The sequence below is a fragment of the Halioxenophilus aromaticivorans genome, assembly GCF_042850945.1.
Classification (GTDB): domain Bacteria; phylum Pseudomonadota; class Gammaproteobacteria; order Pseudomonadales; family Cellvibrionaceae; genus Halioxenophilus; species Halioxenophilus aromaticivorans.
On sequence record NZ_AP031496.1, the window covers coordinates 3,224,092 to 3,281,762 of the forward strand.

The 57,671-nt window shown below is 50.2% G+C and carries 47 protein-coding genes (1 of these 47 running past the window's edge); 17 read left to right on the forward strand and 30 right to left on the reverse strand.

Annotated features, from left to right (window positions below):
- Positions 1 to 88: 88 nt before the first annotated feature.
- Positions 89 to 967, forward strand: a complete 879-nt coding sequence (locus ACGHM3_RS14050; RefSeq protein WP_345415263.1) for a LysR family transcriptional regulator — start codon at positions 89 to 91, stop codon at positions 965 to 967.
- Here ACGHM3_RS14050 and aroC read toward each other — a convergent pair.
- Together aroC and prmB are read right to left on the reverse strand one after the other, a co-directional pair.
- Positions 964 to 2,052, reverse strand: coding sequence for a chorismate synthase (aroC, locus tag ACGHM3_RS14055; protein ID WP_345415260.1), 1,089 nt, complete (start codon positions 2,050 to 2,052; stop codon positions 964 to 966). The genes ACGHM3_RS14050 and aroC overlap by 4 nt on opposite strands.
- A gap of 37 nt (positions 2,053 to 2,089) precedes the next feature.
- Positions 2,090 to 3,013, reverse strand: coding sequence for a 50S ribosomal protein L3 N(5)-glutamine methyltransferase (gene prmB, locus ACGHM3_RS14060; RefSeq protein ID WP_345415257.1), 924 nt, complete (start codon positions 3,011 to 3,013; stop codon positions 2,090 to 2,092).
- Between the two features lie 237 nt (positions 3,014 to 3,250).
- Here prmB and folE point away from each other — a divergent pair, with 237 nt between their 5' ends.
- Positions 3,251 to 3,796 (forward strand): GTP cyclohydrolase I FolE, encoded by a 546-nt coding sequence (gene folE / locus ACGHM3_RS14065; RefSeq protein WP_345415254.1) that lies wholly within the window; start codon positions 3,251 to 3,253, stop codon positions 3,794 to 3,796.
- 102 nt (positions 3,797 to 3,898) lie between these two features.
- Here folE and ACGHM3_RS14070 read toward each other — a convergent pair whose 3' ends face one another.
- From ACGHM3_RS14070 to cysM, 13 genes are all read right to left on the reverse strand, one after another.
- On the reverse strand, positions 3,899 to 4,780 hold the full coding sequence (locus tag ACGHM3_RS14070) for a DUF4892 domain-containing protein (RefSeq protein ID WP_345415252.1): 882 nt from the start codon (positions 4,778 to 4,780) through the stop codon (positions 3,899 to 3,901).
- 60 nt (positions 4,781 to 4,840) lie between these two features.
- Positions 4,841 to 5,689, reverse strand: coding sequence for an alpha/beta fold hydrolase (locus ACGHM3_RS14075; protein WP_345415249.1), 849 nt, complete (start codon positions 5,687 to 5,689; stop codon positions 4,841 to 4,843).
- Between the two features lie 109 nt (positions 5,690 to 5,798).
- A complete protein-coding gene (locus tag ACGHM3_RS14080) occupies positions 5,799 to 5,990 on the reverse strand; it encodes a hypothetical protein (RefSeq protein WP_345415246.1) in 192 nt (63 codons plus the stop codon).
- A gap of 26 nt (positions 5,991 to 6,016) precedes the next feature.
- Positions 6,017 to 7,024 carry a tryptophan--tRNA ligase gene (locus ACGHM3_RS14085; protein WP_345415243.1) on the reverse strand — a complete coding sequence of 336 codons (1,008 nt, stop codon included), beginning with the start codon at positions 7,022 to 7,024 and terminating at the stop codon, positions 6,017 to 6,019.
- A 70-nt stretch (positions 7,025 to 7,094) separates the two neighbouring features.
- Positions 7,095 to 8,249: a DUF3524 domain-containing protein gene (locus ACGHM3_RS14090; RefSeq protein ID WP_345415240.1), complete on the reverse strand. Its 1,155-nt coding sequence runs from the start codon at positions 8,247 to 8,249 to the stop codon at positions 7,095 to 7,097.
- A 28-nt stretch (positions 8,250 to 8,277) separates the two neighbouring features.
- Complete coding sequence (locus ACGHM3_RS14095) at positions 8,278 to 9,369, reverse strand: cyclic nucleotide-binding domain-containing protein (RefSeq protein ID WP_345415237.1); 1,092 nt, start codon at positions 9,367 to 9,369, stop codon at positions 8,278 to 8,280.
- A gap of 152 nt (positions 9,370 to 9,521) precedes the next feature.
- Positions 9,522 to 10,316, reverse strand: coding sequence for an undecaprenyl-diphosphate phosphatase (locus ACGHM3_RS14100; protein ID WP_345415234.1), 795 nt, complete (start codon positions 10,314 to 10,316; stop codon positions 9,522 to 9,524).
- A gap of 48 nt (positions 10,317 to 10,364) precedes the next feature.
- Positions 10,365 to 11,069 carry a tRNA (adenosine(37)-N6)-threonylcarbamoyltransferase complex dimerization subunit type 1 TsaB gene (tsaB, locus tag ACGHM3_RS14105; protein WP_345415231.1) on the reverse strand — a complete coding sequence of 235 codons (705 nt, stop codon included), beginning with the start codon at positions 11,067 to 11,069 and terminating at the stop codon, positions 10,365 to 10,367.
- A 94-nt stretch (positions 11,070 to 11,163) separates the two neighbouring features.
- Positions 11,164 to 11,817, reverse strand: a complete 654-nt coding sequence (gene adk, locus ACGHM3_RS14110) for an adenylate kinase (protein ID WP_345415228.1) — start codon at positions 11,815 to 11,817, stop codon at positions 11,164 to 11,166.
- 214 nt (positions 11,818 to 12,031) lie between these two features.
- Complete coding sequence (gene mazG / locus ACGHM3_RS14115; RefSeq protein ID WP_345415225.1) at positions 12,032 to 12,883, reverse strand: nucleoside triphosphate pyrophosphohydrolase; 852 nt, start codon at positions 12,881 to 12,883, stop codon at positions 12,032 to 12,034.
- Between the two features lie 33 nt (positions 12,884 to 12,916).
- Positions 12,917 to 15,169 (reverse strand): GTP diphosphokinase, encoded by a 2,253-nt coding sequence (gene relA, locus ACGHM3_RS14120; RefSeq protein WP_345415222.1) that lies wholly within the window; start codon positions 15,167 to 15,169, stop codon positions 12,917 to 12,919.
- A 229-nt stretch (positions 15,170 to 15,398) separates the two neighbouring features.
- The gene (gene rlmD / locus ACGHM3_RS14125) at positions 15,399 to 16,736 is read right to left on the reverse strand and encodes a 23S rRNA (uracil(1939)-C(5))-methyltransferase RlmD (RefSeq protein WP_345415220.1); all 1,338 of its coding nucleotides are present in this window, start codon (positions 16,734 to 16,736) and stop codon (positions 15,399 to 15,401) included.
- Positions 16,737 to 16,778: 42 nt separating this feature from the next.
- Entirely contained in the window at positions 16,779 to 17,669 is an 891-nt protein-coding gene (cysM, locus tag ACGHM3_RS14130; RefSeq protein WP_345415217.1) for a cysteine synthase CysM, read from the reverse strand.
- Between the two features lie 315 nt (positions 17,670 to 17,984).
- Here cysM and ACGHM3_RS14135 point away from each other — a divergent pair, with 315 nt between their 5' ends.
- Positions 17,985 to 20,840, forward strand: coding sequence for a response regulator (locus ACGHM3_RS14135; protein WP_345415214.1), 2,856 nt, complete (start codon positions 17,985 to 17,987; stop codon positions 20,838 to 20,840).
- A 5-nt stretch (positions 20,841 to 20,845) separates the two neighbouring features.
- Here the strand turns inward: ACGHM3_RS14135 and recO are convergent, their stop codons facing one another.
- From recO to rpoE, 11 genes are all read right to left on the reverse strand, one after another.
- Complete coding sequence (recO, locus tag ACGHM3_RS14140; protein WP_345415211.1) at positions 20,846 to 21,562, reverse strand: DNA repair protein RecO; 717 nt, start codon at positions 21,560 to 21,562, stop codon at positions 20,846 to 20,848.
- A gap of 33 nt (positions 21,563 to 21,595) precedes the next feature.
- Positions 21,596 to 22,498: a GTPase Era gene (gene era / locus ACGHM3_RS14145; RefSeq protein ID WP_345415208.1), complete on the reverse strand. Its 903-nt coding sequence runs from the start codon at positions 22,496 to 22,498 to the stop codon at positions 21,596 to 21,598.
- A complete protein-coding gene (gene rnc, locus ACGHM3_RS14150; protein ID WP_345415205.1) occupies positions 22,491 to 23,177 on the reverse strand; it encodes a ribonuclease III in 687 nt (228 codons plus the stop codon). The genes era and rnc overlap by 8 nt, the downstream gene beginning before the upstream one ends.
- Positions 23,170 to 23,592 (reverse strand): DUF4845 domain-containing protein, encoded by a 423-nt coding sequence (locus ACGHM3_RS14155; protein ID WP_345415202.1) that lies wholly within the window; start codon positions 23,590 to 23,592, stop codon positions 23,170 to 23,172. The genes rnc and ACGHM3_RS14155 overlap by 8 nt, the downstream gene beginning before the upstream one ends.
- A gap of 62 nt (positions 23,593 to 23,654) precedes the next feature.
- Positions 23,655 to 24,491, reverse strand: a complete 837-nt coding sequence (gene lepB, locus ACGHM3_RS14160; protein ID WP_345415198.1) for a signal peptidase I — start codon at positions 24,489 to 24,491, stop codon at positions 23,655 to 23,657.
- A gap of 43 nt (positions 24,492 to 24,534) precedes the next feature.
- Positions 24,535 to 26,334 (reverse strand): translation elongation factor 4, encoded by a 1,800-nt coding sequence (gene lepA, locus ACGHM3_RS14165; protein WP_345415195.1) that lies wholly within the window; start codon positions 26,332 to 26,334, stop codon positions 24,535 to 24,537.
- 295 nt (positions 26,335 to 26,629) lie between these two features.
- Entirely contained in the window at positions 26,630 to 28,024 is a 1,395-nt protein-coding gene (locus ACGHM3_RS14170; protein ID WP_345415192.1) for a DegQ family serine endoprotease, read from the reverse strand.
- Positions 28,025 to 28,108: 84 nt separating this feature from the next.
- Complete coding sequence (locus tag ACGHM3_RS14175) at positions 28,109 to 28,549, reverse strand: SoxR reducing system RseC family protein (RefSeq protein WP_345415189.1); 441 nt, start codon at positions 28,547 to 28,549, stop codon at positions 28,109 to 28,111.
- 35 nt (positions 28,550 to 28,584) lie between these two features.
- On the reverse strand, positions 28,585 to 29,520 hold the full coding sequence (locus ACGHM3_RS14180) for a MucB/RseB C-terminal domain-containing protein (protein WP_345415186.1): 936 nt from the start codon (positions 29,518 to 29,520) through the stop codon (positions 28,585 to 28,587).
- Positions 29,521 to 29,669: 149 nt separating this feature from the next.
- Entirely contained in the window at positions 29,670 to 30,389 is a 720-nt protein-coding gene (locus ACGHM3_RS14185; protein ID WP_345415184.1) for a sigma-E factor negative regulatory protein, read from the reverse strand.
- A 202-nt stretch (positions 30,390 to 30,591) separates the two neighbouring features.
- A complete protein-coding gene (rpoE, locus tag ACGHM3_RS14190) occupies positions 30,592 to 31,176 on the reverse strand; it encodes an RNA polymerase sigma factor RpoE (RefSeq protein ID WP_345415181.1) in 585 nt (194 codons plus the stop codon).
- A 381-nt stretch (positions 31,177 to 31,557) separates the two neighbouring features.
- Between rpoE and nadB the strand changes: the two genes are divergently transcribed.
- On the forward strand, positions 31,558 to 33,186 hold the full coding sequence (gene nadB, locus ACGHM3_RS14195; protein ID WP_345415178.1) for an L-aspartate oxidase: 1,629 nt from the start codon (positions 31,558 to 31,560) through the stop codon (positions 33,184 to 33,186).
- Positions 33,187 to 33,687: 501 nt separating this feature from the next.
- Here nadB and ACGHM3_RS14200 read toward each other — a convergent pair.
- Positions 33,688 to 33,939 carry a succinate dehydrogenase assembly factor 2 gene (locus tag ACGHM3_RS14200; protein WP_345415172.1) on the reverse strand — a complete coding sequence of 84 codons (252 nt, stop codon included), beginning with the start codon at positions 33,937 to 33,939 and terminating at the stop codon, positions 33,688 to 33,690.
- A gap of 192 nt (positions 33,940 to 34,131) precedes the next feature.
- On the opposite strand from ACGHM3_RS14200, the gene ACGHM3_RS14205 reads away from it, so the two are divergent.
- Both ACGHM3_RS14205 and ACGHM3_RS14210 read left to right on the forward strand, forming a co-directional pair.
- A complete protein-coding gene (locus tag ACGHM3_RS14205) occupies positions 34,132 to 35,157 on the forward strand; it encodes a hypothetical protein (protein WP_345415169.1) in 1,026 nt (341 codons plus the stop codon).
- 248 nt (positions 35,158 to 35,405) lie between these two features.
- Positions 35,406 to 36,242, forward strand: a complete 837-nt coding sequence (locus tag ACGHM3_RS14210; RefSeq protein ID WP_345415166.1) for an HDOD domain-containing protein — start codon at positions 35,406 to 35,408, stop codon at positions 36,240 to 36,242.
- Between the two features lie 6 nt (positions 36,243 to 36,248).
- On the opposite strand, the gene ung is transcribed toward ACGHM3_RS14210, so the two are convergent.
- Positions 36,249 to 36,941, reverse strand: coding sequence for a uracil-DNA glycosylase (gene ung / locus ACGHM3_RS14215; protein WP_345415163.1), 693 nt, complete (start codon positions 36,939 to 36,941; stop codon positions 36,249 to 36,251).
- Positions 36,942 to 37,151: 210 nt separating this feature from the next.
- On the opposite strand from ung, the gene iolB reads away from it, so the two are divergent.
- The gene (iolB, locus tag ACGHM3_RS14220; protein ID WP_345415160.1) at positions 37,152 to 37,970 is read left to right on the forward strand and encodes a 5-deoxy-glucuronate isomerase; all 819 of its coding nucleotides are present in this window, start codon (positions 37,152 to 37,154) and stop codon (positions 37,968 to 37,970) included.
- Positions 37,971 to 38,080: 110 nt separating this feature from the next.
- Here the strand turns inward: iolB and ACGHM3_RS14225 are convergent, their stop codons facing one another.
- Both ACGHM3_RS14225 and ACGHM3_RS14230 read right to left on the reverse strand, forming a co-directional pair.
- A complete protein-coding gene (locus ACGHM3_RS14225) occupies positions 38,081 to 38,923 on the reverse strand; it encodes a MurR/RpiR family transcriptional regulator (protein ID WP_345415157.1) in 843 nt (280 codons plus the stop codon).
- Between the two features lie 139 nt (positions 38,924 to 39,062).
- Positions 39,063 to 41,927 (reverse strand): TonB-dependent receptor, encoded by a 2,865-nt coding sequence (locus ACGHM3_RS14230; protein WP_345415154.1) that lies wholly within the window; start codon positions 41,925 to 41,927, stop codon positions 39,063 to 39,065.
- A gap of 749 nt (positions 41,928 to 42,676) precedes the next feature.
- Between ACGHM3_RS14230 and ACGHM3_RS14235 the strand changes: the two genes are divergently transcribed.
- The 10 genes from ACGHM3_RS14235 to ACGHM3_RS14280 form a co-directional block, all read left to right on the forward strand.
- Positions 42,677 to 44,095: a sugar porter family MFS transporter gene (locus tag ACGHM3_RS14235; protein ID WP_345415151.1), complete on the forward strand. Its 1,419-nt coding sequence runs from the start codon at positions 42,677 to 42,679 to the stop codon at positions 44,093 to 44,095.
- An 81-nt stretch (positions 44,096 to 44,176) separates the two neighbouring features.
- Positions 44,177 to 44,875: a Fe2+-dependent dioxygenase gene (locus ACGHM3_RS14240; protein ID WP_345415148.1), complete on the forward strand. Its 699-nt coding sequence runs from the start codon at positions 44,177 to 44,179 to the stop codon at positions 44,873 to 44,875.
- A 139-nt stretch (positions 44,876 to 45,014) separates the two neighbouring features.
- Entirely contained in the window at positions 45,015 to 46,922 is a 1,908-nt protein-coding gene (gene iolC, locus ACGHM3_RS14245) for a 5-dehydro-2-deoxygluconokinase (RefSeq protein ID WP_345415145.1), read from the forward strand.
- A gap of 23 nt (positions 46,923 to 46,945) precedes the next feature.
- Positions 46,946 to 48,799, forward strand: a complete 1,854-nt coding sequence (gene iolD, locus ACGHM3_RS14250; protein WP_345415142.1) for a 3D-(3,5/4)-trihydroxycyclohexane-1,2-dione acylhydrolase (decyclizing) — start codon at positions 46,946 to 46,948, stop codon at positions 48,797 to 48,799.
- Between the two features lie 82 nt (positions 48,800 to 48,881).
- Positions 48,882 to 49,772, forward strand: coding sequence for a myo-inosose-2 dehydratase (gene iolE, locus ACGHM3_RS14255; RefSeq protein ID WP_345415139.1), 891 nt, complete (start codon positions 48,882 to 48,884; stop codon positions 49,770 to 49,772).
- 80 nt (positions 49,773 to 49,852) lie between these two features.
- A complete protein-coding gene (locus ACGHM3_RS14260) occupies positions 49,853 to 51,355 on the forward strand; it encodes a CoA-acylating methylmalonate-semialdehyde dehydrogenase (protein WP_345415136.1) in 1,503 nt (500 codons plus the stop codon).
- A 63-nt stretch (positions 51,356 to 51,418) separates the two neighbouring features.
- Complete coding sequence (locus ACGHM3_RS14265; RefSeq protein WP_345415133.1) at positions 51,419 to 52,255, forward strand: TIM barrel protein; 837 nt, start codon at positions 51,419 to 51,421, stop codon at positions 52,253 to 52,255.
- Positions 52,256 to 52,307: 52 nt separating this feature from the next.
- Entirely contained in the window at positions 52,308 to 53,318 is a 1,011-nt protein-coding gene (locus ACGHM3_RS14270) for a Gfo/Idh/MocA family oxidoreductase (RefSeq protein ID WP_345415130.1), read from the forward strand.
- Between the two features lie 112 nt (positions 53,319 to 53,430).
- Positions 53,431 to 54,291, forward strand: a complete 861-nt coding sequence (locus ACGHM3_RS14275; protein WP_345415127.1) for a DMT family transporter — start codon at positions 53,431 to 53,433, stop codon at positions 54,289 to 54,291.
- A 318-nt stretch (positions 54,292 to 54,609) separates the two neighbouring features.
- A protein-coding gene (locus ACGHM3_RS14280; protein ID WP_345415124.1) for a protein kinase domain-containing protein crosses the window boundary here: on the forward strand, positions 54,610 to 57,671 show its 5' portion. The gene runs 2,200 nt beyond the window's last position; only the first 3,062 of its 5,262 coding nucleotides appear in the window; the start codon lies at positions 54,610 to 54,612; its stop codon lies beyond the right edge, outside the window.

Below are 57,671 nucleotides of genomic sequence, written 5' to 3' on the forward strand. Positions count from 1 at the left end.
CATCTGGAATACTGTTAATTTGCTATGACGGCCAACAACAAGTGATTAGGTTACATGACTGCACAGCCACCTATAACCGGATAGCCAAATGGACACAGATGCACTAAAGGCTTTTATCGCCATAGCCGAATTGGGGTCGTTTTCACGGGCGGCGGAGACGCTCTATTTAACCCAACCCGCCGTCAGCAAGCGCATAGCCTCGCTGGAGGACAAACTCGATCATACGCTGTTCGACCGCGCCGGGCGCAGCATAACGTTGACCGAAGCCGGCCGCGCGTTGTTACCCAGAGCCAAGGCTATCTTGGCCGCCACAGACGAAGCCGTGCAGGCCATTAATGACCTCTCGGGCCAGGTGAAGGGAGAGCTAAAATTGACCACCAGTCACCACTTGGGGCTCCACTACCTGCCGAAATATCTGCGTCACTACGGCGACCGTTACCCAGAGGTAAAACTGGCGCTGAACTTTAAAGACTCTGAAATCGCGTTGCAGCAAGTACTGGACGGTGAGGTGGAGCTGGCGGCGCTCACCTTGGCTACGCAAGCCGATGAACGCTTGGTGGAAGCTATGGTATGGGATGACCCCATGGCCTTCGTGGCCGCGGCGGACCACCCACTAAGCTCTATGGCAAGCCCAGGCATTAAGGACCTTGCACAGTACCCCGCCATAGTGCCCGAGGCCAATACCTTCACAACTCAACTACTGAGCGATGCTTTTACCGCAGCCGGTCTGACTCTGGAAACACGTATGGCCACCAACTATCTGGAAACCATCAAAACGCTGGTGTCTATTGGTTTGGGCTGGGGGGTGCTGCCAATCACCATGGTCGATGGCGGGTTCACCACCTTGCCGGTGTTAGATAAGCCCTTGGTGCGCCGACTGGGGATTATTCATCACCGGGATCGCAGCCTCAGCAATGCCAGCCAGGCTTTTTTGGACCTTTTGCTGGCAAGCCGAAGGGCTAACTAAGATTTGCTAACATCAGGAATGGCATGCTGAACCTCGGCGTTTTGGCCACGGTCGCGCATAAGATGATCCATCAGGGTGATTGCCAGCATAGCTTCGGCAATGGGCGTAGCACGAATGCCCACACAGGGGTCGTGGCGACCTTTGGTGACCACCTCAACGGGCTCACCCTGGGTGTTGATACTCTGGCCCGGAATGGACAAGCTGGAGGTCGGCTTAAGCGCCAAGTGCGCTACGATATCCTGGCCGGTGGAAATACCGCCCAAAATGCCGCCGGCATTGTTGGAGGTGAAGCCATCCGAAGTGATCTCGTCGCGATGCTCGGTGCCTAGCTGCTCCACGCTGTCAAACCCAGCACCAATTTCAATGCCCTTTACGGCGTTAATACTCATTAATGAGTGCGCAATTTCTGCGTCTAATCGGTCGAAAATCGGTTCACCTAGGCCAGGTTTAACACCGCTGGCCACCACGGTAATTTTGGCGCCAACAGAGTTACCTTTGAGGCTCTTCATATAGGCTTCCATGGCCGGAATTTTGTCGGCATCTGGGCAGAAAAACGGGTTTTCGTTGACGATATTCCAATCTACCTTTTCCACTTTAACCGGCCCTAGCTGGCTTAAGTATCCACGTACGGTAATGCCGTGAACTTGCTGCAGGTATTTTTTAGCAATGGCACCAGCGGCCACACGCATGGCGGTTTCTCGGGCGCTGGACCGGCCACCACCGCGATAGTCTCGCGTGCCGTATTTGTGGCTGTAGGTGTAGTCGGCGTGGGCAGGACGGAAAATATCCTTGATATTAGAATAATCTTTAGAGCGCTGATCGGTATTTTCAATCACCAAGCCAATGGCGGTACCGGTGGTTTTACCCTCAAAAACGCCGGATAAAATCTTCACCTGATCCGCTTCTTTACGCTGCGTAGTGAATTTCGATTGGCCTGGCTTGCGGCGATTTAAATCGGCCTGCAAATCGTCTTCGCTGAGCTCTAACCCTGGCGGACAACCGTCAACAATTGCGCCCAACGCCAAACCGTGGCTCTCACCAAAGGTGGTTACCGTAAACAATTTGCCAATGCTGTTACCTGACATATAACTCTCTCAAAACTAAGCGTACTACTACGCGCAACTAACTTTCTTCTAAATCTTCAATAACAACCAGCTCTGCTGCCGTCATGACAAAGACACCGTGGCCGCCACGTTCAAAATCCACCCAAGTAAACGCAATGTCGGAAAACGCCGCTTCCAGGGCAAACCAGCTATTGCCTACTTCACACACCAGAACGCCGTCATCACTTAGATAATCCTTTGCCTGCGCCAATAGCTTACGAGTGAAGTTAAGCCCATCATCGCCGGAGCCCAACGCCTGCTTCGGCTCGTATTGGTACTCCTTAGGCATAGTGGATAAGTCTTCGGCGTCCACGTAGGGCGGATTGCAGATAATTAGGTCGTAAACCTGGCCTTCAAGTGCTGCAAACATGTCTGACTCAATGGCTTGTACACGTCCTTCTAGGCCGTGGTAATCAATATTTTGCCAAGCGACGTCCACCGCCTCCGGGCTGATGTCGCTGAGATCCACGATGGCATCGGGAAAACGCAGCGCGGTAGCGATGCCTATGCAGCCACTTCCCGTGCACATGTCCAACACTCTTTGTGGCGGCTGGGTCAGCCAGGGAGTGAAGTCTTTTTCGATCAGTTCGCCGATGGGCGAGCGCGGAATGAGGACGTTTTCGTTAACAATAAACGGCCACCCGGCGAACCAGGTTTTACCCAGCAAATAAGCCGCTGGGATACGCTCGCGTATGCGAATCTCAAACAAACTAACCAGTTGTTCTCGTTCAGTTACGGTAAGCTTGGCATCCAGCACTTGGTCTATGAGTGACCAAGGTATGTCCAACGCTTCCAACACCAGAAAACACGCTTCATCCCAAGCGTTGTCAGTACCGTGGCCAAAATACACCCCGGCACCGGACATCTTAGTAGCGCCAAAACGCACATAGTCGCGAATTGTCGCCAGTGGCGTAGTATCTCTTAGCCATTCATCAACAGCCATGTTTCAGTTTCCCGGTTAGAATAGGGGCGCTATTGTACCGGTAATAGATAGATAACATCCACATTCCGAAATGAATCGTATAGGCCGATGGGCGACAGCAACACGCTCCTCATGTATCATCACCGCTGTCCAATAACAGGCTAACGGTAACCCGTTCGTCAATGAGGTGCTCCACCGCGCACCGGCACTTGCACACGAAGGCAAAGCCAGTAATAAATTTTAAAGCAGGAACCAATCATGAAAGAGCAATTCGCTGCCATCATCGAAGCAATGGGCGAAGATCTATCGCGACCGGGTTTGGTCGATACCCCCAAAAGAGCTGCCAAGGCGTTTGAATACCTAACCCAGGGCTATCACCAAACATTGGATGAGGTCATCAACAACGCCCTATTTCCGTCTGATTCAAACGAGATGATCGTGGTGCAAAACATTGAGCTCTACTCAATGTGCGAGCACCATATGCTGCCTTTTATAGGCCGTGCTCATGTGGCTTACATTCCCACAGGCAAAGTATTGGGTTTATCTAAAGTGGCTCGTATCGTGGATATGTTTGCCCGCCGACTACAAATCCAAGAGCAGCTCACCACACAAGTGGCCAAAACCATCGAACAGGTCACCGATGCTGCTGGGGTAGGCGTGGTAATTGAAGCCAAGCATATGTGCATGATGATGCGCGGTGTAGAGAAGCAAAATTCTGTGATGAAGACTTCTGCCATGCTGGGTGATTTCAGGGACAACCAAGCCACCAGAGCTGAGTTTTTGTCTCTGCTAGCTTCGAAGTAGTTCGGTCGTTATTAGCAATCCGCACTCACTTGCGGCTGCTGCTACTGCGCTTAACGGTCACCATTACTCCACCCAAGCTACTGAAACCAATTTAGCCTGCCGTCAACGATAACTCAGTAGCCAAACATCAATTTGCTGGCGCCGAATAGGCGCCAAGCTGCCAATACCCTCAACCCGTATCCGCCCCGCCTTGCTTTGCGCTTCTATCTGCTGCGCGAGGGCAATACCGATTGCTTTGGAGTTGGCGAGATTATTATCCAATCCAGTGTTGCGGTAGTCGGTGACCACTAGGGCCAACTTGGTGGTGGGCTCGGTTTTCAATAGCCGCTGCACCAGTGCTAGATAATCTTCCTGTACACGCCACTGCCCTTCGCTCAATAATATTGGCAGCTCAAATCTCTGCCCCTCGTCTAGTAGGGTTTTTAGCGTGTCGATACTGGGTGTCTGGTTCACCCGGTTAACAGCGTTAAATTGGTCGAACAATAAATAGCTGCGTTGATTACCGCGCGTTACTGCATAGAGCACAACCACGGTATCACCCTGCTCGCCTTTAATTTGGTAACTGGCAAAGCGTTGAAACTGATCTAAGCCGTAAAGTCGGCGATCTGAGAAGTATTCATTGGCCCAGCTGGAACTGCTGCCGCAACGATGTCCGCTGCAGGCAAACAAGGGTGTGGCCCCTGCCAACTGCAACTGCTGATGGTAACTTTGCATAGCGAGCTGAAGATCGGTATTTCTAGGCAGTTCATATACCGCGCGCATACCATTACCGGTGAGAGTTTGCTCGTCCGGAGCTCGCCACTGACCATTAACGTTACGCAGGGTTGTCAGTGCCAAACGGTAAACATCATCCAGCGGGCTTTGCTCCAACCGCCTAGCTCCTTCGGGATCATTCAATTCCAGTGCGCTAACGGAACCCACCGGCAAAAATGCCAAGCATGCACCTAATACTGCCGGCTTTAAGTAAGCCCAGGATAATTTCATTCGTTTTGACCGATCTTAGTGTGACCCAATATATTCGTTAGCGTGCTGGGCCATGGATGACTAATCCGCCCAAAACGCTGCTATACCTTGGGCAATGTCCGCTTCTTGCCCTTCCATATGAAAATGGTGGCTGCCTGGCAGCTGTAGCGTGTTAATTTTAGGCCAATCGTCCAGCTGTGGCGCGAGCTCCGGCATTTTAACTAACACACCATCTTCGGCGAGTACTAATAAAATGTTTGCGCTGATACGCCCTACAAATGCTTCGATTTGCTCTTGGGACAGTTTTACCGCCGAAGGAAGCTGCAATTTAGGGTCAGCACACCAGATATAACCGCCCTGATCAGCCACTACACCGCGTTCTGCAAAAGCCTCTGCAGAGCTTTGTAGGATGGGCCACGCCGAATTCATTCTGGCGTGGATGGCTTTGTCACGTGTGGGGTAAACCGTAGCGCGTTTGCGATTGCTGCTGAGCATGATTTTAACGCTGCGCGCCAATTGCTGAGGTGCATTTTCCAGAGGCTCCGGCTGGGGCCAAATTCCATCCAGAAGTACCAAGCTCTGCACCCGCTCAGGCCAGGAGCCCGCCGCCAATGCTGCAATCATGGCACCACGAGAATGGCCGATCAGTGAAAACGCCTCCCATCCCATGGCATTGGCCACCGCAAAGATCTCTACCACGTCCTCCCAAATATTGTAGGGAGCCATGTTGTTGCGACGACCGCTCAGACCATGGCCGGCCAAATCCAAGGCAACGATTTCGGCGTTAAGTTTTGGCGCCAGCTGATTGAAACTGGCGCAGTTGTCCAACCAGCCGTGCAAAGCAATTACCTTACGCTGGTTGCCTTGGCCCCAGATTCTGGCAGACAACTGTAAGTGCTCAAGTTCGAATTGGTGCTCAACGTAAGCCAATGTTTGATACCTCTAAATAAACTAACGGGCGCTAATCAACCAAATCGTTAACCAAACAAACCCTTAACCCACCAAACCCTTAACCCACCAAACCAAAGTGGCTGGCAATCTATTGTTGTTTTTTTAACGGCGCGAACAACATATAGAAGACCCAGGCAAACCAGGACACGAATATCACCAGTAAAATCCAAGCGATTTTCTCACTGCCCGAGGTCTTACTGGACAGAGCAATGATCGCCAAAGGGATTAACCAAATCACGGCGATGATTGGAAAAAACAATATTTGCAGTAAAGTATCCATAGCGTAAGGCTCGGGTGTATTTCTTGTTAGCCTAAGGGGCGAATACCCACTGCGGCACGCAATTGTGTGATGAACTGTTTAGAAGAAGCGCGCGCTTTTTCGGCACCCGCCTGTAATACGGCCTCTACCTCTGCCGGCTTGGCCAGCAATTGCTCATAACGGTCACGACCTTCAGCAAGCTCGGCGTCAATTAAAGCAAACAATTGTTTTTTAGCTTCGCCCCACGCTATACCGTCCGCGAAGCTTTGACGCATCTCGTTCACCTGATCCGGCGTAGCAAAAGCCTGCCAGATTTGGAACACGGTTGAGGTGTCTGGATCTTTTGGCTCGCCGGGCTCAAGCAGATTGGTTTTAATTTTATTGATGTGTTTTTGCAGTTTCTTTTGCGGCAAAAATAAAGGGATAGTGTTACCGTAACTTTTGCTCATTTTACGGCCATCTAAACCCTGCAAAACAGCCACGTTATCGTCCACCGTCGCCTCGGGCAGAACAAAACGCTCGCCATAATGGTGATTAAATCGACCGGCAATATCCCGAGCCATTTCTACGTGTTGAATTTGATCCCTGCCCACCGGTACTTTGTGCGCATTGAACATTAAGATATCCGCCGCCATTAATATCGGGTAGCTGAACAACCCCATGTTAACGCCAAAGTCGGCGTCCTCCTGGTTTGCAAGATTATCGTCTACGGCTGCTTTATAGGCGTGGGCGCGGTTCATCAACCCCTTTGCCGTCATACAGGTGAGTAACCAAGCAAGCTCTGGGATCTCAGGTACATCTGACTGGCGGTAAAATACAACTTTCTCTGGGTCAAGGCCGCAAGCCAACCAAGTAGCGGCGATCTGCAAAGTAGACTCGTGCACACGCTCGGGCTCGGTACATTTAATGAGCGCATGGTAATCTGCTAAAAAGAAAAAGGACTCGGTGCTGTCATCAACGCTGGCGCGGATTGCCGGGCGAATAGCCCCGACGTAGTTACCGAGATGCGGCGTGCCAGTGGTGGTGATGCCGGTTAAAAAACGCGTTTTACTCATAAACCTGGAAACCCAATGGTGATAGTCGGCTAAGACAAAGGCTGTCTGGCGACATAATAACGGGTTTACACTAGATTATTAACCGGTGGTGGTACTGTGGGCCCAAATGGCTCCAGCCAAGACCGCTCAATTGCTCCAACAAGGCTGCCTGGTCATCAACCAGTGCGCCTCTGGCTAATCGCGCCGAGTCTGTGGTTGCCCCATTGGCGGTTTTTAACTCCAGAATCCGCTGGATAAGCGCATCCACCTCTATTTGCGGGTCTTTATCGTCACAGCCATGACACCTGCGCTCTCCAAACCATTCCGGATAAGCAAGCCTTCTGGGCACCGCTGGAATACACCCAGCCATCACTGCCTCCAACAATGCCAAACCCTGAAAGTCGTGCCTGGCAGTGGACAACACCATATGGCTCTGGGACAAAAGCTTCAGGTAACTCTCCCTACTCTCTACATAGCCCCACGCCCCCAACGCTTGGTGCTCGACCAGCAACAGCTCTATCTGTTCGAATTCTTTCGGCACGCGTCTAAATTGCTGGCCAATAACATGAAACCTAAGGGAATTATCAAGCAGATGGCGCTGAGCCAAGGTTGAGACCAAACGCAGTAAGATATCTGGCCCTTTGTCCCATTCCCACCGATGATTCCAGACAATCTCCAGAACCTTAGACCCCGCCGCACTTTGGCAACGGGTTCGCCCTTGGCTATCGTCCAATGGCACGGGCAATACGTGGCTCTTATTTTGAATGCTATCCATTAAACCCACTGGCACCGCGTCGGGCATTTTTTTTAACAACCTACGGCCACCGGTTAAAAAGGTGTCCATATTGTAACGCGAGTTGAACAGCACACGGTCTGCAACTAATGCGCTGTACAGTGACGTCAATTGAATTTCCACTAACCCCTGCTGGAGCAGCGACGCTGGGTAAGCAAATTGATTTTCGTGAAAGTAGACAACGGTGGGTACCTTAGCCAAGTGGGGCCGAAAGCCTCGCAGTGCGGTTAAATCCACCATGGAGGTGGCAAGGATAAGATCGTAATCGGCTTCCAGCTCAGGGTAGTTGCCCAGCCCCCAAGTTAAGCTGTTGCCTCGCATGCGCCAGCTAAAATGGCGGGCCGGCAACGTCATTACAGTCCATTGCCATTGCGTAAAATACTGCGCAAGCCCCCGGCACCATTGGTTATGGCTGTGAGCGTGATAGGCAGATAGCAACAGTACTCGTTTCAACGCTGGTCCTAAGAATCGGCCGCACCCGTTACTGCGGGTATCCTCGATTGGAATTATTAAGTATGACCGCACTCAGGCCCGACTGAACCATCAGCTGAACCGCGACTTTGCTTCTGCTGCCGCCATCATCGGTAATGACATAGGTTAACCCAGGATCCAACGCCTTTAGCTGGGAGCGTAATTTTCTCAACGCAATATTCTTGCTACCACGCACGCTGAAGTGTCGGTGTTCCACCGGCAAACGAACGTCTAAAATTTCTAACTGCGGCTCAAAATCAGGCAACTGCTCTAATTCTACATAGCGAAATAACGGTTCTTGCAGCAAAGTGATAAAATCGCCTTTGCTCAAACGCATGGCAACGCCCTTGGTAGTCATTAGCACGGTAGCGTTGCGGGTGGTGTCGCCCACCAAAGCTTCTTCGCCAAAATAGTCGCCGGTTTCTAATGGCACAATATCCCCTGTTGCAGGAATCACTTTGGCGCTACCCGATGCCAACACGTAAAAATAATCACCTTCCTGACCTTCTTCGACGATGGTTTCTCCTGCCTCCAGTGAGACTGATTCAAACCGGGTAAACAATTTTTGAATATTAGCCGCTGGCACCGAATTAAATAATGGTGAATCCAGCAAGCGAGACATCCAGTCTTGCTGTTCTACGGCCGCCTGCGACTGGGACTGCTCTATGGTGTAGGCGTCTAAATAATTGATCTCTTCCGTCACCATTGAACCGCCAACCAAGTTACCGCTAACGGAGACTTCCAGTTCAGGGCTCGACTCACTGGCTGCCATTATTAAGTCTAGCTGTCGACGCTCCACGGCCAGTACGGTTACGTTACTGGCCGCAACGGCGGACGCTTTACTCGGATTTAATTCGTTTAACGCAAATTGGCTGGCCGCATCCTGCGCCGACAATGACGCCGATTCAAAGCTAGCGTCGACTAGGCTGATGTCGCCATCGACAAGGTAATACAAATTTGGCAGGGATTTACCGCGTTGAAAGACGATTTTGCCTTTGGCAACACTGTGCAGCTCGCTGGCATTGGCGATACGCTCTATGTATTCCGGGGCCAGCTCAGAAAAAGGATGGAATTTGAATAGTGTGCTTTTTTCTACAGACATAAACCCGGGCCTCCCTCAGCCAATCTTCCACCTGCAACGCTAAAGTTTATACTCTGGCGCCACAACCGGTGGGTAAATTAGCTTAAAAGGCCCTCTGTTTAACGCTGAATTTTCAATTTTGCGACCCAGTTAAAATTGAATATTCGTATTCATCAAAGAAACATGAATAGTAAAAAAGCACCTAATATTAGCCGGTAAACAACAAACGGCAACATGCCAATTCGCTCAATAAAGGCTAAAAAGAAGTGAATACACAAGAAAGCGCTGATCGCTGAAAACAAGGTTCCCCACGCGATATCCGCCCAGGCGATACTCGGTTCTTGGATCAGCTCCAGGGTTTTAAAGCCGGCGCCCAGTACAATAATGGGGATAGACATAAAAAACGAGAAACGCGCCGAATCAACCCGGGTAAAACCTAGCAACAGTGCTGCAGTAATCGTGATACCGGAACGGGAAGTACCAGGGATTAACGCCAACGCCTGAGCGCAACCAATCACCAATGCCGCGGCAATGCCCATTTGGTACATTTCCTTGGTTAGGGCTTGTTTGCGATCGGCTATGTAGAGCGCTATGCCAAACACAATGGTGGTAACGGCAATGACTAAACCGGAGCGCAGCTCTCGCTCGATGAAATCGTTGGCTAACAAACCGACGATGCCGGCGGGAATGGTGGCCAGAATGATCATCCAAGCTAGATGGCTTTCGTGGGTCGGCCCCTGGGAACCAAATTGTTTAAACCACGCGCCGGTCATGCCAACCACTTCGCGGCGGAAATAACCAACCACAGCGATTAACGAACCAAAATGCACAGCGACATCAAACGCCAGCCCCTGATCGGGCCAGCCGAGCACTTCTGTTGGTAGAATTAAGTGAGCCGAACTTGAGATAGGCAAAAATTCGGTAATCCCTTGAATTAATGCCAACAACAAAATTTGTACAAAATCCATTCAATTATTCCCTACGTTTTACCTCAAAAGGTAAAAACCGTTTACTCCCTACACGCTGGCATCGCGCCGGCGTATCGACTCTCTCTTTTTCCAGGTTATTTCGTTTCTCAAATAAACCGGAGTGGCATCTTCCACCGCCACAGTACCACCGCGCTCAAAAGCCTGCTGCGCCACCGCGTCGATATCCGCCGCGGTGATGGCCAAGCCAGACACTTCTGCGACACTTCGTCCACTTAACTCAGGCACCGCCCAGCCAGACCCAACCGCAACGGTATTGTCATCAAACCAAGCATCGTCGATGCAGCCAACAGGTAACACCTGCTCTGTACCGACGAGCTCTGGCAGACCGGGCCCAACGCGGTAGCGAGCGATGTATACCTCGTCCATACGGGCATCGAATGCAGCTAGCACATCTTGCCCTTGCACCGCGTGGCCTTGGTTAACGGCCGCAACCGCCAGAGCCTGCAAAGTAGATACAGGTATCACTGGAGTATTTTGCCCAAAGGCTAAGCCCTGAACCACACTCATGCAAATGCGAATGCCAGTAAAGGAACCCGGCCCGCGGCTGAACGCAATGGCGTCAACACTGGGCAAACCAATGCTGGCCTCTTGAAGAAGCTCATCGACCATAGGCAGTAACAGTTGCGCGTGCTGGCGTGGCTGTTTGTGAAGCTTTAGCTGTGTATCTCCGTACACAGTTAAACTGGCACTACAGAACTCAGCCGAGGACTCCAATGAAAGCAGTATTGCCATGAACGCTCGTATTTTGGCAGGTGGACAACGCAAAAAGCGCCCTTAACGGGCGCTCTTTATAATACGATGGCTGCGAGTAAAGCTACAAATGGATTTACTTAAGAACTGTAAATACCTTGGCTTTAATCTCGCTAACATCGCCGACGCCAGGAATTTTAGTGAACGCCGGTGCTGGTGCATCGCCTTGGGACGGGAGGTTACTATAAAAGTCCACCAGAGGCTCGGTTTGATCGTGGTAAACTTGCAATCTTTTACGAACCGTTTCTTCGGTGTCGTCTTCGCGTTGAATCAACGCTTCACCGGTTTCGTCATCTAAGCCTTCTTGCTTAGGCGGATTGTACTTAACATGGTAAACACGGCCAGAGGCCTCGTGCACACGGCGGCCACTCAAACGAGCAACGATTTCTTCGTCGTCGACAGCAATTTCCATTACGTGATCGATGACGACGCCTGCGTCTAATAATGCTTCCGCTTGTGGGATTGTGCGTGGAAAACCGTCGAACAAAAAGCCGTTGGCACAATCATCTTGCGCGATACGCTCTTTTACCAGGCCGATGATAATTTCATCAGAGACCAAGCCACCGGAGGCCATGATATCTTTCACTTGAAGACCTAACGGTGTTTCATTTTTGACCGCCGCACGCAACATATCGCCGGTGGAAATTTGGGGAATGGAAAACTCATCCATGATTAACTGAGCTTGAGTGCCTTTGCCGGCACCGGGCGCTCCCAGTAGAATGATCCGCATACAAATGCTCCTATTATCTTAAACGCAAAACCTTTTCCTGGCTGGCTCTGTACATCACATAGACCACTTGTGATAGACCACTGCTATGGCGCGTACCATACACGCGTGATGACTAGATCACAAGCAAGGTGCTTGCTGCACTGCCGCATCGCTAGCGAGGCTCAATTGACAGCGATTGTCCAGTAAATTTTTTTCAATTGCCATTGCACCTTAGTCACAACGGACCTGACTTTTCGAAGGATTTGGCTTGCTGCCAAAGCGCCTCGAGTTGGTCTTCATCACCCTCGCCGATCGCTTGCCCACGCTCGGCCAAGGTCGATTCAATAAATCGAACCCGTGACTCAAATTTACGACTGCTGGCGCGCAAACAAGTCTCGGCATCCATTTTTAAAAAACGGGCTATGTTAACTGCCATAAACAGTACATCGCCCAACTCCGCTGCTACATCTGGGCAGTCCTTTGGGTCTAATCCAGCTGCGCTGGCGACGAGCAACGCTTCATTTAACTCTAAGCGCTCTTCGTCCAATTTGGCCAGCATTGGCTCAATGGCCTGCCAATCCCATCCGGTCTTTGCCAAACGGTGCTGCAATTTTTGCGCCCTAGTTAACGCTGGCAAGCCCGTTGGCACATCATCGAGAATACTTCGGAGGCCTTTCTCGTCGCGTTCTTGGGCTTTGATTTGCTCCCAGGTCTGAGAAACTTGCGCTGTTTTTGTCTCTGTGTTCACTTGAACCCGAGCGCCCTGGCCGCACAGAGTTCCATCGGTAAAGACGTGCGGGTGCCTGCGAATCAGCTTGGCGACTAAGGTATCGACCACCTGATCAAAATCGAAGCGACCGTCCTCTTTGCCCAGTTGACTGTAAAAGATCACTTGAAATAGGAGATCGCCCAGCTCCTCAGGAAGATGCTTTAAATCCTCGCGCTCAATGGCATCAGCAACCTCGTAGGCTTCTTCAATGGTTGAGGCGACGATGGTTGCGTAGCTCTGCTCTAAATCCCACGGGCAGCCGCATTCGGGATCGCGCAGCCGACTCATCAAATACTTAAGATCATCAACGGTATACAAGTGTTATCTAACCTATTTTGTTACACGGCAAATCTATTGCGCCGGGTTGTGCCCCTGCTTTCGCCGAGCAGACGCAATATTTGGTAGCTGGTTTAGCCGAGCCAGAATACGACTGAGCTCTTCAAAGCCGGATATTTCAATGGTGATCTGCATGTCCACCGTATTAAGTCGTTTGTCAGAAAGCGTCTGTAAGGCACTGATATTTATACGATCTTTATCCAGCATGGTGGTGATATCACGCAGCAGCCCGTGGCGGTCGAAGGCCTCTACCAAAATATCCACGGAGTAAGACTGCTGTGGCGCCTGCCCCCAATCGACTTTGATCATTCGCTCGGGCTCATCTTCGGACAAGTGCATTACATTCTGGCAATCCTGCCGATGCACACTGACGCCCCGCCCCTGGGTGATGTAACCCAAAATGGCATCACCTGGCACCGGATGACAACACTTGGCGATTGAGGTCATTAGGTTACCAACACCGTCAATGTAAATATCGGCACCAACGTCGGTACTGGCCTTGGAGGTGAGCGACACCACCGGTTGACTTTCATAGGAGCCCAGCAAACGCTGCGCGGCATTAAGCACCTGGTGTACGCCCAGGTCACTGGCACCGACAGCGGCGTAGAGGTCATCCAAGCTATTGAGATTCATAGTTTTGGCCAGCTTGTCAAAATCCAAATCGGCTAATGCCAAACGACGAAACTCGCGGTCCAGCATTGCTCGGCCATCAGCGATATTTTGCTCACGGGCCTGCATTTTGAACCACTGTTGAACTTTCGCCCTGGCTCTTGAGGTGCGTAAATAGCCTAGCGCCGGCGACAGCCAATCACGGCTTGGCGACTCTCGCTTTCCTTTAAGAATTTCTACTTGGTCAGAGGTTTTTAATCGATGGTTAAGCGGGACTATGCGACCATTGACTTTCGCCCCTCGGCAACAGTGGCCGATATCCGTATGCACCTGGTAGGCGAAATCCAGGGGTGTTGCACCCTGGGGCAGATCGACGATGTGCCCATCCGGTGTAAACACGTAGATGCGGTCCTGCTCTATGCCGTGGCTGAGATGGTCCTCCAGCGGATTACCACCACCGACTTCATCATGCCAGTCCAATACTTGCCTCAGCCAGGCAATCTTTTGCTCGTAGCTGTCTTCCTGTGGGTCACCGTCGGTGCCCTTGTACAACCAATGTGCACAAACACCAAACTCTGCCTCTTGGTGCATCGCCTCTGAGCGAATTTGAACCTCTAGAATTTTCTGTTGCGGGCCGATCACGGCGGTGTGCAAAGAGCGGTAACCGTTCTCCTTGGGTGAGGCGATGTAGTCGTCGAATTCGTTGGGAATATTGCGCCACAGTGAGTGCACAATGCCTAGTGCAGCGTAGCAATCTCGCACGGTGGGTACTAAAACCCGCACGGCTCGGATGTCGTACACCTGGGAAAAGCCAATTGCTTTGCGCTGCATTTTGCGCCAAATACTGTAAATATGCTTAGCTCGCCCCATGATGGTGGCGTCGATGTTGGCGTCGCTCAGTTCTTTATCCAGTGTGGTTACTACACTGTCGATGTAGTCCTGGCGATCCAGACGACGCTCATCCAACAGTTTGGCAATACGCTTGTATTCTTCTGGGTGCAGGTAGCGAAACGCTAGGTCCTCCAACTCCCACTTGATATGCCCAATACCCAAGCGGTGCGCCAGCGGTGCATAGACCTCGGACACTTCCTTAGCAACGCGGACTCGCTTTTCATTGGAGGCATCTTTCAGGGCACGGATGGCAAAGGTACGTTCGGCTAACTTGATCAGGGCCACGCGGACGTCATCCACCATGGCCACAAGCATTTTGCGAACCTTTTCGGTTTGCTCTTCGGACTCTCGGCCAAACACCGAGGTGGCAGTGTCATTGCGCATGCCGGTAATTGCCGCCATGCCCATAACGCCACGCACAAGCTTAACGCAGGTCTCACCGAAGGTCTTTTCTAGATCATCGACATTGAGCTTAAGCTCACGCACCGCGCGATACAACATCGCGGCAACCAGGGTTTCCGAGTCCAGCTTTAGATCGGCGAGTATTTCAACCATTTCAACACCAGCTTCCAAGCTGGTATGGCTTAACTCCCAAGGATTATCGGCAGGCGCGTTGCGGTCTGCTTTTTGAACCGCCTGGGTGGCTTTTAACAGTTCTACCCTGCCTGGTTCATCCACTTGCGTTAGAGCACAGATGTGTTCGATCCACGCTGGGACATCGAGATCGCCAGAGGCACTTACTGGGATATCTGCTCGAACCTTAACCATGATTTCCTTCTTGTGGGTTGCTCCAATTTTTATTATGGCGTAGCACCAGCTAATTCAGCCGCGCAAACAACGCTATGTGGCACCTGCTCGAACGGTTGCACTAGGTTAGCATTTTCTGCTCGGCGAAATACGATGGTTAATACCAAAGTTTGACACCTTGAGCCTCCCCTCTATCGCAAAAAAGCACCACATAAGGGCGGCGAGAAATAATCGCCCCATTATTGGCCGCTCAAAGGCAAAAAAGTGCCATTGTTTCCACATGTTTTGTTTGCGGAAACATATCCATCACACACAGTTTGGATAAACGATAACCAGAAGCAGCTAATGTTTGCGCATCACGTACTAAAGTTGCTGGGTTGCATGACACATACAACAGCAACGGAACGCGTGCACTGATCAGTGCTGGTAGCACTTCGGCGGCTCCCGCACGTGGCGGATCTAACAGTACGGCGTCAATTTGGCCAGACACAGCGGCCGCCAAACTATCGGCGCCGCGGCTCAAGTCTGCGCCGACAAACAAGGCATTTTCTATACCATTGTGTTGGGCATTTCGCCGCGCCGTGTGCACCATGCTTTCATATAATTCCACGCCAACCACAGACTGGGCAATCTGTGCTAGGGGCAAGCTAAAATTGCCAACGCCACAATAAAGATCAACCACATGTTGTAGTTTCCCGCTTTGCTTGCCCGCGGCAGCAAGCCAAGCCATGGCTCTGGTCACCATTTGCTGGTTCACAGTGCGATTGACCTGGGTAAAGGCCTCAGGCCCAAATTCCAGCGTTAGACCCAAATCCGGTAGCGAGTAGTGGTAGGTCGATGAATCGCCATGTCGCAGCTTGGCCGGCTGCTGATCTACCTTAAGCCACAAATCAGCACCATTACGCTGGCACAGAGACTCCAAGCCGCAGAGCTCGGCAGCCTCCAGCGGCTCGGCAGTTCTCAATAAAACCGCCACTCGCCTTTCATCTTGCAACAACTCTATATGGCCCAATCGGCGGCTGCGCGGTACCTGAACTAGCCAGGCCTGCAACTCGGGGATGAGCGCCTGCAGCCCCTCGGCAAGCACCGGGCAGCCATCGATAGCAACCAATTGATGGCTGGACTTGGCGCGGTAGCCCAGGCGCCAACCACCGGATTGATGCCGCAAAGACAGTCTGGCTGTTGAGCGATAGGCAAAGGGTTGGGATTCCAGGGCGGGCTCAATGGTATCTGGCGTTAGCCCGGCCTGTTTGTGTAACGCAGACAGTACATTCTGCTGCTTTAAGGCAGTCTGCTGTTGTTGATTCAGCGACATAATCGAGCAACCGCCGCACTGATCAAAATGACGGCACTGTGCGGTTCGACGGTGCCGGCTAGGCGTTTCTACGTTGATCAGCTGCCCGCGATAACTGCCCTTAACCGTGCCGGTGAACTTCACCCGTACGGTGTCGCCGGGATAGCACTGCGGCACAAACACTGTTTTACCGTTGAAGTGTCCAATCCCCTCACACTCACTGCTTAGCGAATGAATCGCCACCTTGGCTGGGGACGGCAGCTGCTTCTTCGTCGGTTTAAAAACACGCGCCATTAAAAAGGGACACCGAAACGTGCTCGCGGCAGATAACCGATGCTAGGCATCAAACACACCAGACGACAAGTAACGATCACCGCGATCACACACAATGGCAACAATCACCGCGTTTTCCACGGTTTTTGATAGTTCTAGGGCACCGGCAATGGCTCCGCCGGAAGAAACACCGCAGAAGATGCCTTCCTGTCGCGCCAATGCGCGCATGGTTTGCTCCGCTTGGTCTTGTCCCATATTGATCACCTTATCCACCCGTTGGGCATCGTAGATTTTGGGCAGATATTCCTGCGGCCAGCGGCGAATGCCGGGTATGGCCGCGCCATCGTCGGGCTGCAGGCCGATGATTTGAATATTCGGATTTTGCTCTTTGAGATAGGCAGAGGTACCCATAATGGTGCCGGTGGTGCCCATGGAGCTTACAAAGTGGGTGACGGTGCCGCTGGTTTGCTGCCATATCTCAGGCCCAGTGGTTAAATAGTGAGCCCTGGGGTTATCACCATTGCCAAACTGATCCAATACTCTTCCCCTACCCTCCGACTGCATTTGCAAAGCGAGGTCACGGGCGCCCTCCATGCCAGCCTCTCTCGACACTAGAATGAGCTCAGCGCCGTAGGCCGTCATGGCGGCTTTACGTTCGGCGGTGGCGTTGTCCGGCATAATTAGAATCATATTAATGCCTTTAATGGCGGCCGCCATGGCCAGAGCAATTCCGGTGTTGCCGCTAGTCGCCTCTATTAGGGTATCCCCAGGTTTGACGTCGCCGCGGGCAATGGCCTGGCTCACCATGGATAGGGCCGGCCTATCCTTAACCGAGCCAGCAGGGTTGTTACCTTCCAATTTGGCCAATATTGTGTTGCTGGTATTACCGGGTAAACGCTGCAACTTAACAAGTGGTGTATTGCCCACAACGGTTTCGATGGTTGGAAAGTCCATGATGTACCTTGATTTACTCTATAAAAGTCCGACTACGACCAGTTACCCGGTATTGTACCCCAACCGGGTTTCAACGTGCCCCGGGGTTTCGAATTTTTGCACCATGGCCCCAAGCGGCGCTGTATGCGAGACGGGCCAACAACCTGGCTTAAAAACCCAGCGACGAGAACTGATTACCGTGCATTTTATCAGCGTCAAAGCGATAATAACGAACATAACAGCGCTGCTGCAGCGCAAATTGCGGATTGCTATCACGTTTGATTCGCCAACCGCGGTTACACTAAATGATTTTTGAATTACACGGTTTACCCTTGAATGTACTTTAGACACGTACAACTGCTGCAAAGAAAACTGTCACTGTTGCCGTTATTTGCAACCTCCGCCGCATTGGGTGTGGCGCTATCGTTGTTTTGCTACACAGAGACTAAGGATCAGGTTGGGCAACAATTTTTAAATATCACGGCCATGGCCGCTGAAATGAGCTCAGACGCCATTCAGAATCGTTCAATCGTTGATCTGGAGAGTACCCTCAGCGCACTTATTCAGCATCGCCACATTAAAAGCGTTCGTTTAACCGATAAAGACCAGAACATCATTGGGCACCTGGGCCAAGGCTTTCTGATCAAAATGCCGGAGCCGGAATGGTTCAACAATGATGTCAACCAATCCAGCGACAGCCACCTCAATATTCGCCGTGTGGTGCACCCGGTACTGAGCCGAGATCACAGCGCAGTGGTAGGCTGGGTGGAATTGGCCTTTGATAGCACGGCCGCAAAATTCGCCTATATGGATATGCTGATTGGCATCGCCATTTTATCGTTGTTGTTGCCCTCGGTGGTTGCGCTCTATCTGCAGGACCGGCTGTCGAAGATGCGCGACGACATCAACAATTTAGAGCAAGGCATAGATATCATCAGCGAAGGCGACTACACCCATACCATTGAAGTCTCCGCTGACAGTACCATTTCGCCCTTGGTGAAAGATCTCAATGCGATGTCCCAAGCGGTGCGTAAAAAGCAAATTGAGATGAAACGCAACATCGAATTTAATATTGATGAACTGCGAGAAACCATGGAAACCATCGAGATCCAAAATATTGAGTTGGACTTGGCTCGCAAGCGAGCGCTCGAGGCGAGCCGTGCCAAGTCCGAATTTTTGGCCAACGCCAGCCACGAATTCCGAACACCTCTCAACGGAATTATTGGTTTTACCCAGCTATTGTTAAAAGCCGACATCAGCGAAACGCAGCAGGAATTTTTGCGCACCATAGAAACCTCTGCCCAAGGTCTATTAACCATCATCAACGACATTCTCGATGTGTCGCACATTGAATCTGGCACGGTCAACTTAGATTACATTCCAATGCGGCTAGAAACCGTGATAGAAGAAACCACGCAAATTTTGGCTCCCACAGCTTTTGACAATAACCTTGAGCTGGTGTCGATGATTGATTCCGACCTACCGCAAGAACTCATCTCCGACCCTCTGCGCCTAAAACAGATTCTCACCAATCTCATTACCAACGCAATTAAATACGCTAAAGGCCACAACATTGTTCTGAATGTAACGCGGGAGAAAAGCGGCGAAGTAAAACCAAAATCCGCTAAATCGATCATCTATCGATTTGCCATTGAGGGCATCGCTCCAGATGCGCAAATGGACACCGGCTTTGCCCTAAAAGATTTGGGTAAAACAGACCAAGACGGTACCCGTTCCTTGGCGGACAACGGCTTTGGCTTTGCTATTTCAGAAGGGCTTATCAAAGCATTAGACGGTGTGTTAGGTATTGAGCAGGCTATCGATCATCAAGTGCTTTGGTTTGAGGTACCGCTGGATCAAGGCCAAAAAAGCAAGCCCTATGTGGAGAAAGCACTCACCGGGCTTTCGGTAGTGGTATGTTGTGAGAATAGCGAGTTGACGAGTCAGGTGAAACAAATTACCGCAGACTGGAAGCTGAATTTACTGGAATTAAGTAATCCCATGGAGATTCTGCCGGCGGTGCAACGTGCCACCCAAACCGGAAAATTCCAGCAGCTGTTAGTAATGGACGTACCGGTAGAAGAAAGTAAAACCACTGCCACCAGCTTTTTAGACCAACTCACCTATCAGCTAAACAGCGATTTCCATTGTAAAACCATCCTACTGACCACGCCGGCAAAACAAAGAGAATTAATCGAGGCTGAAATTAACCGAGCTGTGGCGTTTTCGGCCAAGCCGCTGATTCGTAATAGGCTTTACAAGGCTATCTGTACCCATCTCAATATTTACAAAAACGTTTACAGCTCGGCAAAAGTGCAGCTGCTGAAAAACCCGGCCAACAAACCTAAGATATTGGCGGTGGACGACAACCCAGCCAACCTGATGTTGGTGCGCGAGTTTTTAGTTAACCTGGGGGCAGAAACCACCACCGCTGCCAACGGCGAAGACGCCATCAAAGAGTGTGACAAAAACGTTTTTGATCTTATCTTTATGGACATACAAATGCCGGGCATCGACGGCATAGAAACCACCAAAGAGATACGCAAACGGGCGCCCAAGGGTAAACGAACACCGGTGGTAGCATTGACTGCTCACGCGGTTAACGACCGTAAGTCTGAACTGTTATTAGCAGGGCTTGACGATTATTTGAGCAAACCCATAACAGAAGAGCAACTGGCACATGTGATACAACGCTGGTGCACCAATCTTGCTCCACAACAAGTACTGGCCAAGACAACCACTACTGCCAACACCCATGATGAGCTAACCGCCCTAACGGCACCGGCCAGCCTCCTAGGCGCAAAATCCGTTAAGCCTTCCGAGCCCGCCAGCATGCAGGTCAAGAAACCCGTGGATATTGGTATGTGTCTTAATTTGGCAGGAGAAAAGCCGGATCTCGCCCGGGACATGCTCACCATGCTGATAGAGGGGTTGCCACAAAACCTGTCGCAAATCGACGAGGCTGTACAAACCCAAGACTACATCAGGCTCGAAGATGTTGTGCACCGGCTGCGTGGCGGCGCCAGGTGCACTGGCACGCCCAAGCTTGCAGATACCGCCAGCAAGTTGGACCAACTATTATTCAATAAACAATACGATGAGATTTTTCCGCCATTAAGCGCCTTGATTGACACCATAGAGGAGCTTATCGCCTGGTCTGACGAATACGACATCGATTCTCTGTTTGAATAATCAGATCACGTTGATGAAGGAGGCATCGTGGCCAAATACAAACTGCGGCTATGCAGCGGCTTGGGGCCGAGCAACGAATCCAGAATCGAACGATTAACGCGTTTTAAAATAGCTAACTGATCGGTTTGCCAATTGCCCTGGGCAATGGCAGCCAGCAAATGCCCAGGAATATCGCCTTGATACGGATCGGCAACAAAGCCCACATTGAGTAAAAATCCGTAACGTGCATTCGCCGCAATTACTGCACCGGTCTGGCCGTCACGAGTGTAGTCAACGCCGTAACCAAGCTCGTCTAGTAGGCGCAATTCGAAACGCCGCAGACTAGCCAACTCCGATAGGTCATCGGCGGCTTGGGCTAGGTCACCCAACGCTCTCATATAACCGGCAAATAGGGCCGGTGCAGGCTCCTCTGGTTGCAACAAGCGATAGAGCAGTTCGTTTAGATATAACCCGGAATAGAGTCGTTTGCCTTTAAGCTGCGTCGACATTCCTGCCAGCTCGGAATTACGCAATGTTTTTAGCTGGGAATTGCCAGACCAAGTTACCTGCATCGGTGCAAACGGTTGATAGATAGAGCGCTTTTTTTGCGAACGCCGAGCGCCCCTGACCACCACAGAAACGCGGCCGTAATTGGCGGTAAGAAAATCGACTAAGAGGCTGGTTTCTCGGTAAGGCCGAGAGTGGATTACGTAGGCTGGCTGAAAGTTATCTTTGGGATTCACGCCCTACCCGCCCTGTTAAGAATCCGGACTGAATTAAGCGCCGAAATCGCTATCGTCATAACCCAAGCTTCGCAGAGCACGCTCGTCGTCAGACCAACCGGATTTTACTTTCACCCAAAGATTTAACATCACTTTGTTATCAAACATAGTTTCCATATCTTCGCGGGATTGCTGACCGATCTGTTTTATTTTTTCGCCCTTGACTCCAATTAGGATTTTCTTTTGACCTTTACGCTCTACCAGAATGAGAGCGCTGATGTGTAGCACACCAGCATCAAACGAAAACTCCTCTATTTCCACCGTCATCTGATACGGCAGCTCTTCACCCAATTGACGGGTAATCTTTTCGCGTACAATTTCCGCGGCCAAAAAACGGCTGCTGCGATCGGTGATCTGGTCTTCGGGGAAGAAAAATTCACCTTCAGGCAAATATGATTCAATGACGGAAAGGAGTCGGTCCAAGTTATTATTGCGCAACGCCGAGATGGGAATAATATCCTTGCATTCCACATCGTCGCTGAGCGCTTTCAGATGGGGTAACAAGGAGTCTTTGTCTTCAATTTGGTCGATTTTATTAACTACCAACACCACCGGTGCACCGGATTGGGCGATACGATTGGCGATCCACTGGTCTTCTTCCGTCCAGTGATTTTTATCCACCAAAAATAAAACCAAATCGACATCTTTATAGGCGTTAGTGGCCGAGCGATTCATGTAGCGGTTAAGGGCTTTGTCCTGCCCGCGGTGCAAGCCAGGCGTATCTACAAACATAGCCTGCACGTCACCCTCTGTATAAATACCAAGTAGGTTGTGCCGGGTGGTTTGCGGCTTACGAGAAGTAATACTGAGTTTTTGCCCCAATATGTGATTCAACAATGTAGACTTGCCAACATTGGGCCGGCCAACAATGGCTACATAACCGCAGCGCTTAGTCATTATTCCCCCTAATGGCCTCAATGGCTTGTGCCGCAGCTTGTTTCTCGGCTTGTTTTCGATTTCTGGCGGTTGCCTGAAAAGGCGTTGCAATGCCTGGCACCATACAGCTCACTGTGATTGACTGATTGTGAGCCTGCCCGTCCACCTGAATGATGTCGTACTCGGGTAACACTTCGCCGCGAGCTTGCAGCATCTCTTGCAGTTGTGTCTTGGCGTCCTTTAAGGGTTTATCTAGCTGCAGTTTTTGCAAGCGGCCGGCGTACCAATTCAACACAACCTGGGTGCAGGCCTCAAAGCCAGACTCAAGATAAACACCGCCAATCAAGGATTCAACCGCATCGGCCAGGATAGACTCTCGCTCTCTGCCGCCGGATTTAAGCTCGCCCTCGCCCATAATCAGGCAGGGGCCAATATCCAGCTCTTGGGCAATAAGAGCAAGCGTATCGCCCTTAACCAAAGATGCGCGCAAGCGCGTCAACTGCCCTTCGGCAGCGGTTGGGAATTGTTCGAATAATTTGTGGCCGATCACCGCACCCAGCACGGAGTCACCTAAGAACTCAAGGCGCTCGTTATTGGGTGAGCCAAAGCTGCGATGGGTTAACGCGCGCTTGAGCAGTTTAGAGTCGGAAAATTGATAACCCAGACGGGCTTCTAGGGCTTGATGTAGAGGGTTAGTCATCACTCGGCGAGCAACATTTATTGGGGAATTTACTGTTTAACTGTTTTTTAAAGCTCAGCACGACGTCGATGTTATAAAACATGGGGATGCGCTTTTCGTAATCCATATCAATAACCACTTGGCCGTCTTTACGGGTAATGGTAGTGCTTTTATCGACTTCCGAACTGACGTTGTTGACCCGATAAAAAGACCGCAATCGGGTTTGAATTTCTCGGTTGGTGAGCGATTCAACGCCTTCGGTCATTTCGCCCATGGCACGCAGCTCGCCGTCGATGGTCATGCTTTCTGTGTAGTGCGGTATCAATTTAAACAACTGAAACACCACCGAGCCGACGATAGCCACAACGATAAGCCAAGCCACCATACCAGCGCCGGCCTGCCGAGAGAGTTTGGATGACGATGCGTATTGAGTCATTGCGGTTTCCTATACGGTCTTTTTAGGGCCACACTCGACACTGGCGGAGAACAGCCCTGGCACTACTCAATAGCGCCAACATTCTTAAAGCTGGGCAGACTGAGCATTTCTTCCCAGTGCATCCAAATCGCAACGGCTTTGCCAACAATGTTTTCTTCTGGCACAAAGCCCCACACGCGACTGTCCGAACTGTTGTCACGATTGTCGCCCATCATAAAGTAATGGCCTTCAGGCACCTTCCAAGTTTGCGGCCCATCACCCATGCCACGGCGCGTCAACTTGCGCATATCGTGGGGTTCGCCATCCAATGTTTCGGTCATTACATCGTATAACAATAGACCATCGGCAACTTGTTCAAGCAGCTGCTGAGGTTGTTTTTCACCGTTCACGAATAAAACGTTGTTATCCAGCATAATGGTATCACCGGGCAGGCCAATCACACGCTTGATGTAATATTGTTTCTTGTGCGGCGGAAAAAACACCATAACGTCGCCTCGTTTGGGCTCGGAGACATCAAAAACCTTAGTTCTGATAACTGGCAATCGGATACCATAGGTGTATTTATTTACCAGAATGAAATCACCCACCTCTAACGTCGGCACCATGGATTCTGAAGGAATCTGGAAAGGCTCGTACAAGAACGAGCGCAGTACTAACACCACAAACAAGATCGGGAAAAACGACTTGGCGTATTCTACTAGCACTGGCTCTTGCTCAACCTGGGCTAAGGCAGAACGATAGGCGGTATCTTCTTCTTTGTTGGCCACCGATTGAAACTGTTCATCGACGGCGGCGACAGCGGATTTTCTTGGGCCGGCCAATACCAATAAATCAAACAGCCAAATCACACCGCTGACGAATACCAAAATCACGAGAATTAAGGGGAAGTTTATATCCATATCTGAAACAGCTATCTCTTTAGGTTCATCGTAGGTGTGTTATTTAGGAATCGACTTTCAGCACAGCTAAAAACGCTTCCTGTGGTATCTCAACACGGCCTACTTGCTTCATGCGCTTCTTACCAGCTTTTTGCTTTTCAAGTAGCTTCTTCTTACGGGTGACATCGCCACCGTAACACTTGGCCGTTACGTTTTTGCGCAGAGCCTTTACGGTGGAACGAGCCACAATTTGGCCACCTATAGCCGCCTGAATTGCCACATCGAACATTTGCCGTGGTATCAGTTCTTTCATTTTTTCTACCAGAGCACGGCCTTTGTACTGTGCGTTATCACGGTGCACGATGATGGCCAAGGCGTCTACCTTCTCTCCGTTGATAAGGATGTCTAAACGCACTAATTTGGCCGCTTCAAACCGCACAAAGCTATAATCCAAAGAGGCAAAACCACGACTTACAGACTTCAACCGATCAAAGAAATCCATCACGACTTCATTCATAGGTATGTCATAGCGCACCGACACCTGCGCCCCCATGTATTGTAGATCTTTCTGCACCCCACGTTTCTCAACGCACAGGGTAATTACAGATCCAAGATGCTCTTGCGGCACCAAAATACTGGCCTCGCAAATAGGCTCTCGCATCTCATCGATTAAGCCGGTGTCTGGCAACTTAGACGGGTTATCCACGTAAACGGTTTCACCGTCATTTTGCACCACTTCATAAACCACCGTTGGTGCGGTGGTGATCAAATCCAGGTCGTACTCTCGCTCTAGCCGCTCCTGAATGATTTCCATGTGCAGCATGCCGAGAAAGCCACAGCGGAAGCCAAAACCGAGGGCGTCTGAACTCTCAGGCTCATAGAACAGAGAAGCATCGTTGAGGGTGAGCTTGGCCAGGGCGTCGCGGAAATTCTCGTAGTCATCAGAGGACACGGTGAACATGCCAGCGTAGACCTGTGGTTTGATCTTCTGGAAACCAGGCAGAGATTCAACATCCGGGCTGTTAGCGTGGGTCAGGGTATCGCCCACCGGCGCTCCTTGAATGTCTTTGATACCGGCAACAACAAAGCCCACCTCACCGGCTTTAAGGCACTTGGTTTCATGGCGTTTGGGAGTAAAGATACCCACGCTATCCACCACGTGGGACCTTTTGATGGACTTCGCGATGATTTTGTCTTTAACCGACAAGGTACCCTGCTTAACCCGCACAAGGGACACGACGCCTAGGTAGTTGTCGAACCAGGAATCAATAATCAACGCTTGCAAGGGCGCATCCACATTCCCCACTGGTGGCGGCACTTTGAGAACCAATTGTTCCAGCACCTCATTGATGCCAAGCCCTGATTTGGCACTGCAATGCACAGCATCAGTGGCATCAATACCAATAATATCTTCGATTTCCTGCGCCACTCGCTCGGGTTCCGCCTGGGGCAGGTCCATCTTGTTGAGTACTGGAATAACCTCTAAGCCTTGCTCAACCGCGGTATAGCAATTGGCAACGGACTGCGCCTCAACCCCCTGAGCGGCATCCACCACCAGCAAAGCACCTTCGCAGGCTGCCAGAGATCGAGAAACTTCATAGGTGAAATCCACGTGCCCGGGGGTATCAATAAAGTTGAGCTGATAGGTTTTACCATCGCTGGCTGTGTAGTTGAGCGTCACGCTTTGGGCTTTAATAGTAATGCCACGTTCACGCTCGATATCCATGGAATCCAGCACCTGGGCCGCCATTTCACGTTCACTGAGGCCGCCGCAAACCTGGATAAAACGATCAGCAATGGTGGATTTGCCGTGGTCGATATGAGCAATAATGGAGAAGTTACGTATGTGGCTTAGATCTGTCACAGTGTCTATAAACTACCGCTAATGTGTGTGGGTACTAGTACAGATAATCTTACGCGGCGACTAACAAGCCGTATCAGCGGTTGGTTCGCTACGGGAGACTGGGGACGCCCCTAAACTGGGTTTCTGGGGTGCATCTGGCGTGTACTAGGTGCAAAATAAGCGCGAAGTCTACAGCATTTGGCAACGGGGGGCTATCCTGCTGAAAGGCCTATTGCTACGCGGTATAGCGCCGTGGCTTGGGCCGGAGCACCGCCAGAAACCTCGGGTCTCTGAACGGGCTCCATTCGGCTAAACGCTATTTGGGGGTAGCGATGGTTCTGAAGATGGGCTGGCCTTGGCGCACAAAGCGGATAGGCAGCAGGCTATCTTTTGGCAACTGCTGAACAACTTTGTCGTAGTCAGCCACACTGTTGACGGCGTTAAAACCAATCTGAGTGATCACATCACCGGCTTGCAAGCCAGCATCGTCTGCTGGTCCGTCTGGCGATATCGATACCACCAACACGCCCGCATCAACGCCAAGCTCTTCCTTGACGTCTTTATCCAAGGATTCCACGGCCATACCAAGGCGACCACCGTCGGTGGCTGACTTGCCGCCGTTGCTGGCAGCAATTGCCCCGCCACGGCTTTCCAGGGTTGCCACGGTTACGCTCAGTGTTTTCTCTTTGCCTTCACGCATCACCTCAACCGGCACTTTACTGCCCGGTTCAGTGGAGCCCACCACGTGGGGTAAATCTGAAGATTGGGCAATGCGCTGACCGTTAAACTCGACAATAATATCGCCCACTTCAAGATCGGACTTGTCAGCCGGGCTACCGGACTCAATGCGCGCTACTAATGCGCCTCCAGGCTTGCGAAGACCAAACGATTGAGCCAGGTCTTTGTCCACCTCTTGAATCATCACGCCCAACCAGCCGCGGTCGACGCGCCCTTTGTCTTTCAATTGTTTTACAACATCGATGGCAACGTTGGCAGGAATGGCAAAGGATAAACCGATGGAGCCACCACTGCGGGTATAAATTTGCGAGTTGATACCGATTACCTCGCCATCCAAGTTAAACAATGGGCCGCCTGAATTACCAGGGTTGATGGCAACGTCGGTTTGGATAAACGGAACGTAATTTTCGTTGTTTTCAGTGGGTATGCTGCGACCAATGGCACTCACTATGCCGGCACTGGCAGAGAAATCTAGGCCAAACGGCGCGCCAATGGCCAACACCCACTCGCCCACTTGTACGTCTTCTGGGTCCGCAAATTTTAAGTACGGCAGCTTTTTGGCCTCGATTTTCAGCAAGGCCAAATCAGAACGCTCGTCGGTGCCGATAAGCTCAGCTTCAAACTCACGTCGATCCTGCAACCGCACGATAATTTCGTCGGCACCGGAAACCACATGGTTATTAGTGAGCAAATAGCCATCCTCGGACACCAAAAAGCCAGAACCCATGGACTGGGATTGACGATCGGGCATGCTGCGCGGATCTAAGAAGTGGCGGAAAATCTCAGGGATGTTCTGTTGATCTGGCAAAAAGTTGTACTGGTTTGCCTGGGTGTTACGAGTGGTAGTATCGATTTTGACCACGGCGGGTGCCTGGGCCTCAACGATATCCTTAAAATTGGGTAGATTTTGTGCATGGACGGTTACTGAACTCAGTACAGTAACCAGAGTGATAAAAGCTATGCTCAAACGCATAAAGCAATTCCTCCGGCCTACTCACGGACGCACCGTGGTTTAACATCATCGTATATGTGCGGCTTGATTTAGCGGCTTACGCAATCAACCTGCTCTGCCTATAAGTATGGGCTGCAGCGATTGATTTCCAGCCGACTTGGCAAAAAAAGCTCGCACAATGAGCGCACCCAATCCTAAACCAGCAATGCCACTGATCAGCGCCATAAATTCTGCTTCGAACATAGCGGAGCCTAAACCAATGGCAATCATCATTAGCAGCAGCGGAAACAGGTAAATTAACAGTGTCGATTTAACGATAACCTGTTCTGCGATACCTATTTCCACGGCCTGATCCAGCTGGTAGTCAGACGGATGCTGGCCATTAAGACTGACATTTATGTATCCAGGTTCCCTACCAAATTGCGCCAGCACGGCTTGGCCACACCCTTTGCGGGCTGAACACTGTGCACAGGCAGATTTGCGGATGGTTTGCACCCACAAACTCTCGTCTTCGATAGCAACGATACGACCTGTTTCAGTAATCACAAGCAGCCTCCAAACCTAAACGCGGCACACAAACGCTATTGCTTAGCCACCACCGATGTGGCGATTTTTTGCGCCGCTACCTTGGGCACCTCACCCACCACAGACACCTGAAACAATCGATCACCAAGAGCGACTTTATCGAGGTATACAATGGTTGCACCACGCCGGGCCTCCCCCTCCAGGGTTGCTCCCCCCGCGAGGGCACTGACAAACACACTGACTCGGCTTAAACCATCGCTGTAGGAATACATATCGGTACCATTATCCGATTTGACAGAAACCAATTTAAATCCGCTGGGTAGCCAACCCATAACCCAGGGTGATTGCACTGTTTGATCAATGCAACTTCCGGTTAAGGTATGATCGTTTTGGCTAGCCTGTGGTGCCTGCTCCAAAGTTGGGCTAGGGACGGGGGTGAACTCCACAAACTGAAATCGCTCTACCAAACGGTTGCCGCTGACTAACGCCAACAACAAAGGCATGTGAGTTTCTTCGTCAATGGCCAGCCGATAACCGAATCGAAATTCATCCCGCGGCTCAGCCTGAAGCATAAGCGCTTGCCGCCCTGCAATCCGCTCTTTACCCAGCTGGTGGAATTGGTAATGCGCAATCAGGTTGCTTTTATCAAAGGCACTTTGCCGCTGGCCCAAGCCTTCTTCACACGCAGCCAAGCTGGACTGATGCACAATGGGCTTGACCTCACGGCCGGACAAGTGCTCCATGCGCGACGTCACTTCACCATCCACCACCATTTTGGAGACTTTAATTGAGTCGATAACACCGGTGTGCTCATAGGTATAGATACCGGTGTAGCTAACATTGGCGAGGGATTGCTCAACCGTACTTAACAGCGCCAGAGCTTCTGCATCATTCGGTTGTGCATAGCTGCCGGCTGAATTCATCAAAATTACAGCAACCGCCAGCATGTTTAGTAAGTCTGAAAAATAACGTCGTAAACGAGCCAATAACAAATGAACGTACCTTAGCTAATTAAATGAGAGGCGAGTCGAGCCGCATTATAAGGCTAATCACGTCGCCAATGTGCCATTTTTAAGCAACAAAAAAGCCCCTTTCGGGGCTTTTGGGGTGCTTCAGCGCTGAGCGTTGTGTATGGAGACTGCTACTCGGCCTCAGTGGCGATGCGCGGCACGCGCTCAAAGGGCACTACACCTAGCGATTCAGAGCCTACATTGGCGTGCTCAGCCATTAACTGACGAAGAAATTCTTCAACCGCAGGGCTGGCAGCCGGAGATTCCGTACGTGGTACAAATTGTACCGGCACTGCGTTATGTCGGCGCTGCTCAAGGCTGGTTGAATCGGTGCTGACATTACGAACCGCTAAACCAGGCGTACCGTATCCCATGGGCAGGTTAGCAGCGGCGTTGTAATCATCGGCACTCGCAGCATCTGTGGCAGCAAAGCTGGTAGCAGACGCTGGTGCATCATTTTGTACCGTATATTGGTTTACGGCGAATACAGCAACGGCGGCGACCGACGCTGCTATGGCGACTTTACCGGCCTGAGCGAACAAGCTAGACACCACCCCACGCTTAGCACCGAGCGCTGCAGGCGCCTCAGGGGTAGCATTGTGAGCCGGCTCGTCGGCAATGGCTGCGGCGATGGTGCTGCTTAAATCGATACCAGAAAACGCTTGGCGCTCTCCAGCCATAGCCCTGCTGGCAATCTGATAGCGGCTCCAGACGGCACGCACGTCAGCGTCATTCTCAACGTTGTTTAGAACGCGGCGCGCTTCTAACTCGGTCGCTTCACCGTCTAATAGTGCGGAAAGAGACTCACGCAACGATTCATCAAAAACAGTGTTGCCTTCTTGGTTTGCCATAGGTTTACTCTGCATAGACTATAAAATCATAAGTTAAGTGACTGATGCGGATACAGTTTTAGTCGTTCGCTTTACACGTGCATCACGTAGGCTTCGGTTTTTACTTAACTCATCCTGAATGAACTGCCACTTAGGACATAGTGTTCTAACAATGGTTCACGAAAATGTGAAAAAAATTCACTTTTTTTGCAAATTTTTCAATTTAGTCCATCAACGGCCTTATGGCCTTGTCCACCGCTTCCCGAGCCCGGAAAATTCTCGAGCGCACGGTTCCCACCGGGCAATCCATTACCGCAGCGATATCTTCATAACTAAGACCTTCCATTTCGCGTAATGTTAGCGCAGTGCGAAGATCCTCAGGCAATTCAGCAATAGCCTTGTTCACCGCGGCCTGCAGCTCATCCCGAGCCATGGCGCCTTCGGGCGATTCTATGTCGCGCAACGGCTCGCTGCCGTCGTAATAGTCTGCTTCGTCGATGTCGACATCGGAGGCAGGCGGCCTACGGCCACGCGATACCAGATGGTTTTTCGCCGTGTTAATGGCGATACGATACAACCAAGTGTAGAAGGCGCTATCGCCACGAAAGTTACCCAGCGCACGATAGGCCTTTATAAAGGCCTCCTGTACGACGTCGTAGACTTCGGCGTTATCCTTAATATAGCGCCCTACAATCGCGATAATTTTGTGCTGATATTTGAGCACCAACATATCAAAAGCTCGCTTGTCGCCCTTTTGAACTCTCTCTACTAATTGTTGATCGGAATTAGGCGTGGTGTTGCCCGTCATTCAATACTCCAAAATTGCCGTAACGGCGATACACACGTCCCTTTGCTCGGGCAATACCAGGCTGAGACACTGAAACTGGCCTACCGTACCAATAGGCCGGCATATTATCCGCAGCACGCGGGCCAGCTCAAGTCTAAATTATTGATAAAGGAAACTCTGGATTCAAACAACGACGGTTGCTGAATATTCGCCTACCAGAGCAATTAGAGGTGCAAATAGGCCATTTTCTCATTTTTTTAGCGGTAAATTTGAATCTATCGGAGAATTTGTTCGCCCAAATGGCAAAAAAGCACAGAATTTTGGCGCCTGACACCGATATATCGCTATACTCTGGTTCCTTCGAATGACCCCAATTGGGCTAATCAGGTTTATTAGATAAGAATGACACAAACTTTTTACTTCGACGTACTCATTATTGGTTCCGGCGCCGCCGGACTATCTGCAGCACTCAACCTGCCCGAATCCTGCAAAGTGGCTATGATCAGTAAAGGCCGCATCAACGACGGCTCAACCTGGTGGGCACAGGGCGGAATTGCCGCAGTAATGAACAATGAAGACTCCATAGAGCAACACGTTAAGGATACGCTGAAAGCCGGCGCCGGCCTGTGCCATGAAGAGTCCGTGGAATACACGGTACGCAACAGCCGCCCAGCCATCGACTGGCTGATTGACCAAGGTGTTCAATTTACCCGAGAAGAAGCAGACCAAGACAAATATCACCTCACTAAGGAGGGCGGTCATTCCCAACGCCGGATCATTCACTCAGCCGACGCCACCGGTGTTGCGGTACACAGTGCTCTGATCGACCAAGCCGAAGCGCGCGAGAATCTAACCATTTTAACCGACCATATCGCCATTGATTTGGTCACCCAAGCGGATAGAGACTCCACCAAATATCGCTGTACCGGGGCCTACATTTATAGCTTATCTGATGACGAGGTCCACCTATACCAAGCCAAAGCTGTGATTTTAGCTACCGGCGGTGCCAGCAAGGTGTATCTCTACACCAGCAACCCAGACGGCTGCAGCGGCGATGGCATTGCCATGGCTTGGCGCGCTGGCTGCCGTGTGGCCAACATGGAATTTAATCAGTTCCACCCCACCTGCCTATTCCACCCCGAGGCTCGCACCTTCCTATTAACCGAAGCTCTGCGTGGCGAAGGCGCTCACTTGCTCCTACCGGACGGCAGCCGCTTTATGGATCGCTTCCACGAAATGGCGGAGCTGGCCCCGCGCGATGTAGTCGCACGCGCTATCGACCACGAGATGAAGCGCCTAGGCTGCGATTGCGTTTACCTGGATATTTCTCACAAGCCGGCAGATTTCATCCAATCCCATTTTCCCACCGTAGCGGCCGAGTGCTTAAAATACGGCATCGACATCACCAAAGAGCCCATTCCGGTAGTACCTGCGGCACACTACACCTGCGGTGGCGTGATGGTGGATAAACACGGCCAAACTGATCTCCCCAACCTCTATGCCATTGGCGAGACTTCCTTCACTGGCTTACACGGCGCCAATCGAATGGCCAGTAATTCGCTGTTGGAGTGTATTGTGTACGGTACCGCTTCCGCCCGTCACATAACCGATCGGCTGGATTCTATAAAACAACCGGAGTACCAACCGGAGTGGGATGAAAGCCGGGTCACCGACTCAGATGAAGACGTTGTGATTTCTCACAACTGGGACGAGCTTCGACGCTTCATGTGGGACTATGTCGGTATTGTGCGTACGGGCAAGCGATTGGAACGCGCTAACCACCGCATCAAGCTGCTGCAGAAGGAAATTGAGGAGTACTACAGCAACTACAAGGTGGGCAACGACCTTATTGAGCTGCGTAACTTGTCGGACGTGGCCCAGCTGATCATACGTTCGGCTATGGCCCGCAAGGAATCCCGAGGCCTGCACTATTCGCTGGATTTCCCAAACCTTAAGCAGTTCGCCCGGGATACCATTTTGATGCCGTTGAACTTTGCCGGGCAAGATGTCTTTGTTAGGCAGAGTGAATAATATCGCCTAGCTCAGCGAGACCGGACTCAGCAACGCCTAACCCAAAGAAACCAACCATACAAAGCTTGCCACAAGGAAAATAAAACCCCTGCCAGTCAAAACCGCTGGGTTTGCACGAAAACACGCAGTTTACGCAGTTGTTCGACGTCGACATTCAAACGCGACAGCCAAAATGTGCTTGGCCCGGTCATCAACCCACCCCTAAACCTGAGTAAAAGCAAATTGGGGTGAACAATATGGGCAGCACTGGGCTCTAACGATTGATCCAAGATTACATTACCTGAGCTTTCGCGCCGCAACCACCATTGGCCATCGTAGATCAACTCACCACGATACTGCTTGATTAGCCGCCAAACGCAAGTGGCTCCAACGCCAAAGGCAGTTAGGCACACCACAGTTGCCCACTTAAAGGTAAGACCAGAGGAAGACAACGCCCACAAACAAAGCAGCAGTGCGGCAATGTAAATCAGCAGCAGCTCTCTGGGCAGGCTGAGGGGGACCTTAATCGCCAGCCTGTAACCCCGTATGCGAGCGAATAATAGTGACAATGCGCATTAAGTCTGTATCCGTAGGATCGACTTTGTCGATAAACCAAGTAAACATATCCTGGTCCTCGCACTCCAACAGCGCCACAAACAACTCTTGATCTTGTTCGCTAAGGTCATCGTAGTGATTTTCCAAAAACGGCCCTAGTACCAAGTCCAACTCGAGCATGCCGCGCCGAGTGGCCCACTGCAATCGCTTTTTATCCATATTTTTAAGTGCCCTAAATCTGTGTCGTACCGACTCTCGGCCGGCGCCGTATTATACGCAAGCCCTGCACCGATAACAGCGTTACCGCTGTGGCAATCCCCATAGCGGATGACGAGCATTACTCCGGTCTGGTATAACAACGCCAAGGGCCTGAGGCCCACCAAACTTTAATTCAAGTGAGAGTAGTACGGTATGGCAGACCAAAGCGATTGGTTGACTTTCATTCAACGGCAAGGAGCTATCATCAAAAACGAACAAGTTGTGGAGACCCCAGCGTCTTTGGAACCAACGGATTTGTCGATTTTCGCCCTTACGGATAGCGGTCTGATAGACATTGCCGGCCCGGATGCCAGTAAATTTTTGCAAGGCCAAGTCACCTGCGACATCGAACAGCTATCCGAACATTCAGTGCAATTAGGTGGTCAATGTAACCCAAAGGGCCGCGCGATATTCAGCTTTCTTGTCGCTAAGCCGTCACCTGAACGTGTCAGGTTGCGCCTGCCAGCCGGTATGATGACAAGGGCACAACAATCCCTGGGCAAATACATGGTGTTTTCCAAGGCCGAGTTCGAAACCTGTGACAACCCGGTTATTGCAATCATGGGGCAACTGGCAAAAGCCACCATCGAGCGCGTTTTTGGCCAGTGCCCAAGCCAACCCAACAGCTGCGCCCAGCTCCCTTCGGCGACAATAATTTGTGCCGCAGAGGATCGGTTCGAACTGTGGCTAAACTCAGATTCTGGCCAAACACTGTGGTCTGAGTTGTTCCAGGATGCCAAGTTCTTGCCCAGCTTTATTTGGTACAACGCCGAAATCAACGCCGGAATCGCCACAGTACAGCCCGAAACCAGTGAAGAGTTTATTCCTCAGAATATGAATTTCGTGGAAATCGGCGCGGTCAGCTTTAGTAAAGGCTGCTACACCGGCCAAGAGGTTGTGGCGCGAATGCATTATTTAGGCAAGCAAAAGCGTCATATGCGGCTTGCTTCATTGGCAACCAACTCCGTGCCTAGGCCCGGCTCGGACGTCACATCACAAGATGGTGGACAATCCCTAGGCAAGGTGGTCAATGCCTGCGCTAACAACAGTCAAACCTGCGATGCTCTGGTCTATATCACCGATACAGCCTACGAGTCTAACGACGCCTACATCGATGGTGTAGCGTTAACCTTTAAACCCCTGCCCTACCCGCTAAGAAGTAGCGAACAATCCAGTTGATCAACAAGGCATCGGTGTCGCTTTATTCGCCTTTCTCGACGCCGATACTCTTACCCATAAACCATAAATTCTCTTTCTGCATCCGTTCCTCTTTTTATTCCTCCACCCCACCCTGACCAGCTTGAACAACCTCCTGTGTGAACTAGAGTTGAGAGGGGGCGAGAAAGTATTCACACAGCACAGGCCATTAGCGCCTTACCTATCGCAGGAATTGACCGGGATACCATGCCCAACATGAGAGTTTGATAATGGGACACATCTTTGACCAGGTCCGCACAGAGATTTTGCTAGCGATCAAAAACGACGACCTGGTACTGCCGACGCTGCCGGAAGTAGCGTTACAAGTTCGTGACGTTGCGATGAACCCGGATGCCAGCATGGAAGATTTAACCAAGGTCATTGGTAACGACCCATCGCTGTCCGCCAGAGTGATTAAAGTGGCCAACAGCCCACTGATGCGAGCCAGCCGCAAAATAGAAGATCTTCAATCAGCGTTGTCGCGGTTGGGAATGAGTTATACCTGTAACATCGCCACAGGCCTGGCCATGGAGCAAATGTTTCAGGCTACTTCAGACCTTATCGACAGCCGCCTGCGCGAAACCTGGAATCGATCGGCAGAAGTTGCCGGCATCGCCACGGTGTTGTGCCGGTTTTGTACCAAACTGCGGCCAGACCAAGCCACCTTGGCCGGCTTAGTCCATCAAATAGGCGCGCTGCCCATCCTAACCTTTGCCGAAAACCATAAGGCACTGCTGCGTGATGCATTTACGTTGGATACCGTCATTGAAAAACTGGCGCCTGCCATCGGCAACAGAATACTCGGCAGTTGGGACTTCCCCGACGAAATTCGCCAAGTCCCCTCGGAACACCTTGCTTTCACCGCCGAAAAACCGAAGGTAGATTACGCGGATATCGTAACGGTGGCCCTGATTAATTCCTACGCAGGAACCAATCACCCCTATGCTCGGATGGATCACAGCAAGGTCACCGCCTTTAAAAGGCTGGGCATCGATCCAGAAACCCAAGACTTTGTTCCACCACAGGTGTTGGACGACCTTACCGTGGCCAAGGATATGCTGAAATAACGGTACCTAAACAGACCAATCGATGGGGCGCTTGTTGTGATTCTGTAGATAGGCATTGGTTTGCGAAAAGTGCTTACAACCCAGAAATCCGCGATGTGCCGACAGCGGCGAAGGGTGCGGCGCTTTCAGTACACAGTGTTTATCTTGGTCAATAAACGCCCCTTTTTTCTGCGCGTAGCTACCCCACAACAGAAACACGACATTTTCTCGCTGCTCGTTAATGGCATGAATAATCTGATCGGTGAACTCTTCCCAGCCCTTCTTCTGATGCGAACCGGCGTTGCCCGCCTCCACACTGAGAGTAGCATTTAACAACAACACACCCTGCTCAGCCCAATGTTGCAAATTGCCGTGCTGAGGAATCGCCATGCCTAGGTCAGATTGCAGCTCTTTATATATGTTAAGCAGCGAGGGCGGCGTTGGCACACCGTGTTGCACCGAGAAACACAGCCCATGGGCCTGATTCGGCCCATGGTATGGGTCCTGGCCAATGATCACCACGCTAACGTTCTCAAAGTCGGTGGCGTTTAGGGCGTTAAACATATCCTTACCCGGCGGGTAAATAATTTTGCCCTGAGACTTCTCTTGCGCAAAAAAAGCTCTTAACTGCTTCATGTAGGGTTGTTCGAACTCATTGCTCAGCACGCGCAACCAGCTTTCGCTTAACTGAATATTGGCTTGATTGCCATTGGAACTCATAAACCTTGCCTTATGGTAAATGTTTGCGCTAACCCTAACGCCAAGCCATACACCAAATCAACACAGAGCCCATAATCTGCAAACTCCCCAACCCTACAAGCCACCACTAATACAAACTTATATTTCATTAAATTATTTTTTGAAATATTTATTCTCCGGAGTTACCATAGCGGCATACGCAACATTAAAACTAAGCCAAGGCAAAGCGACATGAGTGCATCCCCTCTACTCTCCAAATATTGTAAGCCGGAAGACGGCAACGCAGCGCAAGACATCACGCCGGAAAAGGCCGGGTGGCAGTACGTCGGATTTGAAGTGCAAGAATTGAAAGCTGGCGACACCATTAGCCAAGCAACGGAAGACCAGGAATACTGTTTAGTCTTGGTTTCGGGCCTGGCATCACTGACCAGCAAAACTTTAAATGAAGACAATTTAGGGCAAAGAATGAGCCCGTTTGAGCGAACCCCGCCCTACTCGGTTTATCTGCCAAACGATGACCAATTCACTTTAACGGCCCTTACAGACGTTGAACTAGCCATTTGTAAAGCACCCAGCAAAGGAACCTACCCTGCCCGAGTTATTGCGCCTGCGGACGTCGGTGTAGAACACCGCGGCAAGGGCTTTAACAAGCGTTTTGTGCAAAACATCCTGCCCGAAGATAAACCGGCAGACAGCTTATTGGTAGTGGAAGTATTCACCGATGAGGGCAACACCAGCTCTTACCCGTCCCACAAACATGACCAGGACAACTGCCCGGCTGAAACCTATTTAGAAGAAACCTATTACCACAGAATTGACCCGCCTCAAGGATTTGTTTTCCAACGGGTGTACACCGACGACAGAAGCCTGGACGAATCCATGGCGGTGTACGATAAAGACGTGGTAATGGTGCCCAAGGGGTATCACCCCGTAGCGACATTGGCAGGCTATACCAGCTACTACCTAAACGTAATGGCCGGGCCTACCCGCCGCTGGTGTTTTACCTGGGAAAAAGATCACAACTGGGTTAACGGGCCCGATTACAAATAAATCACTGAAGATAGGCGCAGCGCTCCCAATTAGTTGAGACGCTGCACTACAAGAAAGAGTTCATCCGGCAATCCCAACTTACACAGCGCCGCAAGGCGCTTTTTTTGTGCCTAATTTTTGCTTTCGCCGGAATCCCTTGCTGCCAAGGCAATGGCTAGCACTTGGGCTAACAACATAGAGGATGAAAGTGATCGGAATGCATCTACCTTTGCCTCTTGCACCACAAACGACAATGCACTGGTATTGGCCAGCGGAGAAACCGGGCTATCGGTAATGGAGAGGACTTTAACGCCTTGATTTGCCGCCCGCGCGGCCAACTCACAAGTATTAGAGGAATATGGGCTATAGCTGATGGCAATCAGCAAATCACCGCGGTGCACGTTAGACATTTCTTCGTAAAACTTGCCCCCCGTCCCCTGAATTAAAAACACTTTTTTATCGATATGATTCAGCGCGTAATGCAGGTAGGTCGCTACCGCATGAGCCCTGCCGTTACCCAGTAAAAAAATACTGTTACTATCGTGCATCATTTCCACAGCCGCGGATAAATCATCCTGCAAGGTGGTTTCTACCAGCATATTGAGCGCATTACTGTTTGCCTCGGCAAAGCGAGATAGCAGTTCCGCCCCCTGCCAATTTTGGTCTTCGCCAACCAATTTAACGCGATTACTGTAGTTGGACGTTTGGTCCAGAAGATCGTCTTTAACCAGGTTTTTAAATTCATTAAAACCATCAAAGCCCAGGGCAGAAGCAAAGCGAATTAGCGTTGAGGGTGGGATCGACATTTGCTCAGAGATGGTGGCAATGGTCTCGAAGGCGACGGTTCTGGGGTTTTCCAAAACAAACACCGCTACCTGCTGCAAACGCTTACTCATACTAGGATAGTGAGATTTAATCAGATCTTGAATATCCGACCAGTTTTTCTTATTGGTGGCAGGATCAGACTTAGGCATTGACTATTCCAAATTGCATCGACTTATAGCAGAAAGATTAACATAACTGCCATCATATTGTTATAAAACAAAAAAACCCCCAAACCATAAATTTAGGGGTACTTCGTAACTATTATACCGAAGATAAGCTATTGGTGAGTTAGAACTGGGCCCTGAAACCTAACGCGTAACGAGGTCCGGTTTTGCTGTACCAAATGAACTGGTCATCAAATCGTCCGTGCTTACGAATCTCTTCGTCACCAATATTGGTACCCTCCAAGAAGACGGATACGCTGTCGTTAATATGGTAGCTAACCCGCGCATCAATCTGCTCGTATTCTTCAACAAACACAGGCTCCACACCGGCTTTAGGATTAACCAAATGCTCTAGGAACTGGTCTCGCCAGCTCCAGCTTAGGCGGGCCTCAAAATACTCGGTTTCGTAAAACACGGTGGCATTCATAGAATCGCCCAACCCTGGGATCGCAAACGCTTGGTCGAGCGGCGAGCTGGCGGATACGCCGGCGTTAGAATCCATAAAGGTGGCGTTGGCACTGAAACCCAAGCCCATTTCAAACACGTATTGGCCGGATAGCTCAATACCGTCTACTTTTGCGGTTTCCGAATTCAAGGGGCGCTGTACGTTAACCTCTACAGTACCCGCGGCCGGGTCCAGTAAGCCGTCAGCCAAACCTGCGTCTAGCAGATTACCGATGGCGACGTTATCAACAGTAACACCCTGCGAGCCAACCACAACAAAGTCGCGCACTTCTTTTTCAAAGTAGGCTGCAGACACATAATTGAGCTCGCCCCAATAATACTCGACGCCCAAGTCCCAGTTGGTACTGGTGTACGGCTCTAGCTCAACATTACCACCGAAGGCATTAATGTTATTAGGGCGCAAATCGGCGTAGGAAAAGCGTGGAGCCAAATCTGCCAACTCAGGCCGGCTCATGGTTTCGTACATAGCGAACTTGATGTTTAAGTTATCGCTGGGCTTTAATGTAAGCGCCAAATTTGGCAATAACTTTTTGTAATCGTTAGTCGCGCTTTGTAACACTACACTGCTGCCCTCTGCGTACACTGGCGCATACTGAGTCGGCGTACCCTGGGACAAACCAATCAGTGTTTGCTGCGCACCGGAAGCTTCGTTCTCAGTCCATACATAGCGCAGGCCCGCGTTTAAGGTCCAAGCCCAATCGCCAAACAGCTCGCCATCCAAGGTCATATCGGTGTACATGGCAAAAATATTTTCTTTTACATTAAAGCTGTCTGGCTGCTGCGTACCAAAGAAGCCACCAGGTTGATCTGCGTAGTATTCAACGTAGCTCGAATAAGCCGCCGGCAACGGTACTGCAGGGTTACAATTGGGGTCTGTGTTACACGCGTCCAAGGCCTGAAGGCCTGCAGGCGATGACTGCCAACCGATGTAATCTGCCAAGTTAAAGGCAAAGGTTTCGCGGAAGGTGTTAGGCGAAACACCCGACAGCAAACCTGAATTATCGCCATTCAAGATTAGCTCATTGGGTACATCCACGCTAAAGAAACAGTACAGACAAAACACACCGAATCCAGGGCGTACGATATCCACTGTTTTATCCTCTTCGGAGTATGAAGCCCCAAATCGGATTTGCGATAACATGCCACCATCAGTGGGCTCCCATACGTTATCAAACTTAAATTCAAAAACCTCACCCTCTACACTGTTACCGCCAGTACCGTCACCGGCTTGGTCGCCAAACTGGGCAACATGGGATAGATAACTGTTTTTATCTAACAGGCGTGCCTGTACCGCAGCAGGATAAATGATTTCTGATTCAGAGCCGGTGTTGATAAAAGAAAACTCATCGGTAAAGCCCATTACCGCCTGTCCGTTGCCATTGCCTTGCTTGGCTTCGGTTTGCGACCAAGAAGCATCAAACTTAGAGGTGAGTTCGTCGGTCGGCGCCCAATCCAAATTAAAACCAATGGCCTTGGTTTCTGTGGGCCGGCCCTCCAGGCGATTCATAATACCAACTTCACTGGCAATATCTTGTGACAATACTGTGCCGTTGTTGTCTAGCACTACGTTGCTTGTGCCGCCAGGGTCGCCAAACCAGCTACCCAACAAATTCGAAGAGGATTCCACTTCGTATTCGTTGTAAAAGCCGTCTACAGTCATTCGTAATTCATCACTGAAATCATGCTGTACAACTGCTTGAATATTGGTACGCTCACGGGACTGGGTTCTACGGCCGGTTTGTGTTTCGCGGGGAATAAACGCGGTGCTAACATTGCCGGGGTTAGAATTACCATCCGCGAAATTAATTCTCTCTACTTCTGTGGGAATCCAACCGTTGGTATTGGTGTAATCTTCCTGAGACTCACGCTCTTGGTAAGATACGGAAAAGAGTACACCGGTGTTACCGTCATTGATTATCTTAGAAACCAAGCCAAACAGCTGCGGCGTATTTTCGCCACTGTTGTCGTCCATCAGCGCTTTGCCAGACAATAAATACTGATCTTGTCCGAGTTTCAACGGTCGAGCGGTTTCTAGGTTAATGGTGGAACCAATGCCACCTTCTTGTAGATGCGCGGTACCACTTTTATAAATTTGCGCGCCAGAAATTAATTCCGCTGGGTACAAGTCAAAACTGAATTGACGGCCGCCAGTCTCAGAGACAATTCTTCGGCCGTTAACCAAAACGGTATTAAAACTCGGGCCAAATCCGCGTACAGTGACGTACTGCCCTTCACCACCATTACGATCTATGGCCACGCCCGGAATACGCTGCAGCGACTCCGCGATATTGGTGTCGGGGAATTTACCAAGCCCTTCAGCAGAAATGGCATCCATTACACCGACGGAATCGCGTTTTAGATCTTGGGCTTGTTCCAAACTGCGACGAATACTAGTGACTACCACCTCTTCAATCATCGATGCATTTGCACCGGTTTCTTGCGCATGCACTTGGCCTACAGCCAATGCTGCGGTACAGCAAGAGACACAACTAGCGAGGAGGTTCTTTTTGAAACTGAAGGACATTTTATGTTCTCCCAATATTATTCTTATTTTTGTACCAACGAAGCTGTGAGCAAGACCAGCTAACCGATTCAATGCCACAAAGCCCGCTGCGTCTAAAAAATCGCGCAACCCTTGGCTAAACACTTCTTCGATACAGTGAGTGATGGTGCATGATTATAAGCGTGACGAACCGCTGGTCACCCCAACCTTGAAGTCCACGTCGATGTCATGCTGGCGAGCACATTATAAAATTTATATTTCCAGGTCAACACCAAATGAAATATTTATTGCATATCGAACCCCAAAGACACTTGCCTGAGCAAATCAATCAATAGCCTTCATATTCGATCAAAAAGGAATAACTATGGGGAAGCGAGGCAATCAAACCGACACAACTGATCTTTTCGTCCAATAATAGTGGTTATCCGAATCGAATCAAGAAAATAACCCACCAAGATCTGCCATCTGCCAAACGGAATATTTTGGAATAAATAAAAACTAGTTGAAATTTTTATTTCATAAATGTTTACTAGGCGTACCCCGAGACGGTCACATAAAGCATCATAATTAGTCTCTGGTTTTAAGCTAGAGCCAACGACTTATTTTAGGTCGCTCTGGCAAGAATAAGTAGTAGCCTAGCGAACACGCGAGTATTACATCACGGCCACATAGCTTGAACTTTGATGTACATCACTGCGGGCTCTGAGCCCCAAGGCCAATCGCCTAAGCACTATAACTAAGTACAACAATAAAATTCAGGAGGAAACACAATGTCGCAGAGCGCCGCTGTGTCACCATCGATAGACCTACCCGAGAACAAATCCGGGCCACACACATCACGCTTGGGCCTAATTACCGTTGTCGCTACTTTCGGCGGCCTTCTCTTTGGCTACGATACAGGCGTTATCAACGGTGCCCTAGAACCCATGAAGTTAGACTTGGGCCTAAACCCTGCGAAGGAAGGCTTTGTAGTCAGCATTCTTATATTTGGTGCTGCCCTAGGCGCCCTGATTGGCGGTAACCTCGCTGACCGCTATGGCAGAAAACACAACATTATGCTGCTTGCCTTGGTGTTTATGGTTGGCACCCTTGGCTGTTGCTTGGCGCCAAACTGGCAGATGCTAGGCTTATTCCGCTTTATATTAGGCTTGGCTGTAGGCGGAGCATCCACTACTGTGCCTATCTACCTGGCCGAGGTATCCCCGTTTGAAAAACGCGGCAGCCTCGTTACCCGAAATGAGGTCATGATCGTTTCCGGTCAATTTGCTGCATTTATTATCAATGCCATTTTATTCAGCGTGTGGGGTGAACACGAAGTGATTTGGCGCTATATGCTTGCTGTAGCAGTGTTGCCGGCAATAGCGTTGTTCGTTGGCATGATGAGTATGCCAGAAAGCCCACGCTGGCTAGCCTCAAAAGGCCGCAAGCAAGAAGCTTTTGAGGTTCTAAGTCAAATACGCAGCCCAGAGCGCGCGGCCGCAGAGATGGAAGAGATCAACGCTCTGTCGACAAACGGCGACAGCCGACCTACCAGTAGCTGGAAAGATCTAACCACTCCTTGGATCCGACGATTGATAATTATCGGTATCGGCGTGGGCGTGTTTCAGCAGTTAACGGGTATCAACTCCATTATGTATTACGGCACCCAGCTATTGCAGCAAGCCGGATTTACCAGCCAGGGAGCCATTGTTGCCAACACCCTATTTGGTTTGGCAAGCGTAGTCGGTATCTGTATTGGTCTAATGGTGATGAACAAATTGGATCGACGAGTGATGCTATTGGGCGGTTTTGTACTCACCACTCTATTTCACCTATTGGTTGGCTTATCGGCCTACTTTCTTCCAGAAAGCGCGGCCAAACCCTATGTCGTTCTTTCTCTGGTTATTGCTTTTGTATTCTTTATGCAGGGCACCATCGGCCCACTGGCGTGGCTGCTTTTATCGGAGATTTTCCCGCTGCATGTTCGCTCTTATGCGATGGGCGTGTGCGTATTTATGCTCTGGATCACAAACGCCACTGTGGCTTTTGTATTTCCACCCATAGTTTCGCAGTTTGGCATTGCTCCCACGTTCTTTTTATTCGCCGCACTTGGCGTTTTAGCCCTGATATTCATTGGCACCATGGTGCCAGAAACTCGTGGTAAAACCCTGGAAGAGTTTGAGGACGAATTCAAAGCCGAATACAGCTAGCCAGTGCCGGGGTCAACCGCTGTTGGCCCCGCAACTTTCCATCGCCTGTTCACAACAGTAACAATAAATAAAGGACAGAAAATGCACTGCACGGTACCCCTACTCAGCGCCGCAGAATGCGATCAGATCACAGCGACACTTCGCCAACTTCCCTGGCAAGAGGGCCATGCTCCAGGCGAGCTCTATCGTGAGAAAATTAAGCGTAACCAAGAGATTGCTCTCGAGATGAGCCCGGAGACTAAAGTCGCCGATGACATTATGGCGACCATATCTAGAAAGCTCATGGCCAACGCCGACGTGCGCAACAAAACCTTCGCCAAAACGCTGGTTAACCCAAGGTTTAACCTGTGCGAAAACAGTGGGTTCTATGCTAAGCATGCCGATTCCGCATTCCTTGGTAATCAACGCCAACAAGTTAGAACGGATATTTCACTGACCCTCTTTTTGTCTGACCCAGACAGCTATCAAGGTGGCGAACTGTCGTTGCAATATGCCTGCGGTGACGCACAACTGATAAAGCCAGCTAAAGGCTGTGTGGTGTTTTACCCATCTGGCGTTATGCACGAGGTCAAACCGGTAACTAACGGCCAGCGGATTTGCTTTGTAGGTTGGATCCAATCCCACATCCAAGACCCTCAGAATCGTTCTATTTTGAGTGAAATAACCACCCTGTGCGACGACATGATGGCGGACCCAAACCTAGCGTTGGGTGATTTGCACACGCGGGCACAGAACATTAAACACAACCTATTTCGGCGCTGGTGGCAGAACCACAATTGATTTCGTAACAGGCGCCAATAAAATCGTTTTTTCATATAAAATATTATTGAAATTTTTATTCCATATAGCTAAGCTAGCCCGCTGAAACACTGACAAAAGTGAAAGACACAAGCACTAGCAGCTCGGCCGGAGAACTATAATGACCGATCACAACAAACCCTTGGACCTAATCTGCCTGGGCCGCGTAGCGGTGGATTTATATGGTCAGCAAATTGGCTCTCGCTTAGAAGATATGGGCAGTTTCGCCAAATACTTCGGCGGCTCTTCAGGCAACGTCTGCTACGGTACCGCGCGCCAAGGTCTCAAATCCTCAATGCTGGCAAGAGTTGGTAATGAACACTTTGGCCGTTTCCTGCGCGAGGAACTGAACCGCGTAGGCGCCGACACCAGCAACCTTATTACGGATCCAGAGCGATTAACGGCGCTGGTTGTATTAGGTATCAAGGATCAGGACACCTTTCCGTTGATTTTCTATCGTGATAACTGCGCCGACATGGCCATCAGCAAATCCGATATCAATGAAGACTACATCGCAAGCTCGCGCGCACTTGCCATTACCGGTACCCATCTATCCCACCCGAACACTCGGGAAGCGGTAATGACGGCACTGGAATTTGCCGGCAAACATCAGCTGAAGCGTATATTGGATATCGACTATCGCCCGGTTCTCTGGGGCCTTACCAGCCCAGGTGACGGTGAAACCCGTTTCATAGCATCCGACGAAGTCACACAACAATTACAGTCTGTATTGCATCACTTTGATTTGATTGTTGGTACCGAAGAAGAATTCCATATCGCTGGCGGCACCACCGATACACTGGCCGCATTGAAAGCCGTGCGTGGAGTATCAAACGCCGTTTTGGTGTGTAAGCGAGGTGCTTCAGGCTGTGTGGTGTTGGAGAGCGACGTCCCCGATACTTGGGACGACGTGATCTTGCACTCCGGCGTGCGCGTTAAAGTCCTCAATGTTCTGGGTGCTGGCGACGCGTTTTTGTCGGGTCTGTTGCGCGGCTATCTCAATAACGAAAATTGGGAACAAGCCTGCGCCTATGCCAATGCCTGCGGTGCTCTGGTAGTGTCACGTCACGGCTGCGCGCCAGCCATGCCCACCAAAGAAGAATTGGATAACTATCTATCCCGGGCCGACAGCGTCCCCCGGCCGGATTTAGACGACCATTTAAATCACTTGCATCGGGTAACTACCCGGGACAAAGAATGGCCAGAGCTTAACATCATGGCTTTCGACCATCGCCAACAACTGACCAACCTAGCGTTGGAGCTGGGCGTAGATACAGCGGTAATCCCCGAGCTTAAAAAGCTTATTTTAAAAGCGGGCGAGCTTGTGGCCAAAGAAGCCAACCTAGAAGGCAAGGTAGGTTGTTTTGTTGATAGCACCTTTGGCCAGGAAGTACTCAATGATGTTACCGGCCGCGGCTGGTGGGTTGCACGCCCCATCGAGTTACCAGGCTCGCGACCATTGTTCTTAGAGCACGGCAACATTGGGTCACAACTCATCGACTGGCCTTTGGAACACATCGTTAAGTGTTTGGTTTTCTGTCACCCCGATGACGACGACGAAATGCGCCTTGAGCAAGAGTTCCGAGTTGCAGAAGTTTATAAAGCCTGCTGCAAAAGTGGCCACGAATTATTACTGGAAGTGATTCTACCGGCGGACATGGACCGCGCCGATGAGCATTATATTCGTGCACTCAAGCGATTCTATAACCTTGGCATTAAGCCCGACTGGTGGAAACTCCCGCCGTTGTCGGCCGAAAGCTGGGACAAGGTAGACGCCCTGGTTAACGAACGTGACCCGCATTGCCGTGGCGTAGTCATTCTAGGACTGGATGCACCAATGGATAAATTACAAGCAGGCTTTAATCAAGCTGCCGGTAAATCCATCGTTAAAGGGTTTGCGGTAGGTCGTACGATTTTTATGGAGCCCTCACGGCAGCGCTTACTGGGGAAAATCGACGATGAAGAATTTATTTGCCAAATCAAAGCGAACTATCACCAACTGATCGCCCTGTGGCAAACCCGCGGCTAATTGGCGTTTTCGGAGAACAGACAATGTCCAAAACAATAAAATTGACCATGGCCCAAGCGGCCATTAAATATTTGATGGCGCAAAAAACCGAAATAAACGGTGAAATTAAACCGCTTTTTACCGGTGTGTGGGCCATATTTGGCCACGGCAATGTAGCGGGTATCGGCGAAGCTTTGTACCACGTGCAAGACGAGCTGCCTACCTATCGTGCTCACAACGAACAAGGTATGGCGCACTCAGCCATTGCCTACGCAAAAACATTGAATCGCCAGCAAATGATGGCTTGCACAGCCTCTGCTGGCCCCGGTTCAACTAATATGGTCACCGCGGCTGCGGTTGCCCATGTAAACCGCTTACCGGTGCTGTTTTTACCTGGTGATACCTTTGCCACTCGCATGCCAGACCCGGTATTGCAACAAGTGGAAAATTTCCATGACCATACGCTAACCTCAAACGATTGCTTTAAACCAGTCAGCCGTTTCTTTGACCGTATTACTCGGCCAGAACAACTGTTAACGTCACTGCCCCAGGCAATGCGAGTATTAACAGATCCAGTAGAGTGCGGCCCGGTCACCTTAGCCATGCCGCAAGACGTACAAACCATGGCCTACGATTATCCCGAGCACTTTTTCGCAGAAAAGATTCATCGCCTACGTCGCCAAGCACCGGACGACACAGAACTAGAACAAGCATTGGCTTTAATTAAATCAGCCAAAAAGCCGCTACTTATTGCCGGCGGTGGTGTGCACTACTCGTCCGCTTTAGCAGAATTGAATAACCTAGCGACTAGTTTGTCCATTCCTGTGGGCGAAACTCAAGCCGGTAAAGGCGCCCTGCCCTGGGATCACCCACAAAATATGGGTTCCATCGGCGTTACCGGCGCAGCTTCTACCAACACTCTCGCGGAAGAATCCGACTTGATAATTGCCGTGGGCACCCGCTTGGGCGATTTTGCCTCCGGCTCGCGAGCGATGATTAACCCGGATGCAAAACTCTTGTGCCTAAACGTAGCGTCCTTCGACACCGTTAAACATTACGGCCAAAGTTTGGTAGGCGACGCAAAGCTCACACTCAAATTGTTGGCCGACAAGCTGACCGACATTACGCCAAACAATGAATGGATTGCCCACGCCAACGGCTTGCGCAATGAATGGCTATCCATGGTTGAAACCGCCACCACGGATCGCGGCACACAATTACCATCGGATGGTGAAGTCGTTGGTGCAGTCAACCGAGCCGCCGGGGATAACGACATCGTCGTTTGCGCAGCCGGTGGCCTACCTGGCGAGCTGCAAAAGCTGTGGCAAACCCGCAACGACCGTGGTTACCACATGGAATACGGCTATTCCTGTATGGGTTACGAAATCGCCGGTGGCCTGGGCACCAAAATGGCCAAGCCAGAATCCGAAGTTTTCGTGATGGTGGGCGACGGCTCTTATTTGATGCTCAATTCAGAAATCGCCACGTCCGTTATGTTGGGTTACAAAATTATTGTCGTGGTACTCGATAACCGAGGCTACGGCTGTATTCACCGATTACAACAGTTCTGTGGTGGACCAGGTTTTAATAATTTATTGGACGATTGCCTCACCGTTGAAGGCGGCGCGCCTAAAACCGACTTTGCCGCCCACGCGGCAGCGCTTGGCGCTCAATCGGAGCAAGTTGGCAACATTGCCGAATTAGAGCAAGCGCTGGTTCGCGCCAAGTCTGCGCAATGCTCCTACGTTATAAGCATCGATACCGACGCCCTAGCCGACACTAAAGACGGTGGCGCCTGGTGGGATGTTGCTGTGCCGGAAGTTTCCCAGCGCGAGCAAGTTCGCAGCGCGCGCGCGATCTACGACAGCTTTAAAGCCAAGCAGCAGAAAAATCTCTAGCACCTGTGCTCCCCGCGCGCAGCGGTTTAAAACAGAATAATCCAGCTCGGTTACAAAACCGAGCCAAAGAAGAGAACACGATATGTCAGTACAGCTAGGAATTAATCCACTGACGTGGACCAACGATGATTTGGCCAGCCTAGGCGCCGAAACATCCATAGAACAGTGCCTGAGCGAAGGTAAGCAGGCAGGTTTCGCCGGTTTTGAATTGGGCCATAAATTTCCACGCCAAGCCGATCACCTGGTATCTCTACTTAACCAGTACGATTTAAAACCAGTATCCGGTTGGTATTCCACGCAGCTACTTAAGCGCAGCGTGGAAGAAGAAATCGCCGCCGGCCAAGGCCATTTGGCACTGCTGCGCGACAGCGGTTGTAAAGTGATGGTGACCTGCGAAGTAACCGGCTGCGTGCACGGCAATCAAAAACTACCGGTGTCTCACCGCCCACAATTGAGCCAACAACAGTGGAGCCAACTGAGTGAAAAACTGACCGAATTCGCGAGTTACACTCAAAGCCAAGGTGTGCAAGTGGCGTATCACCATCACATGGGCACCGTAGTGCAGTCTGCCGATGAAGTGGACCGTTTGATGTCCGCCACCGGGCCTGAAGTGGGCCTGCTGCTGGATACCGGCCATCTCACCTACGATGGCAGTGATCCGCTAGCCGTTGCCCAACGTTGGATCGAACGCATCAACCACGTTCACTGCAAAGACATTCGAGCAAATGTATTAAAAGATGCGCTCAACCGAGATTTAAGCTTCTTGGATTCGGTACTCAACGGCGTATTTACCGTACCTGGCGATGGCTGCGTCGATTATCCGGCAATTTTCGATGTGCTCAAACAAGCGAATTATCGAGGCTGGCTAGTAGTAGAAGCCGAGCAGGACCCAGCCATTGCTAATCCGCTGACCTACGCCACATTGGGTTTCAGTAACCTACAGCGTATGGCGAGTGAAGCCGGCTTAATTTAAGAGCTTTGGCGAGCGCCCCAGCTTAATTTAAAGAATGGCACCGAGTATTACTCTGTGTCCTGAGACATCAGGAGATGACTGTGAAAAAAATTCATAACTACATACAAGGCGCCGTAGCACCAAGCTCTAGCAAGCGGGTGTCTCCGGTTTATAACCCCGCCACCGGCGAACAAATTGCAGAAGTGGTGCTATCCACCGATGCGGATTTGCAAAAGGCTGTGGACGCCGCCAAGGCCGCCCTGCCTGCTTGGATGTCCATGAGCCCTCTAAAACGCTCGCGCTTAATGAACCGATTGCTGTATTTATTGGAACAAAATGCAGGCGAACTCGCCAGCATCATTTCCGAGGAACACGGCAAGGTTCACTCCGATGCTTTGGGCGAAGTTACCCGTGGTATCGAAGTCGTTGAATTTGCCTGTGGCGCACCACACCTTTTAAAAGGTGAATTTACCGAAAACATTGCCACCAACATCGACAGCCACAGTGTACGTCAACCGCTGGGTATTGTAGCCGGCGTTACTCCGTTTAATTTCCCAGCCATGGTTCCTATGTGGATGTTCCCGGTGGCTTTGGCCTGCGGTAATGCTTTTATTCTTAAGCCATCAGAGCGTGATCCTTCAGCCTCGCTTTTCTACGCTGACCTCATAAAGCAAGCCGGTTTCCCGGACGGTGTATTCAGTGTAATTCAAGGCGATAAAAATTCGGTAGATGCCATCCTCAAGCACCCAGATATTTCAGCGATTAGCTTTGTGGGCTCTACTCCCATCGCCAAATACATTTATGAAACCGGGGCTCACTACGGCAAGCGAGTACAAGCATTGGGCGGTGCCAAAAACCATATGATCGTAATGCCTGACGCCGATATGGATAAAACGGTCGACGCATTGATGGGCGCAGCCTACGGCTCAGCCGGTGAACGTTGTATGGCGATATCCGTTGTTGTACCCGTGGGTGAAGCCACCGCAGAAACCTTACGTAAAAAATTGGTTGAGCGTTTGGCCACATTAAAAATCGGCCCCGGTACTGACAACCAGGCTGAAATGGGTCCATTGGTGACTGCAACCCATTTGGAAAAAGTTGCAGGCTATATTAACGCCGGTGTTAGTGAAGGCGCGGAGCTGGTGGTTGATGGCCGTGATTTTAAAATGCAACAAGCGGGCTTCGAAAACGGCTTTTACATTGGTGGTACCTTCTTTGACCATGTAAGTCGCGACATGAGTATTTACAAAGAAGAAATTTTCGGCCCAGTGCTGTGCATGATTCGCGCGGAAAGCTTTGATGATGCGGTAAGGATGATCAACGAGCACGAGTTTGGCAATGGCACAGCAATTTTCACCCGAGATGGTGATTCTGCTCGCAGTTTTGCAAACCAAATCCAAGTCGGCATGGTAGGCATCAATGTACCTATACCTGTGCCAATGGCTTTCCACAGCTTTGGTGGGTGGAAGGCTTCGCTATTTGGTGACCATCATATGCATGGGCCGGAGGGCGTGCGTTTTTACACTAAACTGAAAACCATTACCTCACGCTGGCCAACCGGTATCCGTTCCGGAGCGGACTTTGTAATGCCAACAATGGAATAGCCATACCTTGCGCTACCAAACTGGTAGCGCAAACTTTACCACACTCGCTTTTCGGAGAATATTATGGCGAGCTCAACAATAAAATTTGCACTTAATCATAAATCTTGCCCAACACTGTCACCCATAGCCGCCTTGAATGCGGCTAAAAGCCTAGGCATCAGTGGCGTAGAATTACGCAACGATGTTGGCGAAAACAGTATAGCGACGGTCGAACAGGCTCAGCAGATTGGCGAACACGCTGCAAAGCTTGGCATTAAGATCCTAACCATAAACGCACTCTACCCGTTTAATGTATGGAACAGTGAGCAGGAGCAAAATACCGTAAAACTGGCACAGCTGGCACAAGCCTGTGGCGCACAGGCATTGGTATGCTGCCCCTTAGTAGCTGCAACGGACGAACGAAATATACCCGGACAGGCCGAGCTGATCAGTGCTTTAAAGGCCATTGCGCCGATACTGAGCGAGCACAATATTAAAGGCATGGTTGAGCCATTGGGTTTTCCAACCTCCAGTTTACGTTTTAAAGAAGACTCGATTGCCGCAATCGACGCAGCAGGATTAGGCGATATCTTTAGCCTGGTGCACGATACTTTTCATCACGCAGGCTCCGATGACCAAAATTACTACCCGAACCGTACCGGCTTGATACACGCCTCGGCGGTAACGGACTCCGGTGTGACCATGGAATCCATGCTCGATGGCCACCGCTATTTTGTTGGCCCAGGTGATCGCTTGAACAGCATTACACAAATCAAACACATGCTAAGCGCGGGCTATGCTGGCTACGTGTCTTTTGAGCCATTTGCCGATGATATCGCCACCTACCCCAACCCGACCGCAGCCATTAAAGAAAGTATGGAATACGTCTTAGCAGAGCTTGACGCCTCTACGGCTGAGTAAGGATTGGATTTTTACAAACATACAACAAATAACAAATTTTGAGGATATTGCCATGCCTTTACGAGTGGGTATCATTGGTACAGGTGCCATTGGAAGAGATCACTCTCGCCGCATTAATAACGTGTTAACCGGCGCGCATGTTAGCGCAGTCAATGATGTTAACGTTGAACAAGCGCAGAAAGCCGTAGATGACTTAGACTTAAAAGCTGAAGTCTTCGCCAATGGCCACGAGCTTATTCAGTCAAACGCAGTAGACGCTGTATTGGTCACCTCTTGGGGCCCAACACATGAAGAGTTTGTGTTATCGGCCATCGCCGCAGGCAAGCCAGTATTTTGTGAAAAGCCGTTGGCCACAACCGCTGAAGGCTGTAAACGCATTGTTGATGCGGAGATCGCAACCGGTAAGCGCTTGGTCCAAGTTGGTTTTATGCGCCCCTACGACAGCGGCTACCAGTTGCTGAAAAACGCCTTAACCATCGGCGAAATTGGCGACCCTTTAATGGTGCACTGTGCCCACAGAAACCCTGAAGTGCCGGAAAGCTACGTTACGCCAATGGCTATTCAGGATACGCTGATCCACGAACTGGATGTACTGCGCTGGCTGTTAGACGACGATTACGTTAGCGCTCAAGTTATTTACCCTCGCAGAACGCGCTTTACCCACAGTAAGCTTGCCGACCCCCAAATTGTGCTGCTAGAAACCAAACGCGGCATACGCATTGATGTTGAAGTCTTTGTTAATTGTAAGTACGGCTACGACATTCAATGTTCGGTAGTGGGCGAGCTGGGCGTATTAAACCTACCTGAGCCACAGAGCCTGTTAGTTAGAAAGGAAGCGAGCTTAGCAACGAATATTCTAACCGACTGGAAACAGCGTTTTATCAAAGCTTATGATGTCGAACTACAGGAATTTATCAACGGTTGCCTGAATAGTAGCATTACCGGCCCAAGCGCTTGGGATGGCTACGCCGCATCCGTTGCCAGCGACGCGTGCGTGGAAGCACAAGAAACAGGTGCCATCATTCCTATATCTATGGCCGACAAACCGAGCTTTTATAGCTAGCTGATAAGTAATTAACCGCTGCTTTCAAATCTGTGTGTTGCCTTCTCTAGGCGCTTTTTGGTACCGGCGTAACCGCCGGTACCTTTTTTACCTATTTATAAGTTAGTCCCCTATGAAGGAGATCCAATACCCAGAGCTTAGTCCGCAGTGTTTGCTCATCATTGTATCCTTCCTTGCCGCCATTGGCTGGCTGTTTTCTAAATTAGCGATGGCGGATTTCGATCCCCTACTTTTTATGGCGCTTCGATTTATAGGAGCCGCTGTAATCTTCACACCATTGAACCTCCGCACCTTAGGCACGACAAACCATCAAACGACTTTTGCTCCAGCATTGGTGGGAGTTGTTCTTGGAGTTCAAACGTCCGTTTGGGCCTACGCCCTAGCGCACACCAATAATCTAGGCACTGCTGGTTTTATCTCTTGCTTAGGACCTATACTGGCTGCGCCCTTGGCATCCATATTTAAACTAAGTGGGCTAACAAGGCGCTATTTGTTTTCACTCGCTCTAGCGACGGCGGGGCTAGTGGCAATTTTCCTACCCAAGGGTAACGGAGAAAATTTAACCGCCTACGACACGTTATTTATTGTCTCCAGCCTTCTATTTGCCATACATTTAAATGTTAACCACTTGCTAATAAAGCGTTGGCACAGTTCAAGGTACGATGCTCTGCAAATGCTCGCGGCAGGCGTAACCTGCGCGGGTGGCTCACTGCTCTTAAACGCTAGGGTTGGCACATGGTCGGTTAACATTATCCTTTACTTAGGTTTGTCTATTATTCTGTGCACTGCGTTACGATTCAAACTGCTAAACCTAGCTCAGCATCGCGCGCCAAATGTTAATCCAACTCTTGCCCTCACGCTGGAACCCGTTTTCGTAGCCATATTTGCCGCGGTGTTATTAAATCAGTCACTCTCTTACCTCCAATTTTTCGGCGCAGCCATCATCCTTTTTGCCGTCTCCCTAAGACGTTAAACAAGCCACCTCTGATTTTGAGAAAAGCAACCAACAAACTCGCCCATAAAAACGAAACGATATAAAGGTTTGGCGCAGAAAATCAATGTGCTTGCTAGACTTATGTTGCAAATAAAACGACTGTGCAAATGTGGTTTGCGGCCACCGAGAAAACATAGAAAAGCGCCTCTTATTCGCTATATCAACTTCTATTAATAGCAGCCAATTCGAATGAAGACAATTGCGACAATATTCCTTTAAAAAAAGCCCCTCATCTGCAAGCTACTTATTCAAGACCTATAATCTATTAGCCCAACAACCGACAATTTGGCCTACGCTATGTGGAACGATGATATTGACGTCACTGAAACCCTCTATAACAGCAACAGTACTGCTGTTTGTCGAGGTGTTTGGAAAAAAAATAATGCAGACGTCATTCTGAAATCCGTTGTAGAGTGCACCCCTGGCGATGGCACTATTGACAGAATAAAGCACGAGCACCAGATACTTTCGTCGCTAAAGCATCCGCATATCGTTAAGTGTTTAGACCTACAATTAACCGAAGATACGGCAACCTTAGTCCTAGAGGACATAAGCGGTACGCCAATTAAGGATATTTATTATTTCGATGGCTGGCCGGTAAAGCAGTTCGTTAACATCGCCACCCAGCTATGTGACATACTTCAGTACATACATCAGAAAAACATTATTCACCAAGATATTAACCCCGCTAATATCATTGTGAACCAGAAAGACGGCCGTATTAACCTTATAGACTTCGGAATTGCACGCCAAGCTTCTTCTGAAGGGTCGCTAACCATCAGTGCCAACAGACTAGAGGGCACGTTAGAATACTTGTCCCCCGAGCAAACCGGCCGTATCAATCGGGCGGTGGACCAACGCAGTGACCTCTATTCCTTGGGTGCCACCTTCTACGAAATGTTGACTGGCCGCCCGCTATTTGAATCCAGCAGCACTTTAGAGTTAATACATAGCCAAATCGCTAAAATTCCTGAGGACTTACATTCTATCAACCCAGCGATCGCTCCGTGCCTTTCGTCAATTATCCTCAAATTATTGCGCAAAGACTCCAATGATCGCTACCAAACGGCGAGTGGCTTGACGGCCGATCTCAACCAATTTCTAAAGCTTTATGAAACCAGCGCCCCCAGCTCTATTCAGTTTGACCTTGGCCAACAAGACTATTCGGGCCGGCTAAGGCTTCCACAAAAACTCTATGGAAGAGACCAGGAAACAGCGGAGCTGAACCATGCATTAGAGATCATTTGTAGGGGTTCTAAAGAGCTTATCTTCGTCAGTGGAGACACGGGCACGGGTAAATCGAGCTTCGTAAATGAGTTGCAAAAATCAGTCACCTTAAAAGAGGGCAACTACTGTGAGGCCAACTTTGATAGCACTTATAGCAACACGCCCTACTTTGGTTTTAAGCAATCCGTAAGTGCGCTTTGTAGAACACTGTTGTCAAAACCTGCTGAAGAATTGGCCTATTGGCAGAGCAAAATCAGCGAAGCTTTGGGCGAAAACGCAGGTGTAATAACCGGTATCATTCCCGATTTGGAATATCTCATCGGTAAACACGATACAACAGATTTGAGCAATGATATTCGCTCAAAGAACCGGCTAAGCAGAACTTTCGGTCAACTTATAAAATCGCTGTGCGATCACAAACGACCATTAGTCGTTTGTATAAGCGACATACAATACGCCGATAAAGAAACGCTAGAACTCATAGAGCAGCTCTTCCAGTCGGAAGAATTGCAATATTTTATGCTTGTGGCGACCTTTAGGGATCAGGATACACCTACAATTGTAGGGAACCATAGTCAACTTTTGAAAAGCCTAGCAAGTGACAACGTCCCCCACCGCAGGATAAAACTGGACAACCTGACTCGGCAAGCTGTGCGTCAACTTTTATCCGATAGCCTATCTAAGGACGACCACCGCTTAACTACCCTAGCAAACCTAATATACAATAAAACACAGGGTAACCCTTTCTTTACCAACCACTTTCTACAGAAGTTGTATGACGATAAAACCATTGGGTTTAACACTGAGCGGCTGGATTGGGAGTGGTCTGACCGTGAGGTGGCAGAACAACAATTCACAGATAATGTCATTGACTTAGTAACTGAAAGAATAGAACACCTAAGCCCTGAGCAATTGCGCGTTCTGCAGATGGTGGCTTGTATAGGTGACTCCATCAGGGCCGATATTGTCGCCCAAGCCACACAAGTGACCTTGGCAGAACTCTTGCCAACCTTAGAAATATTCTGTTTAGAAAATCTGCTAGTCAATATCAACCAAATTCCAATCACCAAAGAGGACGCGCACCGTCTTCTACTGCGCTTCACCCACGACAGGGTACAGCAATCCGCTTACTCTTTGATATCAGAGCAAGATAAGCCACATTACCATTTGCAAGTTGCAAGGGCCTTAAGAGAGAATGAATCTACGGCAACAAATAATTCTTCTTTTCAACTCGCCCGCCACTACAATCTGGCAAAACATCTGGTAACCGACAAAGCTGAAAAACGCATATTAATTGAAGCCAATTTAATTGCCGCGGAATTAGCCATAAAATCTTCGGCATTCGATTCTGCGCTCAGTCATCTGAAAACCTGCGCCGAATTCTTAGACGACAGCTATTGGCAGGAAGACTACGAACTTACGTTCAACATCTACATAAAATTAGTACAAGCCGCTCATATGAGCGGAAAGCGAGATCTATTCCAGATTTACTTGGATATCGTCAAGGCTAACGCCTCCGAAACAGACCGCCTGCAAGCCCAGCAATATGAGATCCTCTCTTTAACGGCACAGTGTTTGTACACCCAGGCGGTTGATCTTACGCTCGAACTACTGAGTAATCTTGATATCCCCATGCCTGATCAGATAGCAGACAGGGATATCGCTTCGGCCATAGACGCTCTAAACGCATTAATAGGCGACAGACAGATATCGGACCTGGCTGAATTGCCGTTGATGACCGATGAAAACATGATTCGAGCCATGCAGGTCATCGGAGACATTATACCGGTGGTCTACGGGCAAAACCCTAAGCTGCTCGCGCTGTTAGTCATAAAGCAAGTCGAACTGTGTTTATCCCATGGTAACCATCCACAATTTATTTACTGCTATCTGAACTACGCCTTTTTACGTAGCGGAATGTTTAACGATATAGCAAACTGCCTCAGTTTTAGCCAGCTCGCCATGTCGCTCTTAACTAAGATAGGTAACGAGTCAGACCAGCCGCGTTGCTTATTTTTGTATAATGCCTTTATACGCCACTGGCAAGATCCCATAGAGACGTGTATTGACTCGTTTACCGATGTATATGACAAAGGCATAGAACACGGAGACGTAGAACACGGCCTGTACGC

Excerpts from the sequence above, each read along its gene's own strand:
- ACGHM3_RS14050 (WP_345415263.1), top strand. The coding sequence starts at position 89 with ATGGACACAGATGCACTAAAGGCTTTTATCGCCATAGCCGAATTGGGG.
- aroC (WP_345415260.1), bottom strand. The coding sequence starts at position 2,052 with ATGTCAGGTAACAGCATTGGCAAATTGTTTACGGTAACCACCTTTGGT.
- prmB (WP_345415257.1), bottom strand. The coding sequence starts at position 3,013 with ATGGCTGTTGATGAATGGCTAAGAGATACTACGCCACTGGCGACAATT.
- folE (WP_345415254.1), top strand. The coding sequence starts at position 3,251 with ATGAAAGAGCAATTCGCTGCCATCATCGAAGCAATGGGCGAAGATCTA.
- ACGHM3_RS14070 (WP_345415252.1), bottom strand. The coding sequence starts at position 4,780 with ATGAAATTATCCTGGGCTTACTTAAAGCCGGCAGTATTAGGTGCATGC.
- ACGHM3_RS14080 (WP_345415246.1), bottom strand. The coding sequence starts at position 5,990 with ATGGATACTTTACTGCAAATATTGTTTTTTCCAATCATCGCCGTGATT.
- ACGHM3_RS14085 (WP_345415243.1), bottom strand. The coding sequence starts at position 7,024 with ATGAGTAAAACGCGTTTTTTAACCGGCATCACCACCACTGGCACGCCG.
- ACGHM3_RS14095 (WP_345415237.1), bottom strand. The coding sequence starts at position 9,369 with ATGTCTGTAGAAAAAAGCACACTATTCAAATTCCATCCTTTTTCTGAG.
- ACGHM3_RS14100 (WP_345415234.1), bottom strand. The coding sequence starts at position 10,316 with ATGGATTTTGTACAAATTTTGTTGTTGGCATTAATTCAAGGGATTACC.
- tsaB (WP_345415231.1), bottom strand. The coding sequence starts at position 11,069 with ATGGCAATACTGCTTTCATTGGAGTCCTCGGCTGAGTTCTGTAGTGCC.
- adk (WP_345415228.1), bottom strand. The coding sequence starts at position 11,817 with ATGCGGATCATTCTACTGGGAGCGCCCGGTGCCGGCAAAGGCACTCAA.
- relA (WP_345415222.1), bottom strand. The coding sequence starts at position 15,169 with ATGGTTAAGGTTCGAGCAGATATCCCAGTAAGTGCCTCTGGCGATCTC.
- rlmD (WP_345415220.1), bottom strand. The coding sequence starts at position 16,736 with ATGGCGCGTGTTTTTAAACCGACGAAGAAGCAGCTGCCGTCCCCAGCC.
- cysM (WP_345415217.1), bottom strand. The coding sequence starts at position 17,669 with ATGGACTTTCCAACCATCGAAACCGTTGTGGGCAATACACCACTTGTT.
- ACGHM3_RS14135 (WP_345415214.1), top strand. The coding sequence starts at position 17,985 with ATGTACTTTAGACACGTACAACTGCTGCAAAGAAAACTGTCACTGTTG.
- era (WP_345415208.1), bottom strand. The coding sequence starts at position 22,498 with ATGACTAAGCGCTGCGGTTATGTAGCCATTGTTGGCCGGCCCAATGTT.
- rnc (WP_345415205.1), bottom strand. The coding sequence starts at position 23,177 with ATGACTAACCCTCTACATCAAGCCCTAGAAGCCCGTCTGGGTTATCAA.
- ACGHM3_RS14155 (WP_345415202.1), bottom strand. The coding sequence starts at position 23,592 with ATGACTCAATACGCATCGTCATCCAAACTCTCTCGGCAGGCCGGCGCT.
- lepB (WP_345415198.1), bottom strand. The coding sequence starts at position 24,491 with ATGGATATAAACTTCCCCTTAATTCTCGTGATTTTGGTATTCGTCAGC.
- ACGHM3_RS14170 (WP_345415192.1), bottom strand. The coding sequence starts at position 28,024 with ATGCGTTTGAGCATAGCTTTTATCACTCTGGTTACTGTACTGAGTTCA.
- ACGHM3_RS14185 (WP_345415184.1), bottom strand. The coding sequence starts at position 30,389 with ATGGCAAACCAAGAAGGCAACACTGTTTTTGATGAATCGTTGCGTGAG.
- rpoE (WP_345415181.1), bottom strand. The coding sequence starts at position 31,176 with ATGACGGGCAACACCACGCCTAATTCCGATCAACAATTAGTAGAGAGA.
- nadB (WP_345415178.1), top strand. The coding sequence starts at position 31,558 with ATGACACAAACTTTTTACTTCGACGTACTCATTATTGGTTCCGGCGCC.
- ACGHM3_RS14200 (WP_345415172.1), bottom strand. The coding sequence starts at position 33,939 with ATGGATAAAAAGCGATTGCAGTGGGCCACTCGGCGCGGCATGCTCGAG.
- ACGHM3_RS14205 (WP_345415169.1), top strand. The coding sequence starts at position 34,132 with ATGGCAGACCAAAGCGATTGGTTGACTTTCATTCAACGGCAAGGAGCT.
- ACGHM3_RS14210 (WP_345415166.1), top strand. The coding sequence starts at position 35,406 with ATGGGACACATCTTTGACCAGGTCCGCACAGAGATTTTGCTAGCGATC.
- ung (WP_345415163.1), bottom strand. The coding sequence starts at position 36,941 with ATGAGTTCCAATGGCAATCAAGCCAATATTCAGTTAAGCGAAAGCTGG.
- iolB (WP_345415160.1), top strand. The coding sequence starts at position 37,152 with ATGAGTGCATCCCCTCTACTCTCCAAATATTGTAAGCCGGAAGACGGC.
- ACGHM3_RS14225 (WP_345415157.1), bottom strand. The coding sequence starts at position 38,923 with ATGCCTAAGTCTGATCCTGCCACCAATAAGAAAAACTGGTCGGATATT.
- ACGHM3_RS14230 (WP_345415154.1), bottom strand. The coding sequence starts at position 41,927 with ATGTCCTTCAGTTTCAAAAAGAACCTCCTCGCTAGTTGTGTCTCTTGC.
- ACGHM3_RS14235 (WP_345415151.1), top strand. The coding sequence starts at position 42,677 with ATGTCGCAGAGCGCCGCTGTGTCACCATCGATAGACCTACCCGAGAAC.
- ACGHM3_RS14240 (WP_345415148.1), top strand. The coding sequence starts at position 44,177 with ATGCACTGCACGGTACCCCTACTCAGCGCCGCAGAATGCGATCAGATC.
- iolC (WP_345415145.1), top strand. The coding sequence starts at position 45,015 with ATGACCGATCACAACAAACCCTTGGACCTAATCTGCCTGGGCCGCGTA.
- iolD (WP_345415142.1), top strand. The coding sequence starts at position 46,946 with ATGTCCAAAACAATAAAATTGACCATGGCCCAAGCGGCCATTAAATAT.
- iolE (WP_345415139.1), top strand. The coding sequence starts at position 48,882 with ATGTCAGTACAGCTAGGAATTAATCCACTGACGTGGACCAACGATGAT.
- ACGHM3_RS14265 (WP_345415133.1), top strand. The coding sequence starts at position 51,419 with ATGGCGAGCTCAACAATAAAATTTGCACTTAATCATAAATCTTGCCCA.
- ACGHM3_RS14270 (WP_345415130.1), top strand. The coding sequence starts at position 52,308 with ATGCCTTTACGAGTGGGTATCATTGGTACAGGTGCCATTGGAAGAGAT.
- ACGHM3_RS14275 (WP_345415127.1), top strand. The coding sequence starts at position 53,431 with ATGAAGGAGATCCAATACCCAGAGCTTAGTCCGCAGTGTTTGCTCATC.